General features: G+C 33.2%; 46 protein-coding genes, 4 tRNA genes and 1 pseudogene (1 of these 51 running past the window's edge). 15 read left to right on the top strand and 36 right to left on the bottom strand.

Features of this window, described 5'->3' with window-relative positions; all coding sequences use genetic code 11:
* The 4 genes in view from HX088_RS03920 to HX088_RS03905 are tightly spaced (at most 54 nt apart) and all read right to left on the bottom strand, a layout consistent with a single transcriptional unit that may run on beyond the window.
* Positions 1 to 1,169: the 5' portion of an ABC transporter ATP-binding protein gene (locus HX088_RS03920; RefSeq protein ID WP_286483492.1), read on the bottom strand. The gene continues 94 nt to the left of window position 1, outside the view; 1,169 of the gene's 1,263 nt are visible here — the first part of the coding sequence; the start codon lies at positions 1,167 to 1,169; the stop codon falls past the left edge of the window.
* Positions 1,170 to 1,185: 16 nt separating this feature from the next.
* The gene (locus tag HX088_RS03915) at positions 1,186 to 2,046 is read right to left on the bottom strand and encodes an ABC transporter permease (protein WP_225541258.1); all 861 of its coding nucleotides are present in this window, start codon (positions 2,044 to 2,046) and stop codon (positions 1,186 to 1,188) included.
* Between the two features lie 54 nt (positions 2,047 to 2,100).
* Positions 2,101 to 3,147 carry a dTDP-glucose 4,6-dehydratase gene (rfbB, locus tag HX088_RS03910; RefSeq protein WP_286483491.1) on the bottom strand — a complete coding sequence of 349 codons (1,047 nt, stop codon included), beginning with the start codon at positions 3,145 to 3,147 and terminating at the stop codon, positions 2,101 to 2,103.
* Positions 3,148 to 3,164: 17 nt separating this feature from the next.
* Positions 3,165 to 4,331, bottom strand: a complete 1,167-nt coding sequence (locus HX088_RS03905) for a nucleotide sugar dehydrogenase (RefSeq protein ID WP_286483490.1) — start codon at positions 4,329 to 4,331, stop codon at positions 3,165 to 3,167.
* 732 nt (positions 4,332 to 5,063) lie between these two features.
* Between HX088_RS03905 and panB the strand changes: the two genes are divergently transcribed.
* From panB to HX088_RS03855, 10 genes and pseudogenes are all read left to right on the top strand, one after another.
* Complete coding sequence (gene panB, locus HX088_RS03900; protein ID WP_260541147.1) at positions 5,064 to 5,879, top strand: 3-methyl-2-oxobutanoate hydroxymethyltransferase; 816 nt, start codon at positions 5,064 to 5,066, stop codon at positions 5,877 to 5,879.
* Positions 5,880 to 5,974: 95 nt separating this feature from the next.
* Positions 5,975 to 6,334: pseudogene (locus tag HX088_RS03895) on the top strand (four helix bundle protein).
* Between the two features lie 125 nt (positions 6,335 to 6,459).
* Entirely contained in the window at positions 6,460 to 7,137 is a 678-nt protein-coding gene (locus HX088_RS03890) for an RluA family pseudouridine synthase (RefSeq protein ID WP_284584219.1), read from the top strand.
* A gap of 31 nt (positions 7,138 to 7,168) precedes the next feature.
* A complete protein-coding gene (locus tag HX088_RS03885) occupies positions 7,169 to 8,029 on the top strand; it encodes a lysophospholipid acyltransferase family protein (RefSeq protein ID WP_188319604.1) in 861 nt (286 codons plus the stop codon).
* A gap of 12 nt (positions 8,030 to 8,041) precedes the next feature.
* On the top strand, positions 8,042 to 9,034 hold the full coding sequence (locus tag HX088_RS03880) for a glycosyltransferase family 2 protein (RefSeq protein ID WP_286483489.1): 993 nt from the start codon (positions 8,042 to 8,044) through the stop codon (positions 9,032 to 9,034).
* Between the two features lie 95 nt (positions 9,035 to 9,129).
* Positions 9,130 to 9,915, top strand: coding sequence for a GLPGLI family protein (locus tag HX088_RS03875; protein WP_260541158.1), 786 nt, complete (start codon positions 9,130 to 9,132; stop codon positions 9,913 to 9,915).
* Positions 9,916 to 9,989: 74 nt separating this feature from the next.
* Complete coding sequence (locus HX088_RS03870; protein ID WP_225538951.1) at positions 9,990 to 10,766, top strand: GLPGLI family protein; 777 nt, start codon at positions 9,990 to 9,992, stop codon at positions 10,764 to 10,766.
* A gap of 78 nt (positions 10,767 to 10,844) precedes the next feature.
* Positions 10,845 to 11,447 (top strand): bifunctional nicotinamidase/pyrazinamidase, encoded by a 603-nt coding sequence (gene pncA, locus HX088_RS03865; RefSeq protein ID WP_286483488.1) that lies wholly within the window; start codon positions 10,845 to 10,847, stop codon positions 11,445 to 11,447.
* 141 nt (positions 11,448 to 11,588) lie between these two features.
* Positions 11,589 to 12,365, top strand: coding sequence for a GLPGLI family protein (locus tag HX088_RS03860; protein WP_225538950.1), 777 nt, complete (start codon positions 11,589 to 11,591; stop codon positions 12,363 to 12,365).
* Between the two features lie 103 nt (positions 12,366 to 12,468).
* On the top strand, positions 12,469 to 15,156 hold the full coding sequence (locus tag HX088_RS03855; RefSeq protein WP_286483487.1) for a TonB-dependent receptor: 2,688 nt from the start codon (positions 12,469 to 12,471) through the stop codon (positions 15,154 to 15,156).
* 112 nt (positions 15,157 to 15,268) lie between these two features.
* Here the strand turns inward: HX088_RS03855 and mltG are convergent, their stop codons facing one another.
* Positions 15,269 to 16,291: an endolytic transglycosylase MltG gene (mltG, locus tag HX088_RS03850; RefSeq protein WP_225538948.1), complete on the bottom strand. Its 1,023-nt coding sequence runs from the start codon at positions 16,289 to 16,291 to the stop codon at positions 15,269 to 15,271.
* 9 nt (positions 16,292 to 16,300) lie between these two features.
* Positions 16,301 to 17,077 carry a diaminopimelate epimerase gene (gene dapF, locus HX088_RS03845; RefSeq protein WP_260541168.1) on the bottom strand — a complete coding sequence of 259 codons (777 nt, stop codon included), beginning with the start codon at positions 17,075 to 17,077 and terminating at the stop codon, positions 16,301 to 16,303.
* Positions 17,078 to 17,240: 163 nt separating this feature from the next.
* On the opposite strand from dapF, the gene HX088_RS03840 reads away from it, so the two are divergent.
* Both HX088_RS03840 and HX088_RS03835 read left to right on the top strand, forming a co-directional pair.
* The gene (locus HX088_RS03840) at positions 17,241 to 18,758 is read left to right on the top strand and encodes a Do family serine endopeptidase (protein WP_260541171.1); all 1,518 of its coding nucleotides are present in this window, start codon (positions 17,241 to 17,243) and stop codon (positions 18,756 to 18,758) included.
* 126 nt (positions 18,759 to 18,884) lie between these two features.
* A complete protein-coding gene (locus HX088_RS03835; protein ID WP_284584224.1) occupies positions 18,885 to 19,367 on the top strand; it encodes a hypothetical protein in 483 nt (160 codons plus the stop codon).
* Here the strand turns inward: HX088_RS03835 and HX088_RS03830 are convergent.
* Positions 19,339 to 19,854, bottom strand: coding sequence for a hypothetical protein (locus tag HX088_RS03830; RefSeq protein WP_188319593.1), 516 nt, complete (start codon positions 19,852 to 19,854; stop codon positions 19,339 to 19,341). The genes HX088_RS03835 and HX088_RS03830 overlap by 29 nt on opposite strands.
* Before the next feature lie 298 nt (positions 19,855 to 20,152).
* On the opposite strand from HX088_RS03830, the gene HX088_RS03825 reads away from it, so the two are divergent.
* On the top strand, positions 20,153 to 20,518 hold the full coding sequence (locus HX088_RS03825; protein ID WP_286483486.1) for a DUF3575 domain-containing protein: 366 nt from the start codon (positions 20,153 to 20,155) through the stop codon (positions 20,516 to 20,518).
* A 39-nt stretch (positions 20,519 to 20,557) separates the two neighbouring features.
* On the opposite strand, the gene HX088_RS03820 is transcribed toward HX088_RS03825, so the two are convergent.
* The 22 genes from HX088_RS03820 to HX088_RS03715 form a co-directional block, all read right to left on the bottom strand.
* Positions 20,558 to 22,591: a T9SS type A sorting domain-containing protein gene (locus HX088_RS03820; RefSeq protein WP_286483485.1), complete on the bottom strand. Its 2,034-nt coding sequence runs from the start codon at positions 22,589 to 22,591 to the stop codon at positions 20,558 to 20,560.
* A 150-nt stretch (positions 22,592 to 22,741) separates the two neighbouring features.
* Complete coding sequence (locus HX088_RS03815; protein ID WP_286483484.1) at positions 22,742 to 23,821, bottom strand: tetratricopeptide repeat protein; 1,080 nt, start codon at positions 23,819 to 23,821, stop codon at positions 22,742 to 22,744.
* On the bottom strand, positions 23,811 to 24,986 hold the full coding sequence (locus HX088_RS03810) for a helix-turn-helix domain-containing protein (protein ID WP_286483483.1): 1,176 nt from the start codon (positions 24,984 to 24,986) through the stop codon (positions 23,811 to 23,813). Before HX088_RS03810 ends, HX088_RS03815 begins: the two co-directional genes overlap by 11 nt.
* 123 nt (positions 24,987 to 25,109) lie before the next feature.
* Positions 25,110 to 26,417, bottom strand: coding sequence for a dihydrolipoamide acetyltransferase family protein (locus tag HX088_RS03805; RefSeq protein ID WP_286483482.1), 1,308 nt, complete (start codon positions 26,415 to 26,417; stop codon positions 25,110 to 25,112).
* Positions 26,418 to 26,651: 234 nt separating this feature from the next.
* Positions 26,652 to 26,945 (bottom strand): DUF3467 domain-containing protein, encoded by a 294-nt coding sequence (locus tag HX088_RS03800; RefSeq protein ID WP_171622814.1) that lies wholly within the window; start codon positions 26,943 to 26,945, stop codon positions 26,652 to 26,654.
* The gene (gene rpoC / locus HX088_RS03795; protein ID WP_171622815.1) at positions 26,945 to 31,222 is read right to left on the bottom strand and encodes a DNA-directed RNA polymerase subunit beta'; all 4,278 of its coding nucleotides are present in this window, start codon (positions 31,220 to 31,222) and stop codon (positions 26,945 to 26,947) included. The genes HX088_RS03800 and rpoC overlap by 1 nt, the downstream gene beginning before the upstream one ends.
* Positions 31,223 to 31,284: 62 nt before the next feature.
* Positions 31,285 to 35,127 carry a DNA-directed RNA polymerase subunit beta gene (gene rpoB / locus HX088_RS03790; RefSeq protein ID WP_171622816.1) on the bottom strand — a complete coding sequence of 1,281 codons (3,843 nt, stop codon included), beginning with the start codon at positions 35,125 to 35,127 and terminating at the stop codon, positions 31,285 to 31,287.
* A 102-nt stretch (positions 35,128 to 35,229) separates the two neighbouring features.
* A complete protein-coding gene (gene rplL, locus HX088_RS03785) occupies positions 35,230 to 35,595 on the bottom strand; it encodes a 50S ribosomal protein L7/L12 (protein ID WP_188319587.1) in 366 nt (121 codons plus the stop codon).
* 45 nt (positions 35,596 to 35,640) lie between these two features.
* Positions 35,641 to 36,153 carry a 50S ribosomal protein L10 gene (gene rplJ, locus HX088_RS03780; protein ID WP_171622862.1) on the bottom strand — a complete coding sequence of 171 codons (513 nt, stop codon included), beginning with the start codon at positions 36,151 to 36,153 and terminating at the stop codon, positions 35,641 to 35,643.
* An 18-nt stretch (positions 36,154 to 36,171) separates the two neighbouring features.
* On the bottom strand, positions 36,172 to 36,867 hold the full coding sequence (gene rplA, locus HX088_RS03775) for a 50S ribosomal protein L1 (protein ID WP_171622818.1): 696 nt from the start codon (positions 36,865 to 36,867) through the stop codon (positions 36,172 to 36,174).
* Between the two features lie 17 nt (positions 36,868 to 36,884).
* On the bottom strand, positions 36,885 to 37,325 hold the full coding sequence (rplK, locus tag HX088_RS03770) for a 50S ribosomal protein L11 (RefSeq protein WP_019974310.1): 441 nt from the start codon (positions 37,323 to 37,325) through the stop codon (positions 36,885 to 36,887).
* A 70-nt stretch (positions 37,326 to 37,395) separates the two neighbouring features.
* Positions 37,396 to 37,944, bottom strand: a complete 549-nt coding sequence (nusG, locus tag HX088_RS03765) for a transcription termination/antitermination protein NusG (protein ID WP_171622820.1) — start codon at positions 37,942 to 37,944, stop codon at positions 37,396 to 37,398.
* Positions 37,945 to 37,976: 32 nt separating this feature from the next.
* Positions 37,977 to 38,165, bottom strand: coding sequence for a preprotein translocase subunit SecE (gene secE, locus HX088_RS03760; protein ID WP_171622821.1), 189 nt, complete (start codon positions 38,163 to 38,165; stop codon positions 37,977 to 37,979).
* Between the two features lie 15 nt (positions 38,166 to 38,180).
* Positions 38,181 to 38,251 (bottom strand) — tRNA-Trp (locus HX088_RS03755).
* Between the two features lie 63 nt (positions 38,252 to 38,314).
* Positions 38,315 to 39,502, bottom strand: a complete 1,188-nt coding sequence (gene tuf, locus HX088_RS03750) for an elongation factor Tu (protein ID WP_171622822.1) — start codon at positions 39,500 to 39,502, stop codon at positions 38,315 to 38,317.
* Between the two features lie 184 nt (positions 39,503 to 39,686).
* Positions 39,687 to 39,759, bottom strand: a tRNA-Gly gene (locus HX088_RS03745).
* 72 nt (positions 39,760 to 39,831) lie between these two features.
* Positions 39,832 to 39,913, bottom strand: a tRNA-Tyr gene (locus HX088_RS03740).
* 32 nt (positions 39,914 to 39,945) lie between these two features.
* Positions 39,946 to 40,019: transfer RNA gene (locus HX088_RS03735), tRNA-Thr, on the bottom strand.
* A gap of 133 nt (positions 40,020 to 40,152) precedes the next feature.
* Positions 40,153 to 40,452 carry a ribosome hibernation-promoting factor, HPF/YfiA family gene (gene hpf / locus HX088_RS03730; protein ID WP_171622823.1) on the bottom strand — a complete coding sequence of 100 codons (300 nt, stop codon included), beginning with the start codon at positions 40,450 to 40,452 and terminating at the stop codon, positions 40,153 to 40,155.
* 2 nt (positions 40,453 to 40,454) lie between these two features.
* Positions 40,455 to 41,354, bottom strand: a complete 900-nt coding sequence (locus HX088_RS03725) for a tyrosine-type recombinase/integrase (RefSeq protein WP_171622824.1) — start codon at positions 41,352 to 41,354, stop codon at positions 40,455 to 40,457.
* A gap of 81 nt (positions 41,355 to 41,435) precedes the next feature.
* The gene (rpsU, locus tag HX088_RS03720; protein ID WP_171622825.1) at positions 41,436 to 41,630 is read right to left on the bottom strand and encodes a 30S ribosomal protein S21; all 195 of its coding nucleotides are present in this window, start codon (positions 41,628 to 41,630) and stop codon (positions 41,436 to 41,438) included.
* Positions 41,631 to 41,698: 68 nt separating this feature from the next.
* A complete protein-coding gene (locus HX088_RS03715) occupies positions 41,699 to 42,841 on the bottom strand; it encodes an acyl-CoA dehydrogenase family protein (RefSeq protein WP_171622826.1) in 1,143 nt (380 codons plus the stop codon).
* A 241-nt stretch (positions 42,842 to 43,082) separates the two neighbouring features.
* On the opposite strand from HX088_RS03715, the gene HX088_RS03710 reads away from it, so the two are divergent.
* Positions 43,083 to 43,727, top strand: a complete 645-nt coding sequence (locus HX088_RS03710; RefSeq protein WP_260541202.1) for an OmpW/AlkL family protein — start codon at positions 43,083 to 43,085, stop codon at positions 43,725 to 43,727.
* Between the two features lie 85 nt (positions 43,728 to 43,812).
* On the opposite strand, the gene HX088_RS03705 is transcribed toward HX088_RS03710, so the two are convergent.
* The 7 genes from HX088_RS03705 to HX088_RS03675 all read right to left on the bottom strand — a co-directional run bounded on the left by HX088_RS03705 (position 43,813) and on the right by HX088_RS03675 (position 54,709).
* Positions 43,813 to 44,742 carry a cation diffusion facilitator family transporter gene (locus HX088_RS03705; RefSeq protein WP_260541204.1) on the bottom strand — a complete coding sequence of 310 codons (930 nt, stop codon included), beginning with the start codon at positions 44,740 to 44,742 and terminating at the stop codon, positions 43,813 to 43,815.
* 57 nt (positions 44,743 to 44,799) lie between these two features.
* On the bottom strand, positions 44,800 to 46,428 hold the full coding sequence (gene pruA / locus HX088_RS03700; RefSeq protein ID WP_225541235.1) for an L-glutamate gamma-semialdehyde dehydrogenase: 1,629 nt from the start codon (positions 46,426 to 46,428) through the stop codon (positions 44,800 to 44,802).
* A gap of 168 nt (positions 46,429 to 46,596) precedes the next feature.
* The gene (locus HX088_RS03695; RefSeq protein WP_286483481.1) at positions 46,597 to 47,247 is read right to left on the bottom strand and encodes a DUF1003 domain-containing protein; all 651 of its coding nucleotides are present in this window, start codon (positions 47,245 to 47,247) and stop codon (positions 46,597 to 46,599) included.
* Positions 47,248 to 47,313: 66 nt separating this feature from the next.
* A complete protein-coding gene (locus HX088_RS03690; protein WP_284584234.1) occupies positions 47,314 to 49,878 on the bottom strand; it encodes a hypothetical protein in 2,565 nt (854 codons plus the stop codon).
* Positions 49,875 to 50,741 carry a hypothetical protein gene (locus tag HX088_RS03685; protein WP_284584235.1) on the bottom strand — a complete coding sequence of 289 codons (867 nt, stop codon included), beginning with the start codon at positions 50,739 to 50,741 and terminating at the stop codon, positions 49,875 to 49,877. The genes HX088_RS03690 and HX088_RS03685 overlap by 4 nt, the downstream gene beginning before the upstream one ends.
* Before the next feature lie 214 nt (positions 50,742 to 50,955).
* Positions 50,956 to 52,212, bottom strand: a complete 1,257-nt coding sequence (locus HX088_RS03680; RefSeq protein ID WP_286483480.1) for a type IX secretion system plug protein — start codon at positions 52,210 to 52,212, stop codon at positions 50,956 to 50,958.
* Between the two features lie 82 nt (positions 52,213 to 52,294).
* Positions 52,295 to 54,709: an alpha-ketoacid dehydrogenase subunit alpha/beta gene (locus tag HX088_RS03675; RefSeq protein ID WP_284584236.1), complete on the bottom strand. Its 2,415-nt coding sequence runs from the start codon at positions 54,707 to 54,709 to the stop codon at positions 52,295 to 52,297.
* Between the two features lie 120 nt (positions 54,710 to 54,829).
* Between HX088_RS03675 and HX088_RS03670 the strand changes: the two genes are divergently transcribed.
* Positions 54,830 to 57,571, top strand: a complete 2,742-nt coding sequence (locus HX088_RS03670; protein WP_284584237.1) for a M16 family metallopeptidase — start codon at positions 54,830 to 54,832, stop codon at positions 57,569 to 57,571.
* Positions 57,572 to 57,671 lie beyond the last annotated feature (100 nt).

Genomic DNA, 57,671 nt, shown 5'->3' with positions numbered 1-57,671 from the left:
TCATCTTCTGCATATAAAGAGCTCATCCCTTCAGTATGTATATAAAGTAAAATTTGATACGTATCATCATTCAATAAATTCCCAGGAATTTGACACGATATTTTTGTTGGAATATCAATCGGAAAATTAAATTTATTACCCGTTCCAAAAATCACATCTCCTCGTGTATTTTTTAAATCAAAACCTAATGAGAGTTTCTCTTCTTTGGTTTGATTCACTATTTCAAAAACAATTTCTATATCTGATGTAACATCAATTGTTTCAGCTGGATCTAAAGTTGATAGATTATTAATTGAAGCAGATTTAATCCTTACATGCTCATTGCCTTTGGCTTTATTTATGTCATCAAATTCAATCTTTCTACAATTTGTGATACTATCTGCCAAATAGTTTTTAATCAAAAGTTCTGGCTGCCCTACATCAACAATAGTTCCCTGACGCATAGATACAGCAATTGTGCATAGTGTCTCAACAGCTGTCATATTATGACTCACAAAAAGCACCGTTCGTCCTTCTCCTTTGGTTACATCGCCCATTTTCCCCAAACATTTCTTTTGAAACTCGGCATCACCAACGGCAAGCACCTCATCAACTATCAGAATTTCGGACTCTAAATGTGCGGCAACAGCAAATGCCAAACGAACATACATTCCTGATGAGTAACGTTTAACAGGAGTGTCGATATAGCGCTCTACACCTGCAAAGGCTACAATTTCATCAAACTTTCGGGTGATTTCTTTTCGTGTCATTCCAAGAATAGCACCGTTCAAATAAATATTTTCACGACCCGTCATTTCTGGGTGAAAGCCAGTACCCACTTCTAACAACGAAGCGATACGACCTTTGTATTTGATAGAACCCGTAGTTGGTTTGGTTACACGAGAAAGTAACTTCAATAAGGTTGATTTACCTGCTCCATTTCGACCAATAATTCCGACAGCCTGTCCTTGCTCTACTTGAAAATTAATATCTTTTAACGCCCATACATAGTCAGAATCTCCTTTCTGTGTACGGTCATTGGTTTCTCCAATTTTAAGAAATGGGTCTTCTTGTCCTCTTACATTTGCCCACCAACGTTTGATATCGTGTTGCAATGAACCTGTTCCTACTTCACCTAAACGATACTGTTTCGAAACATTTTCGACATCTAAAACTATATTTTTTGACATAATAAATTCTTACTAATTAAACAGTATCCATAAATGATTTTTCGACTTTATTGAAGATAACGGTTCCAATCAATAAAATACTAAATATAAAAACAGTGGAATAAAGTAGCATTCCAACATTGAAATCTCCCACGCCTAAATAAGCATATTTAAAACATTCGAAGATACCTGTTAAAGGATTAATATCTGCAATCCATCTGTATTTTTCAGGAATTGAAGACACAGGATAGACAACTGGTGTTACATACATATACAACGAAACACCAAAACTAAGTAGCATCGACAAATCTTTGTATTTTGTGGTCATGGAAGAAAAAATCATTCCTGCCCCCATCGCAAAAGCTGCCATTAATACAATCAAAAATGGTGTCGCCAATACCCATAAGTTAGGGTGAACATTTTGGTCTACAATCAAGTAATAGATTAAGAAACCTAAGAAAAGACAAAATTGCACAGCAAACTGCATTAGGTTAGACGTTACAATTGCTAAAGGCATAACCAAACGCGGAAAATACACTTTCCCAAAAATAGAGGCGTTTCCTCTAAAGACATTTGATGTATTATTAAGACAAGAAGAAAAATAATTCCATAGAATAACTCCTGACAAATAAAAAGGAATTTGCGGTGCACCATCTGTTGATAAGTTTGCAATATTCCCAAAAACAATCACATACATGATTGTTGTAAAAATTGGATTAATAAAAAACCACAAAGGGCCTAAAATAGTTTGTTTAAAAGAAGTTACAAAATCTCTCTTCACAAGCATATACACCAGATCTTTGTATCGCCATACTTCTTTCAAATTCAATGAAAAGAGAGAAGATTTAGATTCGATCACTTGTGACCATTCTTGATTCTTATTCGAGTCTAAACTCATAAAATAAATTTAGGTTGTTAGGTTTTAAGTTGATTAAAATCAACGTAAAACAGATTAATTATATTGTTTTTCGTAATAATTTTGGTAATCACCAGAGGTTACATTATCCAACCATTCTTGGTTCTCTAAAAACCAATCGATAGTTAGACTCAAACCTTGCTCAAAAGTCACACTTGGTTTCCATCCTAACTCTTCGTTGATTTTTGTTGCATCAATCGCATAACGTAAATCATGTCCTGGACGGTCTTTTACAAAGGTGATTAATTGTTCGGAAGTTCCTGCTTCTTTCCCTAATTTTTCATCCATTTGCTTACACAATTCTTTTACCAAGTCGATATTTTGCCACTCATTGAACCCTCCTACATTGTAAGATCCTCCATTTTTACCTTCGTGGAAAACTAAATCAATCGCTTTCGCATGATCAATCACAAACAACCAATCGCGCGTATATTTTCCATCTCCGTATATTGGAAGTGGATTCCCGTTTAAGATGTTGTGAATACACAATGGAATTAATTTTTCAGGAAAATGATTTGGCCCATAATTGTTCGAACAATTCGTCATCACAATCGGTAGCCCATACGTATCATGGTAAGCTCTTACAAAATGATCTGAAGACGCTTTGGATGCCGAATAAGGCGAATGTGGATCATAAGAAGTTTCTTCTGTAAAAAAACCTTCATCTCCCAAAGCACCAAACACCTCATCTGTCGAAACATGATGAAAACGTTTCCCCTCAAAATTATCTTTCCAAATATGTTTTGCAGCATTCAATAAATTAACTGTTCCAATCACATTGGTCATCACAAATTCTAATGGATTCGTAATCGAACGATCCACATGCGATTCGGCAGCTAAATGAATGACACCATCGGGTTGATAGTGTTCAAAAATTTCTAAAATATGTTTTGCATCAACAATGTCCGCTTTTACAAATTCGTAATTTGGATACGATTCGATATCTTTCAAATTCTCCAAATTCCCAGCATATGTCAACGCATCAAGGTTGATAATTTTTGTTTCTGGGTATTTTAAGACAAATTCTCTTACAACATGAGATCCGATAAAACCAGCTCCACCTGTAATTAATATTGTTTTCATAGTATTTTAGTTGTTATTTAATCGTTTCCAAACAAATCGCGTGTATAAATTTTCTCTTGTACATCGGCCAATTCAGGCGCATTTCTATTCGAGATAATTACATCGCATGCTGCCTTAAAAGTTTCTAAATCTTTCGTTACTTTCGATCCGTAGAACGTATCTTCTTTCAGAACTGGTTCGTAAACAACAACCTCTATTCCTTTTGCTTTGATGCGTTTCATGATTCCTTGAATAGCAGATGCACGGAAGTTATCTGATCCTGATTTCATAATCAAACGGTAAACCCCAACTTTCTTAGGGTTTTTCGCTAAAATAGAGTCAGCGATGAAATCTTTTCTTGTTCTATTTGCATCGACAATGGCTTGTATGATATTATTTGGAACTGCATCGTAATTCGCCAACAATTGTTTGGTGTCTTTTGGCAAACAATATCCGCCATACCCAAATGATGGGTTGTTGTAATGCGAGCCAATACGAGGATCTAAACCAACACCTTCAATAATTTGTTTGCTATCTAACTTATAAATTTGCGCATAACTATCCAATTCATTGAAATAAGCAACACGCATCGCTAAGTAAGTATTCGAAAAAAGCTTGATTGCTTCGGCTTCTGTTGAATGTGTAAATAAGGTCGGAATATCTTTTTTAATCGCTCCTTCTTTCAAAAGATTAGCAAAAACTTCCGCTCTTTCACTTTGTTCACCAATAATAATTCGAGAAGGATATAAATTATCATACAATGCCTTTCCTTCTCTCAAAAATTCGGGAGAAAAAATAATATTCTGATAATCTAATCTTGATTTTAAATCCTCTACAAAACCAACTGGAACAGTCGATTTAATTACAATTACAGCATTCGGATTATAGTGTTTTACATCCTGTACAACCGACTCTACACTTGATGTGTTAAAATAGTTTGTTTTCGGATCGTAATCAGTAGGTGTTGCAACAATTACATATTCAGCATTTTTATACGCTTCCTCTTTGTCTAAAGTTGCAAGAAAATTAAGGTCTTTGTGTTGTAAAAAATCTATGATTTCAGCATCTTCAATCGGAGATTTTTTAGCATTAAGCAGTGCAATCTTTTCTGGAACAACATCTAACGCTACTACCTCATTGTGTTGAGCTAATAAAATGGCATTAGATAGGCCAACGTAGCCTGTTCCTACTATTGCTATTTTCATTTATGGTGATTTATAATTAGTTTAAGAGAACAAATTTAGTCAAAATCTCTAAATATAAACACCAATTCACTAAAAATGAGTAAATAGAAGCTGAATTCCAAAGCTTTTATTGCTGTAATATTATGCGTGAGTGTTTTAAAAGTAATTTTAAACGCTTTACAATAAATCAGGAATGAAAATGAACATTAAAATTTCTTGAAGAATCTTAACCTCATCCACTTTTAACAACCAATTTTAGAGCCGACATACGATTTGCAGACGAGCTTCAATCCATTGAAACGAACGTAAAAAAGATTAGTGAGCCTATGCGAATCATTTAATCTTTTTAGTGAGTAAAATGAGAATTGAACGGCGAAAATCGAAGTCTTGACCTTTTTGGTTCGTTTTTGTGTCAAGACTTCCCCGAAGGGCATATGAATTCAATTGAAAACAATAAAAAAATCATGAATAAAAAATGAACATATATACCTAAGCTCAACCAAAGCTTCTCCTTTTAATTTAAAATTCTTTATCTCAACTTTTTGACAATCGTCTCCAAATCATATGACATTTTCTTCAGCCTTTTTCAATATTCAGATTCGTTGTCACTCTTAGCTTGTTTCAGAATCCCATATAGTATATCATTTCGAGGTATTGAGAAATCTCTTTCATATAAAATGAAATAATTTCAACAAAATTAGTTCTGTTTTAATATTCAATTTAACTTTACAGAAGTTATAAATATTAAACGTAATGTCTGTAAATAAAGAAATCAAACGTATTACAACCGAAACTGTTCGTAACATGAAATTTACTGGAGAGAAAATTTCGATGTTAACGGCATACGATTTTACCATTGCTTCTCTTGTAGATGCAGCTGGTACGGAAGTTATTTTGGTTGGTGATTCTGCTGCAAATGTAATGGCTGGTCACGAAACAACGTTACCAATTACATTGGATCAAATGATTTATCATGCTCAATGTGTTGTTCGCGGTGCAAAACGTGCTTTAGTGGTTGTTGATTTACCTTTCGGAACGTATCAATCTGATCCGCAGAAAGCATTAGAATCTTCAGTTCGAATCATGAAAGAATCTGGTGCACATGCCATCAAATTAGAAGGTGGAAAAGAAATTGAAGAATCTATTCGCCGTATTGTAAATGCTGGTATTCCTGTTATGGGACATTTGGGACTTACACCACAATCTATTTACCAATTTGGTTCGTATAAAGTTCGTGCGAAAGAAAATGACGAAGCAGATAAATTAATTAATGATGCTAAATTATTAGAAGAATTAGGATGTTTTTCTTTAGTAATGGAAAAAATACCTGCTGATTTAGCTGCAAAAGTTACTGCATCAATTAACATTCCTACAATCGGAATTGGTGCTGGATCTGGATGCGATGGACAAGTTTTAGTGGTACATGATATGTTAGGGTTGAATAATGAATTTAAGCCAAAATTTGTTCGTAAATATTTAAACTTAGAAGATCAAATTCACCAAGCAGTTGGACAATATGTTGCTGATGTAAAATCGGGCGATTTCCCAAATGTTAATGAACAATATTAAAGATTGAGGTTGAGGTTGAGATAAAGACAAAACTCAATCTTAACCTTAACCTTAATCTCTGTCTATTTTCTTAAACTTAATCTCAGTCTCAAATTATGCCTTATCACGATTTCACAGAAATGCCAATTTGGATAAAAGCCATGAATATTGCAGTTCAAATTTTTGAATTAACTTCAAATTTACCACGAACGGAAGATTATGGTTTAACATCACAAATTCGACGTTCTGCATAAAGTATTTCAGCAAATATTGCCGAAGGTTTTGGTAAGTCGAGTATAAATGATAAAGTTAGATTTTATGAAATTGCAAAAGGTTCTGCTTTTGAAACAAAATCTCATTTATTCTATGGGCAGAAAGTTGGATATTTCAAAGAAGATTCCATTAATCCACTTCTTGAGGAATTAAATGCTACAATTTTTGAGATAAATAAACTCAAAAAAGTTTTAAAAAATTAAAATAATTCTAAAAGTTGAGGATAAAGTAAAGATAAAGGATAAGGTTAAGGTTAAGAAAGCCTCAACCTCAACCTAAATCTCAGTCTCAACCTCAACCTCAACCTCAATCTCAATCTCAAAAAATCATGAATCCAGAAATAGTATTCGAAGACAACCATTTGTTAATCATTAACAAAAAAGCAGGCGAATTAGCGCAAGGAGACGAAACGGGAGATATTCCACTTATCGATAGTCTAAAGGACTATATAAAACAACGCGACAATAAACCAGGAAATGTTTTTTTAGGTTTAGTGCATCGTTTGGATCGACCAACTTCTGGCGTTTTAATTTTTGCTAAAACTTCAAAAGCCTTGACACGTATGAACGAAATGTTTCAGAAACGAAATATTGACAAGGTTTATCGCGCCATTGTTCAAAGTAAACCTCCGAAAGATTTCGAACGTTTGGAACATTACTTAAAGAAAAATCCAAAGAATAATAAAACAACGGTTTATTCTAAACCAACGCCTGAAGCTAAAAAAGCGATATTAGAATACACCTATTTAGGTGCTTTGGATACGTTTCATTGTGTCGAAGTGAAATTATTCACAGGTCGTTCACATCAAATTCGTTCACAACTTTCAGCAGTTGGTTGCCCTATAAAAGGTGATTTAAAATATGGTGCAAAACGTTCTAACCCTGACGGTAGTATTTGTTTACATGCCTATAAAATCACATTCGAACATCCTGTCAAAAAAGAAGAAATGACGATTGTAGCTCCAGTTCCGAAAGATGCAATTTGGCAAGCTACAACCAAATTTTAATTCGTAAATTTGTCGCTTATTTGTTTGTCGAATGAACAGCATTTTTTATTTTATCATCTATCAAATTTCTCGCTTACCTCTTTCGGTTTTATACAGATTTTCTGACTTTTTGTTCTTTCTGTTATACACCGTTATTGGCTATAGGAGGCGTGTTATTAGAACCAATTTAGAAAAATCTTTTCCAGAGAAATCGCCAGAAGAAATCAAAGCCATTCATAAAAAATTCTATGCTAATTTTTGTGATTATTTGGTCGAAACTTTAAAAAGCTTTTCAATTTCTCAAGAAGAATTAGACAAACGTTTTACCTATTCTAATCTCAACGTTTTTGATGAAATAAAAGCGGAAAAACGAAATACCATGATGATGTGTGGACACGTTTTCAATTGGGAATGGTTCATTGGTGCTGTCAAATATCTATCTACAGAGGAGACTGCTGCTGTTTACCACAAGATTCGAAATCCATTTTGGAATGATAAAATTAATGCCATGCGTGGTCGTTTTGGGACGAAAGCATTGGACATGAAAGATGTTTTACGTTTTATGATGAAAGCGCCAAATGACGGTGAATTAACGTATTTATTCGTAGCAGATCAAAGTCCGAAACAATCTGCCGTTCATTATTTTATCAACTTTCTTAACCAGAGAACGCCTGTTTTTAATGGGTTTGATAAAATTGCACGTCGCAAAGATATGGGCGTTGTTTATTGTCAAACAGAAAAAATAAAACGCGGTCATTACCACACCACTTTTATCCGTTTGCAACCTCAGCAAGATACTTTTGCTGAAAACGAAATTGTGCATCAATTTTTTGAACATTTAGAGAAAAATATTCAACAACATCCAGATAATTGGCTTTGGAGCCACAAACGTTGGAAATACGCCGATTTGTAATTTTAAATATTCATGAAAACAGCAATTGCCATCTTAAATTGGAATGGAGAAAAATTACTTCCTCAATTCTTACCTTCGGTTATCAACCATTCTAAAAATGCCACAGTTTATGTGATTGATAATGCTTCAACTGACAATTCTATTGAATTGTTGAAAACTCAATTTCCTGAAGTGAAAATCATTCAAAACAAAGAGAATTATGGTTTTGCACAAGGTTATAATGAAGGGTTAAAACATATTGATGCGGAATATTTTTGTTTACTAAACTCAGATGTTGAAGTAACTGAAAATTGGATTGAGCCGATTGAAATATTATTCGAAAATAACGAAGAGATCGCTGCTGTTCAACCCAAAATATTAGACTACAAAAACAAATCGTATTTTGAATACGCTGGTGCTGGTGGTGGTTTTATCGATAAGTTTGGTTATCCTTTTTGCCGTGGACGCGTGTTTTCTACGTTAGAAAAAGACAATGGACAATACAACGATACCATACCAATTTTTTGGGCTACAGGCGCAAGTTTATTCATCAGAAAAAAAGATTTCTTTGAGCAAAATGGTTTTGATGAAGATTATTTTGCACACATGGAAGAAATCGATTTGTGTTGGCGATTAAACAATGCAGGTCGAAAAGTTTTTTATTGTGGAGAATCGACTGTTTATCATTTAGGAGGCGCTACTTTAGACAAAGCTAATCCGAAAAAATGGTATTTAAATTACAGAAATAGTTTGTGGATGATGCTGAAAAACTTGCCAGCAAATAAATTATTTCCAATGCTTTTCACCCGTCTTTCAATGGATGGAATTGCCGCTGTGGCATTTTTACCTACCCAAGGTTTACCGCATGTTTGGGCAGTTTTCTTGTCGCATATACATTTTTATGGAGGTTTCTTTAAGATGTACAGAAAACGTCAAAATCATCAATCAAAAAAATATTCTGACATTGGGTTATTACCTTTTCAATACTTCATTCAAAAACGTCAGTACTTCAACGACTTAAAATAATTTTTATTTTCAATAAAGGTTTAACATTTATTTAATACTCTACATTTATAGAAATTAAATTTATTCTTCATAATATTGTTTTATAAACACATACAATGAAGAAAATATTAACTCTATTTACATTCTCATTATTGGCAACAATCGCTTTTGCACAGAAACTGGAAGTAACTTACCAAGAAACTATAAATATAGACAAAGATGAATTTAAAAAGAACATGAAAGTCGAAACTTCTGGTTCAGTAAATTTACCAAGTGATTTTTATGACAATGTTTTCAAGAGTCTTTCTGAACCAAAAGATTTTACTTTAGTAATCAATGATAACGAATCAACTTATAAAAAAGTTGAAAAGATAAGTAATAATCAAGGTAATAATGGTTTTTCTGTTTCAATGAGCATGTCTGGGGGAGGAAATGGACTTTACAAAAATCTATCGACAAAAGAATTTGCAAAAAGTGTTAATCTCATGGATAAACCTTATTTAATAAAAGATAAGCTGACCGAGTACAAATGGCAATTAAGCAGAAAAACGAAAAAAATAATTGGTTTTGATGTCAAAAAAGCGACTGCAATTATTGACAGTACAAAATCTGTAGTGGCATGGTACGCTCCAAGTATTGCAATCAAAGACGGGCCTGCGATGTACAATGGATTACCAGGTTTGATTTTGGAATTAGAAATTATTAGTACTAAAAATACGAGTAATAAAGGTTTTGGAAATGTAACGATAAAAGCAACAGAAGTAAAAGAAGTTGCAGATATGAAACCTATCGAAAAACCAAAAGAAAAAAACGTAATCTCTGAAAAAGAGTTTGAAACAATGTCTAAAAAACAAATGGAACGATTTAAAAAAATGCGTTCAGAAGGTGTAGATAAAGATTAGACTTTGAGAATAAATATTTTTTGAGTCGATTAAACATTTTCACCTTTTAATTGTCTAATGACAAAATCACACAAATGAAAAAGATAATTTCAGTTTTTATTTTACTTATAAGTATTGTTTCTTTTGCGCAACAAGAAAAGTTAGAAGTTAGTTATACTTCTCGAATTATTCTACCCGACGATTTTAAATTTCAACCTCCAGGAGGTGGAAGTAGACAAATGCCAAAAGATATACAAGAACAAATGGTGAAATCGTTACAAGAACCCCAAGATTTTACCTTGACCATATTAGGCGAAGAATCACTTTATAAATTGGTGGAGAAAATTTCTAATTCGCAAGAACAAGGAATGAGAGGTTTGCGTGGTGGTAGAATGATGTTGATGAATGGAGATAACATTTACAAAAATACGTCTACACAACAGTTGTTGAAAGAACAAAACATGATGATGAAAAGTTATACTATACAAGACACTTTGCAAAATTATGAGTGGAAATTAACGCGAGAAACTAAAACAATTTTAGGTAACGAAGCCAAAAAAGCAACAGCTATTATTGATAGTATTCAAACAACAGCTTGGTACATTCCGACTTTAAAATACAAAACTGGTCCTGAAAATTATTGGGGTCTACCTGGTTTAATTGCAGAGGTAGAAACAGAGATCAACAGAGGTCCCATAAGTGGTAAGCGTATCATATCTTTAACGAATATTTCGACTGCAACAAATACTAAATCAATCGAAAAGCCAAAAGATAAAAATGCAATTTCACAAAAGGAATACAACAAGTTAATGAACGATCAACGGAAACGTTTTGAAGAGATGCGAAATTCTGGCGTGAACAAACGGGATTAAATTTCCTTGAAAATTTAGCTGTTTTCGTATTTAAAAACTTATATTTAATACCATATTAATCTTAAGAAATAAAATACTATGAAAGCTTTAATCATCGTGGATATGCAATACGATTTTTTGCCAGGAGGAGCATTAGCTGTTAATGAAGGAGATCAAATTATCGAACGCATCAATAAATTACAAGAAAAATTTGATTTGGTGGTCGCTACACAAGATTGGCATCCAGCAGATCATAAGAGCTTTGCTTCTCAACATCCAGAAAAAAATCCTTTTGATGTGATTGATTTAAATGGAACACAACAAGTTCTATGGCCAGATCATTGCGTACAAGGAACAAAAGGAGCTGAATTGCATAAAGATATCAATCAAAAGAAGATTAGTGCGATTATCCGAAAAGGAATGAATCCGAATATAGATTCGTATAGTGCTTTTTTTGATGTGAATAAAAAAAATCCGACAGGGTTAAATGGTTATCTAAAAGATCACAATATTTCGAGTGTATATGTTTGTGGTTTAGCAGGCGATTTTTGTGTGTACTACACAGCAAAAGACGCTTTATCGCTTGGGTATACAACTTATATTTTAGAAGGTTCGACAAAAGCGATTAACCAAGATTCATTTGATGAATTGAAAAAAGAGTTTGCAAAGAAAGGTGGTCATATTTCGACTTATTTATTATAATCAAACAATAAATAAAACGTAAAAAATGTCATTTGGAAACCTTCCTTTTTTTGAATGACATTTTTTGTTGACTAAACAATGTAATATTTTTCTGTAACATTCAACCTACTAAGTAGACTAACTATAGAAAATACAACAATTATGAAAAAAGCAATCTTAACATTTGCCTTAGGAATTCTTACAACAACAGTTTCTATCGCACAAGACAATAAAGCACAAAATATTGACGCCACTTATGTCATGGAAGTTAAAATGGATTATGATCAAACCATGAAAACTATTCCAGAAGCATACAGAGCACAATTTGGCCCTATGTTAAAAGCTGAAATTGATGGTGGAATTTTTATGACTTATTTCTTCAAAAGTAATTCTAAAAATTCAACATTTACATTAGAAGAAAAAGTAAACAATGGTCAAGGTGGTTTAGGAATTATTGCGCAACAAATGGCTGCAATGGACAATAAACCAACGTACAAAGATTTTACGGTTACACCTCATTTATACTACAAAGAAGTGGATATGGGGGTTAAACAATATTTAATCAAAGATCAGATTCCAGATTATAAATGGAAAATCTCACGCGAAAAAACGGATATCGCAGGATACCAAGCAACAAAAGCAGAAGGTGTGATGATGGACTCTATTCCAGTTACCGCTTGGTATGCACCAGCAATTCCAATCAAAGACGGACCTACTTCTTTAGCTGGATTACCAGGATTAATCATCAAAGCAGAATTTGAAGCGAATGGCGCTAAAATGATTTATACCTTAAAAGATTTGAAAATTTCGGATAAAGATTTAAAAATTGCCTTACCGACTAAAGGAGAGGTTGTAACGCAAGACGAATTTATGAAAGTCGTATTGGAAATCCAGAAAAAAGCACAAGAATTGATGGGCGGTGGCGTAGACACCAAATAATCAATGCATAAAATAAGATTTCAATCGGTTCAACTTAAGTTGAACTGATTGAATTCTACTCAAAACCTCTACAAAAATTAGTATACAATAACACTATATTTCTATGAAGAAAATACTCTACCCACTCTTACTCGTTGGGGCAGCTCAATTTACATTTGCACAAGAATGTAAACTAAAAGGTTCTGTTGCAGACGAAAATGGTATTCCTGTTACCGATGCATCAGTTTCTATTTTTGATCAAAATAACGAAGGCAAAGGCTTTGTTTTTACAAGTAATGTTGGAGAATTTGAATTCAAATTACCTTGTGGTCAAAAATATGATATTGAAATTGAGCAGGCTGGTTTTGAGACTTACATAGAAAATGTTGACTTAACAGAAAACGTCAACAAAAAATTAAAGCTAAAAAAAGGAAATCAAATTTCTTTGCAAGAAACCATTGTAAAGGCGCAGCAAGCCATCAAAGTAAAAGGTGATACAATCGAGTTTGATGCGGATTCTTTCAAGGTTGGAAACGAAGAAACGTTAGAAGATATTCTAAAAAAATTACCAGGAATCGAAGTCGTAAATGGAAAAGTGATGTACAAAGGGAAACCGATGTCTCAAGTTACCGTTGGCGGTCGCGAAGTATTGGGTGGTAACGAAAAGTTATTGAATAAAAATTTACCTTCTGATGCTGTTTCTAAAATTCAGTTGGATACAAAGTTTAAATCCAATCCTTTTGCTTCTTCCTTACAAGAAGATGACGAACAATTTGCGTTAAACATCGAACTAAAAGAAGATATGAAACGTATCGCTTTTGGAAATGTTACAATTGGAGGAGATGCCGACAAACACGCTGATGTGCAAGCTAAAATTTTCTATTTCTCTGAAAAAAGTGATGCTACAACCATCCATGATTTCAATACGTTTGGAAAAAAGGTTTTTGACTTTGATGATTACATGACATTTTTTGGTGGAATGTCTAATTTTACGGAAGACGGTAGTCAACTGTCCATTCGAGGAGGAAATGCAAGTTTATCGTTTCCTACAGAATCTGATGCTCCAGAAATGAGTACGTATAACGGCGCTTTACATTACGGTGTAGAGCCTAATAAAAGGCTTAAAGTTTCTGGTTTTGGATTAGTTAACACGAACAACATCAAGTACAATTCTACGGTAGAACGTTTTTATAATACGGTAGAAAATCCTTATACAACCATAGATGAGCAACGAAACAAAAACAATACGTTGATGGGAATGGCTCGTATAAAACTTGACTATAATCCGAATGATAAAGGACAGATTAAATATAACCTGAACTTTAACTACATGAAAAATGAAGACGAACAATCGGTTGATAATTTTCTTGATGGGCAAAAAACAGGTTTTAGAAATAACTTTACAGATCGCGAAAATTTCAGATTAAGTCAAAATTTATCGTACATCAAAAAGATTGGTCGTGATCATAACATTGGTTTTTATCTTCGTCATCAATTCCAAAATGAAACACCAGATTTCAACTTGTATTCATCGAATCAACCATTTACTATTTTTGGGAATTTATCAAAAATTAACGATCAATATAATTTGAATCAAGACCAACGATATAATGTCAATACGTTTCAGTTTTATACCGTTTATAATCATTTATTAACCAATACAGCGAACCTTAAATTTAAGGTTGGAACAAATTTCAGTTTTCAACGTTTTGAAAATTCATTGTATGATTACCAAAACTTAATCACTTCATTCAATACCATAAGTGATACGAATTTTGATTACAATGAAACCTTTGGAGACGTAACATTGACAAAAAAAATAGGGAATTTTCAAGCTGATCTTGGTGCTGGATTGATTTTCTTTTCAGAAAATGCAAAGTTCACAGATGGGACAAACGAGAAGTTTAAAGAAACGAAGGTTTTACCACACGCACGCTTGAATTATAAGTTTAACAATGCGACTTCTATAACGGCAAATTATAAACAAGCCTACGATTTACCGCATGCAAAAGATTTGACCGATTCGTATGTTTTGCAAAGTTACTTCAGTATTTTTCAAGGAAATCGTGATTTAAGACAAGCACTAACACATACCGCTTCGTTAAGTTTCAATCATTTTAATTCCTTTTCATTTTTCAATATTTTTGGAAATGTATCCTATTCGAAACGTGAAAAAAGTATCGTTACAACTTCTGTCCTAAATCAAGAAAATCAAACACAGATTAACACCTTATTGAATTCGGATTATGACAATGATACGTATTCAGGTTATTTTATGATTTACAAACGTTTTGCTAAATGGTACAATGTGCGTGGAACAGCTAATTTAAATTATTCTGACTATTACACTTACACAGGAAGTAAAATCGACGATACAGAACGAGTGGTTAATAATACGTCTTTTAATCAGACGTATAATTTAGAAAATTCGTTTGTATTCAAGAAGAAATTTGAATTAAAAGCTGGATTAAATTTAAGCTTAAGTAATTTCAAATCTTTGTTCGAACAAAAATTTGAAACTTGGCGTCCTTATGGAGATGCCGCTTGGTCGGTGACGGATAATTTATTAATTCAGTCCGATTTTTCCTATCGTTTACAATACCGTAATGGAGAACGTTTAAATGATGCAAAAGAATGGAATGCTTCTGCGCGTTATAAAATTGCGAAGAAAACGTACCTAACTTTAACGGGTGGAAATCTATTAGGAAACAATATCATCGTTTCAAATGGCTTTACAGATAACTACATATCGACTACAACACGCAATGTTTTGGGCAGATATTTTATCGTGAGTCTTCGATATAAGTTCTAAAAAATCAAATAATAACGAATTAAAAATCCCTCAACACTTATTTTAAAGCTGTTGAGGGATTTTCTATTGATCTTATTTTGTTGTTGATAACTAAATTAAGTTTAGCTAAATACTATTTAATATTATTCTCTTTTAACCATTTTCGGTAAACATCTGCATTTTTCAAATGTTCTTGATAATCGGCAGTAAAAATATGATAACCTGGTTTTTTCGGGTCAGCTGCAAAGAAAATAAAATCGTGATTAGCTGGTGATAAAACCGCGTCTATTGCTCCTAAATTCGGCAAACAAATGGGCGCAGGAGGCAAACCTTTGTTGCGATAGGTATTGTAAGCATTCGACGACCATGTCCATTTTTTGTACACGCGTTGTACTTTTTGGTTCCAACCATTTTCCATTTTGTAAGCATAAATAGAAGTTGGATCCGCTTCCAAACGCATATCTTTCGCTAAACGATTCATATAAGCACGCGCCACTTTTTGTTGTTCTTCCATATTATCAGATGATTCTAACTGAACTATTGAAGCCAAAGTTGTCACTTCTAAAGGTGATAGCTTAAGTGTTTTTGCTTTTGCAAGACGCTCTTCGTTCCATACCTTATCATGTTGAGCCACCATTTTTTCTACAAATTTTTCTGGTGTAATTCCCCAATACACAAAATACGTTTCTGGAATAAAATATTGTTTTACCGTTTCGTCATTTAACGTGGTATCATTTTTCTCTTTTACAAAATCTCGAATCGCTGTTAAAACTTGAACCGAATCCATATCAACTTGCTTCGAAACAGAACTTGCCAAATGATAAATTGTAGGTTCATTTTTGATACGAAGTTTCACTTCTTCTTGTTCTCCACCTTGCAAACGATCGATAATATCACGGTTAGTATCTGTGCTTGAAATTTTATATTTTCCAGATTTAATGGTTGCTGGATAATCTGCATCTTCAGCATATTGTTTGAACAACTTTTCGTTCTTTAAAAATGGTTTTAAAGAATCTAAGACTTGATCAAAATTAGCTCCGCGAGAAATATAGATGTAACCATCTTTTGTTGCATTTCCCTTGAAACCATCTATAAATGTACATCCTATCAGTACAAATGAACAGAATAATAGTAATACAAAATTTATTTTTTTCATAGGATCGAATTAAATTTCAATTTCACCTTCAAAAACTTTTACGGCTGGTCCGTTCAACCAAACATTGACAAAGTTATGATTATTTTCTTCAAAATTCACCGATAAATCACCACCCATTGCCTTTACTTTGATGTCGTTTTTGTCTACTAAATTTTTCACATAAGCAGCAATTGCAGCAGCGGTAATTCCAGTACCACAAGCCAAGGTTTCGTCTTCTACACCTCGCTCGTACGTTCTAATTCTCAGCGAATGATCTGGCATGACTTCTACAAAATTTACGTTAGAACCTTGCTCAAAATAAGGAGCTCCATTGCGAATAGATTTTCCTTTTTTGTACACGTTAATGTCTTTTACATTATTTACAAATTCTACGTGATGTGGCGAACCTGTATTCATAAACAAATAACCATCGTGGTCTTCAACTTCATTCACATCAATCATCTGTATCCGAATAACATCGTGATCTACTACACCATGATGCAAACCATCGATTGCATTAAATGTCATTTTGTCATTGGCAACGTTCAAATCATTGGCAAATCGAATAATACAACGTCCACCATTTCCACACATCGTGCTTTCGTTTCCATCAGAATTAAAATACACCATTTTGAAATCTGAATGATCGTCATTCTGTAACAAAATTAATCCATCAGCTCCAATCCCAAAGTTACGGTCACACAGCCTATTAATCAGTTCTGTCGAAATAGGAAATGTTTTTTCTCTATCATCAATCATGACAAAATCATTCCCAGCTCCTTGGTATTTATAAAATTTTAATTTCAACTTCTTAAATTTTAAACAAAGTAAATACATTTTTATCACTCTTAACTAATGTTATAAAAGATTTATAATATAGTGTTAACAACCGTTAAACGGTTTGAAATGTTAAAATTTTGGTCTTAAATTTGATTTAATCAAAAACATTAAAAACTTATATAAAAAAGAAATGAAAAAATATACAGGCTACTTATTAGTTGGTTTAGTTAGTTCTATGACAACTATGGGAGGTTTTTATTTGATGAATGATAATACAAACAATCCATTTATTACCAATGCCAACGAACAAAAAAATGGAGATTTCGAATTAGTTGATTATAAAGGAAATTACGGCTACGATGCGCCTAATTTTGTAGAAGCTTCTAATAAAGCTGTGCACACCGTTGTAAGTATTAAAAATTATTCGAATCGAAGACAGCAACAACAACAGCAATTCTTTGATCCTTTTGATTTCTTTTTTGGACAACCTTCACCACAACAAAGAGGAAGACAGCAACAACAACCTGATCAAGATCAACCATCTGGAATGGGGTCTGGTGTAATTATTTCGCAAGATGGATATATTGTTACTAATAATCACGTGATTCAGGGTGCATCTAAAATTGAAGTAACCCTAAATAACCAAAAAAGCTATACAGCAGAATTAGTTGGTACAGATCCGAGTACAGATATTGCGTTACTTAAAATTACAGAGAAAGGTTTACCATTTACTAAGTTTGTAGATTCTGATGCTATTAATGTTGGTGATTGGGTATTAGCTGTAGGAAATCCGTTTGGTTTAACCTCTACTGTTACCGCTGGTATTGTATCAGCAAAAGGACGTAGCATTAATATTTTAGGTAAAAATTCTGAATCACCAATCGAGTCATTTATTCAAACAGATGCCGCGATTAACCCAGGTAACTCTGGTGGAGCTTTAGTGAATGCAAATGGAGATTTGATTGGTATTAACACTGCTATTTCTTCGCCAACAGGTGCATACTCTGGTTATGGATTTGCTGTTCCTGCAAACTTGGTAAAAAAAGTTGTGGAGGATATTAAATCTTATGGAATGGTTCAGCGTGGGTATTTAGGTATCAAAGGCTTTGATTTATCAAATGAAGACGCTGTAAAACAATACAACAGAGAATTTAAGAAAAATGTAAAAACTGATAAAGGTGTAATGGTTACTGAATTGGTTTCGAAAGGATCTGCAATCGATTCTGGAATTGAAGAAGGTGATATCATTACAGCTGTAGACGGAAAACCAATTACATCTTTCTCTACATTATCTTTTATCGTAGGTAGCAAACGCCCTGGTGATAAAGTAACATTGACTGTAAAACGTGGAAATGCACAAAAAACATACACAATTACGTTGAAAGATGCGAAAGGAAGTACAAAAGTAAGAAGCAAAGCTGACTTAACACCAACTGAACTTTTGGGAGCACAATTTGAACCATTAACAGAACGTCAAAAAGATAATTTTGGAATCAATTATGGTGTAATGGTGAAAGATTTAGAATCAGGAGGGAAATTAGCTGCAGCTGGTGTTCAGAATGAATTTATTATTCTTTCTATCAATGAAAAAAATGTAAGTTCGCAAGAAGACATAGAAAAAATCCTGAAAAACTATAAAGGACGCGTTTCAATTAAATTTGCAGATTATTACGGACGTATTTATACGAAAGGATTTACGATGGATTAAAATTTCGAGTCGATTTTAAATTTTAATAAATCAATCTAAATAGCTACAACATATTTTGTTGTAGCTATTTATTTTTTATAAGATTAATATTCTTCCTATAAAATAATTATTCATTAATTTTATCACATGAAAAAGTTCATCGCACTCTTTATTTTTATCAGTAGTTTTCAGGCAAAAGCACAACAAAACTTAACCGATTATTTTACAATTAATGTTGGTTACGAATATTGGAATGGAAATTACGGAAAAGTTGGAACAGATTTATTTTTAGTCCAAGACAATAACAATATTTTGACCTTTAATGCAAATGCAAATTTGGGGTATATGAAAGATAAATTTCGTGTGATACCAGAGATTGGTGCGGGATATATGTTTAATTTTCGCAACAACCAAGTTGATCCGTATAGCTCAAACTTCAGTTCAGCTTTTTATGTGATTCGAGCCGAAGTTTCTCCGTGGACAATTACACCCAAAGCGGGGATTGCTGTATTAAGTATTGTGGAATTAAATGCGGGTTATTCTTTTGAGTTTAGAGAGAATAAAGATTTTAAAGATATGAGCGGATTTAGAGCCGGCTTAACTATTCATTTGCCGACTCAACTTTTTTAGCATTTCGAATGCTTTTGCGCAACTCTTTCAGACGAATATACAAATCTGATGTCGAAGCATTTTCTTCTATCGTACTAAAAATCGAAACTCCTTTATCGATATAAAAGAATATAATCGCTTCGTGATCTGCAACCTTGAACGCATTTGTAATTCCGTTAATTTTGTTTTCAACCCAAGATAATTTACATGTATTTAAATCATATACATGATCTTCGTTTCCTAAAATATCTTTAAAAATTAATTGCTCACCTTGAACATATAGCACCCCACTTCCTTGAAAGGATTTCATTTTAAGAAATCTCCCTTGTGGACGCCCAATGTTATATCGCACAACCGCTTTCAGTTCTATATCTTCGGGTAAGCTTTTCAACGTATGCAACTCGTTCTTTTCTCTAACTTTTGCATCAGAAACGGCAATAACAAAAAATATCGAAACAAAAATTCCGAAAATTAAAAAAATGATTAAGATTGATATAAACGCTGCCATAGTGTTATTTAATGTTAAGTAAAGTTATAAAAAAGCTTGAATTAACCTCTTAATAAATCACTTTTTTTACCTTTGCAAGCTAATGAATTCAATTTTGATGATGAAAAAACTTTTTTGCATATTATTTCCTGCCACATTATTTGCTCAAAAAAACTGAAACACAGCTCAAAGCAAATGTTCTAACCCTTCCTCTTGCAATGGTAAATCTTGGTGTAGAACATGCAATCACAGATAGAATAACTTTACAAGCTGACGTTTTATCTCTCCTTGGAAATCATTTGTAGGAAATCATTTACAAATGTATATGGTTTTTGGTGAAGGTAGATATTACTTTGATAAATCTTTTAGTAAATTTTATATAGGTCCAAACATAGGAGTTGGTTTCTTTGATATTCAAAAATGGAATTATTGGAACACCGATAAATACCAACGTGGTTTTGCAATTTTAACAGGAGCTACAATAGGTTATCAAGTAAAAATTAACGAACATTGGGGATTAGATGTTTTTGTTGGTGGAGGACACTCTCAAGGAAATTATAAAGAAGATTCTCCTAATTTCGGACGATATGATTCTGCGCAATCATTTAATAAAAGTGGGGAGTGGATGCTTTACAAAGGCGGTGTAATGCTTACTTATAAATTTAAACGAAAAAAATCCAACTAAAATTAGTTGGATTCCTTTCATAATTAGTGTTAATTAGAATTAGAAAACTAAGATTTTTGCTGTATTAGCTTTACCTTGTTTGTCTATTGTTTTGATGACATAAACTCCTTTATTCCATCCGTTTGTGAAAATTGTTTTAGAAGAATTTCCTGAAGAAATTAAGTTTCCACTCATATTAAATACTTGATATGTAGCATAATCATAATCAACTCGGATTTCTTTTACGTTACTCAAATATTTTATTGATTGTGTATTTTTTTGAATATCATTAACTGCTAAACTTTCGAAAGGGAATTTATAGAAATCTGTTATAAATGATGTAGCAGAATAATCGCTTCCATAATAAGCATATAAACGATCAAATTCTCCTTTTTTATTCATACCATAACCTATTGTCGTTATGTTTCCTCTTTCTGTTCTTCCTGAGAACATTGCTAAAACATTATTCTCATCTTGCGCAATACCATATGTATTCGCTGCAACACCGTTTTCTCTATCTTGATAAGCATACACATATTCTATCTTATCATCATCATTAACAATAGTTGGATTTAACGTTAATGCATTTAAAAACGGAGCAAATAATTCTGTTTCAAGAGTAATTGGTAATCTGACTTTTTTCACTTCTACACCTTTCGCATCATAATGTTTTACAAGACCAAATGCTTTATCTCTATCCATTTCACCTGCGTTTAAACCAACTACATAATTAAAAGAATTATCGCTTGGAATTCTATTCATATTAAGAGACAAAATATCATCATTATATAATACTGGAAAATCTTGTGCTAACTCGAAATCTGGTAAATTATATATTTTAACATTAGATCCTCCTTCACCATTTTGGTCAACTAACATTGCTACTTGATCTTTTTGATTTGGTATCTCTATTAATTCGATCCCAGTTTCTATACCACCAGCTACGACATCTTCGGTAAGTGATTTTAAAATAGTACCATCTTCATTCACAACAAAATAATTATACGACTCTTTATCAGCCATCAAATCATAAATATATGAACCATAAGTAAACTCTAATTTACTATCCGTATTATAAATATTAGATGAAATATCGTATTTATCAGTATTATAGAACAATCCAAAAGTAGCCATCGGAATTGTGTACGGATTTTCTTCATCAAATCCGATTACTGGTAAAATATATGTTTTATCTAAAACAAACGTTTCTGCATCAATGAAATCTAAAGCAAATTTTGCATTTGTATTAAATTCTAATGTTGAATTATCAACTAATTGTTCAGTATAACGCGCTAAAACTACATAATCTTTTCCATTCAAATTTTTATGTACTATTGGCATTCCTACATAAAAATTAGCAAGACTAAATGGAATTTTATATTCTAAATTTTTCGATGTATCAGTTAAATTAATTTTCTTAATTATTACAAAATCATCATTCGTTTTATAAGTATACGCTTGTTGTTTTCCTTTCGAATCTGTTAAAAACTCTGCAGAAGTAGTATCCTCTTTATATAAAACTTCTCCTGCTTCATTTACAAACCAAATTTGATCTTTTACAGATTCTGGACCTTGTCCTCCATCTGTAAAATGCACATAAACCCCAACAATTAATTTATCATTATTGTCTAATATTTTTGCTGAAAAATCTGCGATTGCTTCTGCTCTTGTTGTTGTTTCTGGAATACTAATTGTAAATTGTTTATCTACTTTTAAATCATCCGTATATGTTTTTAATGTAAATGTTGCATTTGGTCCATATTTAGAATCAATAGAAAACAAAATCGTTTCATTATTATCTACATTTTTTCCATATGCCCAACGTTGCGCATTTATATTTCCAAAAGGTTTTATATCATTCTTCTCAGTCGCTCTACTTTTCACTGAACTATTAACTTGAGAAAATTCTCCAAAAGAATTAATATCTTTTCCTCTATTATAAGTTGTCCAGTCAAAATTTCTTTTTAACGTCTCTTTCTTATCCTTCTTTATTCTTTCAAAAACTGTAGTATTCGATTTTTCGAAAATTGTTTGCGCATAAGTAGTTGAGCATAACCCAAAAATTGTTGCCAATAGAATAAAAGTCTTCTTCATAATTCAATGTGTTATTTAATTTTTTCAAATGAAAAAAATATTTTCCGAATAAGAAATCCTTTCTAACACAATAAAAATGAAGTTTACTTAAATTCATTACGGATAAAAATAATGCAAAACATTGATTTAAATATAGTTAACCTTTATTATTTAAGAAATTGTATTTTTATTATTAATTCTATTAATGATGTAAATTTTCCGAAATATTAAAACTGATAAAATAAGAATTAATGAAATAGGAAGCCAAAATTTTAATAATCTCGCAATAATAGTATCATCTTTATGTAATAAATAGTTTAAACTTTTCTCTTGAGTTACTAAAAAGGTTTTTTCTAAAGTAAAATTCGCTTTATTACCTAAGTCTACATACTTTTTATAAGCCTCGAAATCCTTCAATTCAAATGAATTCTGAGCCAATAATTTATATATTTCACTACTAACTTGCAAAGGTTGAGAAGATTGTATATCATTTAAAACATTTATCAATAATGAGTTTGATTTATGATAATCTTTCTCATACTGATAAATCCTTGCAAGACTAATTTTTGCCGATTGGTCATATTCTTCTAAATTATTTTTCTGAACAACTTCCATTGCTTCATTCAAATAAATTTTAGCAGAATCTACCTGATGTTGATCAATTAAACAATTGGATTTTTCGATGTAAACAAGCGCTAAATTATTTAAAATAGACTGATTACTTTCCGAATTTTTATATGCTTTTATTGCTTTATCATAGTATTTAATCGCAAAATCACAATCCAAATCATCTTTGTATCCATTCCCTTTTATACCATAAATATTTCCAAAATACATGGCTTTTTTTTCTGATGGAAAGGCATTAGAAGAAATCAAATTGACTGATTCATCCAGGTATTCTCTTGATTGCGTATTGAATCCATATCCCTGAAAAAGTTCTCCTAATCGACCTAAAATACGAGCTTCGTTAAAAATATCTTTTTCTTTCTTGATATAATCGTATGTTTCGAAGGCATATTTCAACGAATTGTAACTGTCATCTAAAGATGTATACGCATTTGTCTTGATTAATCGTGCTGTGATTTGATCGTTCTTATCATTTGAATTTTTAATAATTTGATCTGCCATTTCAATCGCTTTTTGAGGATCAAAATAAACGTAATCATACGCAATTCGAATGCTATCTACTTTTTGAGCGCATAAAACAGAAGCAAAAGAAACAAAAAATATATAGAATATGCTAATCTTCATTGTCAGTCAAATTTTTGATAAATACAGATGGAGTGGTTCCTGTCACCAATTTAAAAAAAGTTGTGAAACTACTTTGTGAAGCAAACCCGCTTAGAGTGGCAAGATGACTCACTTTGTACAAACGAAATTTATGGTCTTCTTGTAGACATTTCACAATATATTCAATTCGCAATTCGTTGATGTAATTATTAAAACTTTTCTGTTTACTATTGTTCAGAATCGAGGATAAATATTTGACATTTGTATCCAGTTCTTTAGCCAAAAGTACAATCGTAATATGAGGATTTAGATAGCCTTTATTATGTTCAAAATGATCTAATTTGATTAATATTTCGTTTTCAACTTTGTCCGAAATTAAATTTGGTTTCGTAATTGTTTCTTCAACTTTCTCCTTCTTTTTATAAAAAATTACAAATAAAATTAAACCTACTAAAACTGCACTAAAAACGTAAGATAAGTTCTTAATATTTCGATTTTCTTTTGCTAATCGGATTCTATTCTGTTCCAATAGTTTGTTGACAAGATGATTTTTTGTTCCTTTTTTCTCAACTTTTAATTGCTCATTAAGTTTTGTTAATTGTGTATTGTATATAGCGTATTTTTCGAGTGAGTTTTTTTTAAGATAATAATTTTTAAGTTTCTTTAAAAAGATAAATTTTTCAACCTCATTAATCGTATTGTTTAAACTATCAATAGTTGTATGAGCATCTATTTCGGACTGAATAGGAGAAGTGGGAAATGAGTTCACAGCTAAATCTGTTCGTAGATCTAAAAACTTGTGATGAATGCTATCAATCCACTTTTTATCTTTTGATTTTACCTTTTTAAGAAGTTTTTGAGAATATTGATTAAATCCTAAATATTGTGCCAAATCTGCCCCAATAATATTGTATTTATCTTCTATTTCTCGATTCTTTAAGCTTTCGATTTCATCTTGAATGGCAAAAAAGATATCAATTGCTTCTACATCTTTCGAAACATAGATTTTTAGTTTAATTAAATCTAATTGATAATTAATTTTATGTTCTGGATTTGTTGCATTATTGATTAAATATTCATAAATCTTGATACTTTTTCCATTATCCTTTTTTATTTGTTGAATTGCTTCTTGGTAAAAAGTATTGTTTTCTTCAGTATTTTGTGAAAAAACAAACACTGACAACATCGATACAATCAAAAAAAGAAACCTATACCTCATTATATATTAAACCTAATTGTAAAAATAAAAAAACTCTGATGTTATCAGAGTTTTTTACGATATATAATTGATATTTTAACAAATGAATATTTATACAAGTGTATTCATATCAAAAGCTTCAAGATATTCGGCTACACGTTTTACAAACATACCGCCTAATGCGCCATCCACTACACGGTGATCGTAAGCATGGGATAGATACATTTTGTGACGAATGGCAATCATATCTCCTTGTGGAGTTTCAATAACTGCAGGTTTCTTCACAATTGCTCCAACAGCAAGAATAGCGACTTGTGGTTGAGGAATAATTGGTGTTCCTAACGTATTTCCAAAAGAACCGATATTGGTGATTGTATAAGTTCCTCCTTGAATTTCGACTGGTTTCAATTTATTCGTACGTGCACGGTTTGCTAAATCATTTACTTGAGAAGCTAATCCTGCTAAATTAAATTGATCTGCATTTTTGATCACAGGTACAATTAAATTTCCGCTTGGTAAAGCAGCTGCCATACCAATGTTAATATTTTTCTTTTTGATGATTTTATCTCCATCTACAGATACATTAATCATTGGGAAATCTTGAATAGCTTTTGCTACAGCTTCGATAAAAATTGGCATGAACGTAATTTTCTCACCATGTTTCTTTTGAAACTCATTCTTATTTTTATCTCTCCATAAAACGATATTCGTCATATCAACTTCAACGAAAGATGTTACATGAGGTGCGATTTGTTTTGCTTGTAGCATATTTTGCGCAATAATCTTACGCATTCTATCCATTTCGATGATCTCATCACCTTCACCAACAGAAATTGGTGCAGCTTGTATTTGTGGTGCCTGAGGCTGAGTAACTTGAGCAGTGACAGTAGTATTTACTGATTGAGTTCCTCTATTTTTAACGAAATTTAAAATATCATCTTTCGTTACACGTCCATCTTTTCCTGAACCTAAAATTTGATCCAATTCTGTTTGAGAAACTCCTTCTTCTTTTGCAATAGACTTTACTAAAGGTGAATAAAATTTATCATCAGACGATGTAATAATCGTTTCAGATTTAATTGTTGCAACTTCAGCTTCGATCGTTTTTGCAGTATCTGCAATTTCTTGATCACTGTTTGTATCAACTTCTTCTGCTTCTTCGGTTTGCTCTACAACTCCATCTACAGATAAAATTGCGATTGGCTCACCTACTTTTGCAATTCCATCTACTGGAACCAAGATTTCTTTTAAAACTCCTGCAACTGGTGAAGGAACATCAGAATCTACTTTGTCAGTTGCAATTTCTACAACCGATTCATCTTCGGCAATTGCATCACCAATATTTTTGATCCAATTGGTAACAGTAGCTTCCATTACACCTTCTCCCATCGAAGGTAGAATTAATTTATAGTCAGACATGCTTTGTGTATTTGCTTCTTACAAATCTAAACATTTTTTCGATTTTAAAAAATAGAGAAAAAAACTTTAACCCCTATCTGTTTTAGATTATTCGTTAATATATTTATAAATATTATTAATTTAATAAATCTGAAAGAATTAATGAAGTTAATATTATCAATCTGATAGTTTTGATTAAACAAAAAAATCCCCCAATCTACGATTGAGGGATTTTTGAAATATTAAGAATGATTCTTAAGCTTCGTAAGTTGCAGTACCGTTGTTTACTTGAGGTTCTTTGATTTCACCAAAGTTTTTCTCGAAGTTTGAAACGTTTTCTGCTAACGATTGAGATAATTGTTTTGCTTGTAATGGAGACAAGATAATTCTTGATTTTACTGATGGTCTAGCACCTGGTAAAAACTGAACAAAATCTACAACGAACTCAGATGGTGAGTGGTTGATGATTGCTCCTGTAGCATAAACACCTTGAGCTACTAATTCGTTTAACTCAATGTTTAATCCTTCGTTTTGTTGATTTTCTGACATTATAATTCTTGTTTTGCGTTTATTAATTCCTCGTATTCACGGTTAGATCCTACGATAATGTTTTGATACTCTTTTAATCCAGTTCCTGCAGGAATTAAGTGTCCAACGATAACGTTTTCTTTCAATCCTACTAAACCGTCTACTTTACCAGCTACAGCTGCTTCGTTAAGAACTTTTGTTGTTTCCTGGAACGATGCCGCAGACATGAAAGATTTAGTTTGTAAAGATGCTCTTGTAATACCTTGTAAAACTGCTTCTGCTGTTGCAGGTAAAGCTTCACGTGCTGTTACTAAGTTTTTATCTTCACGTTTTAATTTAGAGTTTTCATCACGTAGATCACGAACTGAGATGATTTGACCTGGTTTTAATGTATCAGAATCTCCTGCATCTTCTACGACTTTCATTCCAAATAAGCGATCGTTTTCTTCCATGAAATCGTCTTTATGCTCTAAACTATCTTCTAAGAATCTTGTGTCTCCTGAATCAACAATACGAACTTTACGTAACATTTGGCGTACGATAATCTCGAAGTGTTTGTCATCAATTTTCACCCCTTGTAAACGGTATACATCTTGAATCTCGTTTACTAAGTATTCTTGAACCGCTGTTGGTCCTAAGATTCTTAAAATATCTTCTGGTGTAATTGCTCCATCTGATAAAGGCTCACCTGCACGTACGAAGTCATTTTCTTGAACTAAGATTTGAGCAGATAATTTAACTAAGTAACGACGGATTTCACCATTTTTAGATTCAACGATGATTTCGCGGTTACCACGTTTAATTTTACCGAAAGATACAACTCCATCCATTTCACAAACAACTGATGGGTTAGATGGGTTACGAGCTTCTAACAACTCTGTAATACGAGGTAAACCTCCTGTAATATCGCCAGATTTAGCCGACTTACGAGGGATCTTAACTAAGATTTTACCTGCATTAATTTTTTCTCCATCATTTACCATTAAGTGTGCACCTACTGGTAAGTTGTATGTTTTTTCTTCACCATCAATTGTGATAACTCTTAACGCTGGAACTAATTTTTTATTACGTGATTCAGAAATAACTTTTTCTTGGAATCCAGTTTGCTCATCGATTTCAATTTGGAAGGTTACCCCTTGTTCTAATTGTTCATACTCGATTTTACCAGTAGATTCTGCGATGATTACCCCGTTATAAGGGTCCCAGCTTGCAATCTCTTGACCTTTTTGAACTTTAGCTCCATTTTTCACTGATAAAACTGTACCGTAAGCGATGTTAGTTTGTTGGCGAACGTTTCCTAAATCGTCAATAACTTTCATCTCTGTAGAACGAGAAACAACTGTATCTACAAGGTTTCCTGCATCATCAGTAGATTGCACTAAACGTAAGTCATCAAACTCAACAGTACCATCAACTTTTGCATTAATTGTATTTTGTTCAGAAACGTTACCAGCAGTACCTCCCACGTGGAACGTACGTAATGTTAACTGTGTACCAGGCTCACCAATAGATTGTGCAGCAACTACACCTACAGATTCACCTTTTTGAACTTCTTTACCTGTTGCTAAGTTACGTCCGTAACATTTCGCACAAATTCCAGTTTTTGCTTCACATGTTAATGGAGAACGAACTTCTACGTTTTCGATACCAGCAGCTTCTAAAACTTCACCGATATCTTCTGTGATAATATGACCAGCAGCAATGATTAACTCACCGTTATCTGGATTATAAATATCATTTAACGAAGTACGGCCTAATACACGAGAAGAAAGACTTTCGATAATTTCTTCTTTTTTCTTAAGTGCTGAAATTTCTAAACCTCTTAATGTACCACAGTCTTCGTGCATGACGATAACGTCTTGTGCAACGTCAACCAAACGACGAGTCAAGTATCCAGCATCGGCAGTTTTTAAGGCAGTATCGGCAAGACCTTTACGCGCACCGTGCGAAGAAATAAAGTACTCTAAGATAGACAGACCTTCACGGAAGTTAGAGATAATTGGGTTTTCGATGATATCCCCACCAGTAGAACCAGCTTTTTGAGGTTTAGCCATCAATCCACGCATACCTGATAACTGACGAATTTGCTCTTTCGATCCACGTGCTCCAGAATCAAGCATCATGAATACAGAGTTAAATCCTTGTTGATCTTCTGTCATACGTTTCATTACAATTTCAGTTAACGTTGCGTTTGTTGTTGTCCAAACATCAATAACTTGGTTGTAACGTTCGTTATTTGTAATAAGACCCATGTTATAGTTCATCTTAATGTTCTCAACTTGGTTGATCGCACCAGAGATAAGGTCTTTCTTTTGTTCTGGAATTAAGATATCACCTAAAGAGAATGATAAACCACCCTCGAAGGCATTGCGGTATCCTAATGCTTTCATATCATCTAAGAATGCAGCTGTTGTAGGGAAATCTGTAATCTTGATGATTTTGTTAATGATCGTACGTAACGATTTTTTCGTTAATACTTCATTTACAAATCCTACTTGTTTTGGAACGATTTGGTTAAATAACACACGTCCTACTGAAGTTTCGATTAATTGATTTTCTACTAACTCCTCTCCTACACGAATAGTTCCTTTTACACGAATTGGCGCGTTTAAGTCAACAGCTCCTTCGTTGTATGCAATTTGAACTTCTTCGTCTGAATAGAAAGTTAATCCTTCACCTTTTACTGTAAATTGGTGGTCAGTACGACGAATTTTCGTCATATAGTACAGACCCAATACCATATCCTGAGAAGGAACAGTAATTGGAGATCCATTTGCAGGATTCAAGATATTTTGAGAAGCCAACATTAATAATTGTGCTTCTAAAACAGCTTCTGGTCCTAATGGTAAGTGAACGGCCATCTGGTCACCATCGAAATCGGCATTGAAGGCAGTACACACTAATGGGTGTAAACGAATTGCTTTACCCTCAATTAATTTCGGTTGGAATGCTTGGATACCTAAACGGTGTAACGTAGGGGCACGGTTTAATAAAACTGGGTGTCCTTTGATTACATTTTCTAAAATATCCCAAACAACTGGCTCTTTTCTATCGATAATTTTCTTAGCCGATTTAACTGTTTTTACAATACCACGTTCGATTAATTTACGAACTACGAATGGTTTGTATAATTCAGCAGCCATATCTTTTGGTAAACCACATTCGTGTAATTTTAGTGTTGGTCCAACAACAATTACAGAACGAGCAGAATAATCCACACGTTTACCTAATAAGTTTTGACGGAAACGACCTTGTTTACCTTTTAATGAATCAGATAATGATTTTAATGGACGGTTACCATCAGCTTTAACAGCAGATGCTTTACGCGTATTATCGAATAATGAATCAACCGCTTCTTGTAACATACGTTTTTCGTTACGTAAAATTACTTCTGGCGCTTTAATCTCCATTAATCGTTTCAAACGATTGTTACGGATAATTACACGACGGTATAAATCATTTAAATCTGATGTTGCAAAACGACCACCATCTAATGGAACTAATGGACGTAATTCTGGTGGAATAACCGGAATAACGCGCATTACCATCCATTCAGGACGATTGACGTGGTGCATATTTGACTCACGTAACGCCTCAACAACTTGTAAACGTTTTAACGCTTCTGTACGACGTTGTTTAGATGTTTCGTTATGTGCTTTGTGTCTTAATTCGTAAGATAATTCATCTAAATTGATACGAGATAATAGGTCTTCTAATGCTTCAGCACCCATTTTCGCAACGAATTTATTAGGATCTGAATCTTCTAAATATTGATTCTCGATTGGAAGAGTTTCTAAAATATCTAAATACTCTTCTTCTGATAAGAAATCTAATCTATTTAATTCTTCCCCTTCTGGTCCTTTTGCGATACCTGGTTGAATTACGACATATCTTTCGTAGTAAATTACCATATCTAATTTCTTAGATGGTAATCCTAAGATGTAACCAATTTTGTTTGGTAATGAACGGAAATACCAAATATGTGCAATTGGCACAACAAGGTTGATGTGTCCAATACGCTCACGACGAACTTTCTTTTCAGTAACTTCAACCCCACAACGGTCACAAACGATACCTTTATAACGGATTCTTTTATATTTTCCGCAGGCACATTCGTAATCTTTTACAGGTCCAAAGATACGCTCACAGAATAACCCGTCACGCTCTGGTTTGTGCGTTCTATAGTTAATCGTTTCAGGTTTTAAAACTTCACCTTTAGATTCTTGTAGAATCGATTCTGGAGAAGCTAACCCGATACGGATTTTTGAGAATTGACTTGTTTTATTTTTTGTTGACATATAGAAATGTATCTAACAATTATATTATTATAACGAAAAAGGTAGAATAATAGGTTGCCCTATTATTCTTCCAAGTTTATGTCTAATCCAAGACCTTGTAATTCATGTAACAATACGTTAAATGATTCTGGAATACCAGGTTCTGGCATTGGCTCTCCTTTTACGATTGCTTCGTAAGTTTTCGCACGTCCAATTACGTCATCCGACTTAACTGTTAAGATTTCGCGTAAGATATTAGATGCACCGAATGCTTCTAATGCCCAAACCTCCATCTCTCCGAAACGTTGTCCACCGAATTGTGCTTTACCTCCTAATGGTTGTTGAGTAATTAAAGAGTATGGTCCGATAGAACGCGCGTGCATTTTGTCGTCAACCATATGTCCTAATTTCAACATGTAAATCACCCCTACAGTAGCTTTTTGATCAAAACGCTCTCCAGTATTACCATCATATAAATAAGTTGTACCGTGTTTAGGAATACCTGCTTCTTCTGTAATACGATCGATGTCATCAATTTCAGCACCGTCGAAAATAGGAGTTGCAAATTTTTGTCCCATTTTTAATCCAGCCCATCCTAATACCGTTTCATAAATCTGACCGATATTCATACGAGATGGTACCCCAAGTGGATTAAGTACGATATTTACTGGTGTTCCGTCTTCTAAGAAAGGCATATCTTCGTCGCGAACGATACGTGCAACAATACCTTTGTTACCGTGGCGTCCAGCCATTTTATCCCCTACTCTTAGTTTACGTTTTTTCGCAATATAGATTTTCGCTAATTTTACGATACCTGCAGGTAACTCATCTCCAACTGAGATTGTAAATCTTTCACGGTTAAGCGCTCCTTGTAAGTCGTTGTACTTAATTTTATAATTATGTATCAACTCTTTTACTAATTCGTTCTTATCCTCGTCTGTTGTCCAAAGAGATTCTAATCCAGTTAAATTTAAGAAATCTTCAACGTTAGATAAGATTTTTTGTGTGTATTTTACACCTTTCTTGATCACTTCTTCGTTCAAGTCGTTGTAAATACCTTGAGATGTTTTTCCGTTTAATAAAACGTATAATTTCTCTAATAAAATCTCTCTTAATTCATTGAATTTAACATCGTACTCAGCTTCTACACTATCAATGATAGCCTTGTCTTGAGAACGTTTACGTTTATCCTTAATACTACGTGAGAATAATTTTTTATTGATTACAACACCACGTAATGATGGAGAAGCTTTAAGAGAAGCATCTTTTACATCACCAGCTTTGTCACCAAAAATTGCACGTAATAGTTTTTCTTCTGGAGTTGGATCAGATTCTCCTTTTGGAGTAATCTTACCAATCAAGATATCACCAGGTTTTACTTCTGCTCCAATACGGATCATACCGTTTTCGTCTAAGTCTTTTGTAGCCTCTTCCGAAACGTTAGGAATATCAGAAGTTAATTCTTCCATACCTAATTTAGTATCACGTACATCTAATGAATACTCATCGATGTGGATAGATGTAAACCAGTCTTCACGAACAGCTTTCTCAGAAATTACAATAGCATCCTCGAAGTTGTACCCTTGCCAAGGCATAAAGGCAACAACCATGTTTCGACCAATTGCTAATTCTCCTCCTTCTGTTGCATAACCTTCAGATAAAACTTGTCCTTTCTCTACACGATCACCAACTTTTACAATTGGTTTCAACGTAATTGTAGTTCCTTGATTGGTTTTTCTGAATTTTGTTAAATTATATGTTTTCTCAGCGGTATCGAAGCTTACTAATTCTTCGTCTTCTGAGCGATCATATTTAATTGTTATAATGTCAGCATCAACATAAGTTACTGTACCTTCACGTTCTGCATTAACTAAGATTCTAGAATCTTTTGCAACTTGTTTTTCTAATCCAGTACCTACAATTGGTGCTTGAGGTTTTAATAATGGAACTGCCTGACGCATCATGTTCGATCCCATTAACGCACGGTTGGCGTCATCATGCTCCAAGAAAGGAATTAATGATGCTGAGATAGAAGCAATCTGGTTAGGTGCAACGTCGATTAAGTCTACTTCTGATGGAGTTACCACAGGGAAATCTCCGTCTTCACGAGCTGTTACACGTTCAGTAGCAATAGTACCATCGTCTGCCATGTCGATATTGGCTTGAGCAATTACTTTAGATTCTTCCTCTTCCGCAGTTAAGTAGATAGGTGCTGATTCGACGTCCACTTTTCCTTCTTCTACCTTTCTGTACGGTGTTTCGATGAATCCTAAGTTATTAACTTTAGCGAATACACATAATGACGAAATCAAACCAATGTTTGGTCCCTCAGGAGTTTCAATTGGACATAAACGTCCGTAATGAGTGTGGTGTACGTCACGTACCTCGAATCCCGCTCTTTCTCTTGATAAACCTCCAGGTCCTAATGCTGATAAACGACGTTTGTGTGTAATCTCTGATAATGGATTTGTTTGGTCCATGAACTGAGATAACTGATTCGTTCCGAAGAATGAGTTGATAACAGATGATAATGTTTTAGCATTAATCAAGTCGATAGGTGTAAACACCTCGTTGTCACGAACATTCATTCTTTCACGGATAGTTCTAGCCATACGAGCTAAACCTACTCCGAATTGGCTTGCCATTTGCTCACCAACCGTTCTTACACGACGGTTAGATAAGTGGTCAATATCATCCACCTCTGCTTTAGAGTTGATTAATTCGATTAAGTATTTAATAATCGAAATGATATCTTCACGAGTCAATACTTGTATATCCTCGCTAATAGCTAAACCTAATTTTTTATTTAATCTGTAACGACCTACTTCACCTAATGAATAACGTTGATCAGAGAAGAATAATTTATCAATAATTCCTCTTGCTGTCTCCTCATCTGGTGGCTCAGCGTTACGTAATTGTCTATAGATATACTCTACGGCTTCTTTTTCAGTATTCGTAGGGTCTTTTTGTAAAGTATTATGGATAATTCCATAATCAGCAGAATTGATATCTTCTTTGTGTAATAAGATTGTCTTAACACCAGAATCTACGATTTGATCGATGTGATCTTTTTCTAAGATTGTTTCACGGTCTAAGATAATTTCATTACGCTCGATAGATACAACTTCTCCTGTATCTTCATCTACGAAATCCTCGTGCCATGTGTTTAATACACGTGCAGCAAGTTTACGACCTACAACTTTCTTTAAATTAGCTTTATTAACTTTTACTTCTTCTGCTAAGTCGAAAATTTCTAAGATATCTTTATCTCTTTCGTATCCGATTGCACGTAATAAAGTAGTTAATGGTAACTTTTTCTTACGATCGATGTAAGCGTACATTACGCTGTTGATGTCTGTTGCGAACTCAATCCAAGATCCTTTGAAAGGAATAATACGAGATGAGTACAATTTTGTACCATTCGCATGGAAAGATTGTCCAAAGAATACCCCAGGAGAACGGTGTAATTGAGATACAATAACACGTTCTGCACCATTGATAATGAATGATCCTGAAGGTGACATATAAGGAATTGTTCCTAAATAAACGTCTTGCACAACAGTTTCGAAATCTTCGTGTTCTTCGTCCGTACAGTACAATTTAAGACGAGCTTTCAAAGGTACACTGTACGTTAACCCTCTTTCGATACACTCATCAATTGTGTAACGTGGTGGATCTACGAAATAATCTAAGAATTCTAAAACAAACTGATTGCGAGTATCCGTAATTGGAAAATTCTCAGCAAATGTTCGGTAAAGACCTTCATTTTTTCGTTGGTCAGGTCTTGTTTCCAACTGGAAAAAATCTTCAAACGATTTGATCTGAATGTCAAGGAAATCTGGGAACTGAGCGACTGCTTTTGCAGAAGAGAAGTTCAATCTTTCTTTTTTCTCAGTCGAGTTGCTTAATGTTGCTTTAGTGGCCAATTTCGAATGAATTTTGGTTTATATAATGACTTTATGCGTAAAAAGGTTTAGACCTAACACGTCCTGTGTTAGGTCCAAACCTATATTTTTGAGTAATAAAAATTACTTCAATTCTACTACTGCACCAGCTTCTTCTAGCTGTTTCTTTAAAGCTTCAGCTTCATCTTTAGAAACTGCTTCTTTAACTGTAGCTGGAGTTGAATCTACTAAATCTTTAGCTTCTTTTAATCCTTTTCCAGTTAATTCTTTAACTAATTTAACAACTGCTAATTTAGATGCACCTGCTTCTTTTAAGATTACGTCGAATTCTGTTTGCTCATCTGCAGCTTCAGCTCCACCAGCAGCAACAACAACTGCAGCAGCAGCTGGTTCAATTCCGTACTCGTCTTTTAAGATTGTAGATAATTCGTTAACTTCTAATACTGTTAAGTTTACTAACTCTTCAGCTAATTTTTTTAAATCTGCCATTTTAATGCTTTTTGTTTTTTAAACTTTATTTAATATGAGTGTGTCTTATTCTTCTGAAGCTCCTTCTTCTGCTTTCGCAGCTTCTTTGTTCTCTAATTGAGAAACAACAGTTTTGATAGGAGATTGAAGTAACATAACGATATCTGCGATTAATTCTTCGCGAGATTTCAATGCTACTAATTGTGGTAATTTGTCATCACCAACCCAAGTATTATCTTCAATCCAAGCTCCTTTTAAAATAGGCTTTTCAGATTTTTTTCTGAAAACATCAATTACTTTAGCTGGTGCATTACCAACTTCAGCAGTCATTAATGCTGTATTTCCTTTTAAAGATCCGTAAAGTTCTTCGAAGTTTTTGTCTTCGATGTTCTCCATCGCTTTCTTTAATAAAGTGTTTTTTACTACGCGTAAAGATACATTGCTTTTGAAGCAAGCTCTTCTTAATTCAGTAGTATTAACAGCGTTTAATCCGTCGATATCTGCTAAGTAGATGATTTTTGCTTCTGCTAATACAGCTTGCAATTCATCTATCATATTTGCTTTATCTTGTTTTGTCATTGCCATAATCTACTAATTTTAAGCGTTTACACTTTTTGGATCTACTGATACACCTACAGATTGAGTTGTAGAAAGCGTGATGCTTCTTACATATACTCCTTTAGCAGCTGTTGGTTTTAATTTAATTAAAGTTTGAATTAATTCATTCGCATTGTCTTTAATTTTATCAGCATCAAAAGATACTTTACCAACTGCAGCGTGGATGATTCCGTAACGGTCTACTTTGAAGTCGATTTTACCTGCTTTTACTTCAGAAACGGCTTTACCAACTTCTAAAGTTACAGTACCTGACTTTGGGTTAGGCATTAATCCACGAGGTCCTAAAACACGTCCTAATGGTCCTAATTTACCCATAACAGCTGGCATAGTAACGATCACGTCTACATCTGTCCAACCATCTTTAATTTTTTGTAAGTATTCGTCTAATCCTACATAATCAGCACCTGCTGCTTTAGCTTCTGCTTCTTTATCTGGAGTAACTAATGCTAATACTTTTACATCTTTACCTGTTCCGTGTGGTAATGAAACTACACCACGAACCATTTGGTTAGCTTTCTTAGGGTCTACACCTAAACGAACTGCTATATCTACAGAAGCATCAAACTTTGCGTAGTTAACCTCCTTTACTAATGATGATGCTTCATCAATAGAGTAAAGTTTGTTTTTTTCTACTTTAGCTAATACCTCTTTTTGTTTTTTTGTTAACTTTGCCATTTCCTAAAATGTTTTAATTATTCTGGAGCTTGCCCACCTTTTACAGTTATACCCATAGAACGTGCAGTTCCAGCAACCATTTTCATAGCAGATTCAACAGTAAAACAGTTCATGTCCGCTAACTTGTCTTCAGCAATAGCTCTCACTTGATCCCAAGTAACAGTACCAACTTTTTGACGGTTTGGCACACCTGATGCTTTTTTCAATTTCGCAGCTTCCATTAACTGAACAGCAGCTGGTGGAGTTTTAATTACGAAATCAAATGATTTGTCTTGATACACCGTAATAACAACTGGTAACACTGCACCTTGTTTTTCTTGTGTACGTCCATTAAATTGTTTACAAAACTCCATGATGTTAACACCTGCAGCACCTAAAGCCGGACCTACTGGTGGCGAAGGATTTGCTTGTCCTCCTTTAACTTGAAGTTTTACAACTTTTTCAATTTTTTTTGCCATTTTTTTAATTCTTAAAATTAAGCGTTATGTGGAAGCAGCCTAAATTTTCTACTTTTAATTTGTTGATTGATCATGCAATCTTTTCAACTTGGTTAAAACTTAACTCAAGTGGGGTTTTACGTCCGAAGATTAAAACCATCACTTCAAGTTTGCGTTTGTCTTCAATGATTTTCTCAACCGTTCCGTTGAAGCCATTGAATGGTCCGTCGATTACTTTTACATTTTCACCTACAATGTAAGTTACTCCAAGATTTGTATCAACATTTTCTGCTAATTCGTCAACTTTACCTAACATTCGGTTAACTTCCGATTGTCTCATTGGTACAGGATCACCTCCTTTGGTTGCACTCAAAAAGCTAATTACACCAGATGTATTCTTTACCATGTGAGGTATTTCTCCCACAAGCTCAGCTTCTATCATGATGTAGCCAGGAAAATGTACTTTTTCCTTTTGATATTTTTTACCGTTGCGGATTTGAATCACTTTTTCCATAGGAACAACAATTTGTCCTACATAATCATTCAAATTTTGGTACTGAATTTCTCTTTCAATATAATCTTTAACTTTCAGCTCTTGTCCAGCTACAGTCTTGATTACATACCATTTCTTTTCACTCATGATTCTAATTACTAAACGGGATATTATATAAACTAAAAAGCGCCGTAGATAAAGTTAAGCACTTGTGTGAATAATGTATCTACCGCATATAAAAATATAGCTAACAGAACTGTAGCTATTGCAACAATAATAGTGTCTCTTTGTAAATCAGAAAAAGATGGCCATGTTACATGTTCTTTAAACTCTACAAAGGATTCTTTTACATATTGTACGATTTTCATATCGTTTTCATTTAGCACGGGCACAAGGATTCGAACCCTGATCAACGGTTTTGGAGACCGCTATTCTACCATTGAACTATGCCCGTAGAATAAAAAGAGTGGTAATCATTGAAGATTACCACATCTTCTATATTATTGATTGACTATAATTAGTCTAAAATTTCAGTTACCTGACCTGCACCAACTGTACGTCCACCTTCACGGATTGCGAAACGTAAACCTTCGTTTAATGCAATTGGTTGTAATAATTCAACTGTAATAGTTAAGTTATCTCCTGGTAAAACCATCTCAACACCTTCTGGTAAGTTGATTTCCCCTGTTACGTCAGTTGTACGTACGTAGAACTGAGGACGGTAACGGTTGTGGAATGGAGTGTGACGACCACCTTCTTCTTTAGTTAAGATATAAACCTCAGCTTTGAATTTTTTGTGTGGTTTAACAGATCCTTGTTTACAAATAACCATACCACGACGGATTTCTGTTTTCTCAACACCACGTAATAATAAACCTACATTATCACCAGCTTCACCTCTATCTAAGATTTTACGGAACATTTCAACCCCAGTTACAGTAGAAGTTAATTTTTCTTCTCCCATACCTACGATATCAACTGGATCACCAGAGTTAATAACACCAGCCTCGATACGTCCTGTTGCAACAGTACCACGACCTGTAATAGAGAATACATCCTCTACTGGCATTAAGAATGGTTTGTCAGAGTCACGTACTGGTTCTTCAATCCAGTTATCAACTTCTTCCATTAAATGCAATAAAGCATCAACCCATTTTTGTTCTCCGTTTAATGCACCTAAAGCAGATCCTTGAACAACTGGAGTGTTATCTCCATCGTACTCGTAAGAAGACAATAAATCTCTTACTTCCATCTCTACTAATTCTAATAACTCAGCATCGTCAACCATATCTACTTTGTTTAAGAAAACAACGATACGAGGAACGTTTACTTGGCGACATAATAAGATGTGCTCACGAGTTTGAGGCATTGGCCCATCAGTAGCAGCAACTACCAAGATACCACCATCCATTTGAGCAGCTCCTGTAACCATGTTCTTTACGTAATCCGCGTGACCTGGACAGTCAACGTGCGCGTAGTGACGGTTAGCAGTTTCATACTCTACGTGAGATGTATTAATTGTAATACCACGCTCTTTCTCCTCTGGAGCATTATCGATTTGATCGAAAGCTTTTGCTTCTGAAAAACCAGCATCAGCTAATACTTTAGTAATTGCTGCAGTTGTAGTGGTTTTACCGTGGTCAACGTGACCAATAGTACCAATATTTAAGTGCGGCTTATTACGGTTGAAAGTTTCCTTTGCCATTTTACTTTTTATTAATTTCTATTGTTATACTTAAATTTAAAAAAAATAACTTTTAATTATTTCAAGTGCAAAAATACACTTTTTAATTTATATAAAGGTATTTATTTTTGATTCGCCAACCTTAGATTAAATAAGTTTCAACAACTACTTACAAAGATTAACTACACTAGCGAACTAGAATTTGAGCGGGAAACGAGACTCGAACTCGCAACATTCAGCTTGGAAGGCTGACGCTCTACCAATTGAGCTATTCCCGCATTCACTTCTAAAAAGCTTTGCAAATTTAAAGATTAAATCCTAAACCACAAAACTTTTAAAAATTAAGTTTGTGGGGAGAGCAGGATTCGAACCTGCGAAGGTGAAACCAACGGATTTACAGTCCGTCCTCGTTGGCCGCTTGAGTATCTCCCCGCCTTACCTTTTGTTCTTATAAAAAAACTTAGAGCCGATAGAGGGACTCGAACCCACGACCTGCTGATTACAAATCAGCTGCTCTAGCCAGCTGAGCTACATCGGCATTATTTATTTATAAAAGACTTATTTTAAAAGAACAGTCCGTTAAAATTGTTTGTTTAACGGACTGCAAATTTACGCTGTTTTTTGAATTAACCAAATTTTTATGATTTTTTTTTTAGCTAATTCTTCAATTTTTATCGATCGCTAATTTTTTCCTTTTTTCTGATAATTAATTTTTTCAATGTATCTACCGACAAATCAATACATTCCTCAAAAGACTGTCCAGTTTTACTCACAACGATATCATCTCCGGGTACTTCTAATTTGATATCAACTGTCTTGTTGTTTTTTTCTGCAGTATTCTCTAATTTAAAAGAAACGTTTGCTGCAATGATTTTGTCTGACAAAGTTTCTAATTTTTCTAATTTTTTTTCTAAATACTCCTCTAAACCTGGTTTAGTATTGAAGTTTACTGCTTGAAAGTTAATTGTCATAATTACTCTTTTTTGTTCTCACGTGGGTGAGCTTTGTTAAACACTTTTTTTAAATTTTCTATACTTCCATGTGTATAAATTTGAGTCGATGACAAACTTGAATGCCCTAAAATATCTTTCACTGCATTCAAATCTGCTCCAGAATCTAACATATGGGTCGCAAATGAATGCCTCAACATATGAGGACTTTTTTTATGTTTTACACTTATAAGACTAAGGTAATATTTAACTTTGGAATAAACAAGATTATCATACAAAGGTTTTCCTTTTTCTGTTACAAAAACATTCGTACATTGTAGGGTAATTTCGTTATGTTTTCGTGTATTGTAAATTGCTAAATCTTCTAACAAAAAAGTTGAAATCGGAATTATACGTTCTTTGTTTCTTTTTCCTAAAACTTTAATAGAGAGCGTAGCTGGATCAATGTCATTTTCTTTCAAACCTATCAATTCGGCACGTCGAATACCTGTTTGATACATCACATCAATCATCAAACGATCTCTTACTCCTTCAAACGTATCAGGAAAGAATTCATCATTATTCAACAAATCATTTAATTCTGTCTGTGTAAATGGAACCAGCACTTGTTTATTTTGCTTGAGAGAATGTATTTGTTCAATTGGGTTAATCGTTAAATGACTTTCCTTGATTAAATATTTATAAAACGTGCGCAGCGCGCTTAATTTTCGATTTACTGTTTTCTCCGACTTCTGTAATTCGGATAAGTACATTACAAATGCACGAATATGATTTTTGGTTGCGTGTTGAATTTCAGATGAATCTTCTTCTTGTTGATAAAACTCAACAAAATCATCTAAATCTCTTTTGTAACTTGTAATTGTTAGCGTAGAATAGTTTTTCTCGAGCGCTAAATAATCTAAGAATAGTTGAATTAATTCCATAAAAAAACCTATTCATCAAAGTTACAACTTTAATAAATAGGTCAATAGAAATTAATTCTTTATATTGTTTAAAACAGCTATTTACGCTTCTTCTTGTGCCAATAAAGATTGTTTGTAGATTGCTCTACTCATCTTAATTCTGTTTGAAACAGAAGGTTTTGTAAATTGTTGACGTGCTCTTAGCTGACGTACAACACCTGTTTTATCAAATTTTCTTTTGTATTTTTTTAGAGCTCTTTCGATTGACTCTCCGTCTTTTACTGGTATAATCAACATAATTTTATCTATTTCTTTTTGAGATGGCAAATATACAACTCTTTAGTAATTAAACAAATCCTTTTGCATTAATCTTTCAAAATATTTCTTCCAATAACTAATTTTTGGATTTCAGTTGTTCCTTCTCCAATTGTACATAACTTAGAATCTCGGTAAAATTTTTCTACTGGAAAATCTTTTGTATAGCCGTATCCTCCAAATATTTGTACCGCTTCGTTCGATATTTTAACACAAGCTTCCGATGCATAATATTTTGCCATAGCACCTTCTGTTGTCATTGGTTTTTTATGATTTTTTAGATAAGAAGCTTTGCGAATTAATAATTCAGAAGCTTCAATTTCAGTTACCATTTCAGCTAATTTGAAATTAATTGCTTGGAAATTGGCAATTGCAGTTCCAAATTGGTGACGCTCTTGTGCATATTTTAAAGCAGCTTTATACGCTCCTTTTGCAATACCTAAGGATAAAGCCGCGATAGAAATTCGACCACCATCTAAAATTTTCAATGCTTGTTTGAAACCATCTCCTACATTTCCTAAACGATTAGCATCAGAAACACGTACGTTATCAAAGATTAATTCTGCTGTTTCAGAAGCACGCATGCCTAATTTATTTTCTTTTTTACCTGAAGTAAAACCTGGTGTTCCTTTTTCGATAACAAAAGCTGTTGCATTATTTTTAGCTCCTTTTTCTCCTGTACGTGTCATCACAACTGCTACATCTCCAGAAATGGCGTGTGTAATAAAGTTTTTTGCACCATTGATTACCCATTCATCACCATCTTTAACAGCTGTTGTTGACATTCCTCCTGCATCAGATCCTGTATTGTGCTCTGTTAATCCCCAAGCTCCAATCCATTCTGCTGTTGCTAATTTTGGTAACCATCGTTGTTTTTGTTCTTCGTTTCCGAATTCTAAAATATGATTTGTACAAAGTGAGTTGTGCGCAGCTACAGACAATCCAATAGAAGGGTCGACTTGTGAGATTTCATCTACAATCGATACATATTCATCATAAGACAATCCGCTTCCTCCGTATTCTTCTGGAACAACAATTCCCATGAATCCCATTTTTCCAAGTTCTTTAAAAACTTCTACAGGAAAAGTTTGAGCTTCATCCCATTCCATAATATTAGGCTGAATGTATTGTTTTGCAAAATCTCTTGCAGACTGTGCGATTAATGATAAATTTTCATTTTCTAAGAAATCCATTTTTTTGAGTTTTATTATTTTTTTATGACTTAGCTTCAAAAGTAATAAATTTCTATTAAGTGAAAAGTTTTTCTTTTACGATTATTTTTATTCATTAAAAATAATTGACTCTCAGCGGTTTTAATTTAAAAAAAACTGAATTAACTACAAATGTTTAAAGTCATTTTAAAAAATGATTTTAAACATTTTAATTCGGATAGATTAATCCGAGATTTGTTGTCAGAAATTAAAAACAATGATTATGAAAAAAGGACTTATACTATTGGGAGCAATCTTAACTTCAGCAATTTCATTTGGTCAAGAAGCAGGAGAGTTGCATATGCGTGTTAGAGCAACAGGTGTAGTTCCTGTAGAAAATGCTAAAATTGAAGCTATAGGTGGAAATGTAGCTGTTACGAATAATGTTATTCCTGAAATTGACTTTACGTATTATATTACGAAAAATCTTGCAGCCGAATTAATATTAGGAACGTCTAAACATGAAGTTGTTGCTGTAAATACGGCATTAGGAAATTTAGATTTAGGTCGTGTAATGTTACTTCCTCCTACTGTAAATGTGCAATACCATATGTATCCTACAAAAAATTTAAAACCTTATATTGGAGCTGGAATTAACTATACAATTTTCTACGACGAAGGTGCAGGAAAAGGTAGAAATGCAGCTGTAACAAGTGTTGATTATGAAAATAAAGTAGGCTTCGGATTTCAATTAGGATTTGATTATAAAATCAATGATAAATTATATTGGAACGTGGATGTTAAAAAATTATATTTAAACACAGATGTAACAGTTGGAGCTGCTTTGGATCAACAAGTTTATGTGCCAGCAGATGTAGATCTTAATCCTTGGTTAATCAGTACTGGTATTGGGTTCAAATTATTCTAAAATCGACCTTTTATATATATTATGATTTTTTAAAAATAAAGAAAAATCAAAAAGAGAAGCAATTGCTTCTCTTTTTTTATTTAAATTATCTCTCTACCCTTTTATCTTCTATTTGATTGATTCGAAAATATTCTCGAACCGAAACAAAAGTAGGTTCTATATGCACCAACACATCTTTTACTTGAGGCATTTTTGCTTGAACAGCATCTTTTAGATCATGGCTAATTTTATGTCCTTCTACAACTGAAATAGAGCCATCTACAATCGCATGTAAATCCACATAATAATTCATTCCGTTCTTACGAACATTACATTTTTCGGTCGCCATAACACCTGGTACATTTAAGGCTATTTCACGAATTTGTTCAATTTCATCTTCATACAATTGTTCATCCATAATTTCGCCCAAAGCAGGACGAAGAATTTTATATGCATTATATAAAATGAACGTTGATGCAAAAAGTGCTGCTACATCGTCTGCAGCTTCCCAACCTGGTCCCATCACCAAAGAAATCGAGATTCCGATAAATGCCATTAGCGAAGTTATCGCATCTGATCGATGGTGCCAAGCATCCGCTTTTAAAGAAGAACTATTGGTCTCGACACTTTTTCGCATCACATATTGAAACGATAATTCTTTAAACAGTATAATTCCTCCAAGAACTAATAACGTAAAAGGTTTGGGTTGATGATGTGGTGTAATAATATTTGTAATACTCTCCTTCGCAATAATAATCGCAGAAACAATCAGAAAAGTAACCACTAAGAATGTAATTAACGCTTCAGCTTTTCCGTGTCCATACGGATGATTTTCATCTGCTGGTTTAGCTGAATACTTCAGCCCAAAGAATACAAATATTGATGAAAAAACATCTGCCGAAGATTCGATAGCATCTGCAATAAGCGCGTATGAATTTCCAAAATAACCAGCCAAAAACTTAATTCCAGCCAAAGAAGCATTTCCTACAATACTAAAAATCGAAGCTTTGATTGCTTTTTCCGAATTATCATTCATACCAAAAAAATAAGCCCTACAAATGTAAGGCTTATTCTAAATTTATTTCTTAAAAATTTATTTTGCTAAGAAAGGGTATTTATAATCTGTCGCAGGAACTAATGTTTCTTTGATAGTTTGAACAGAAGTCCAACGTAACAAGTTCATTGCAGATCCAGCTTTATCATTTGTACCAGAAGCACGTGCTCCACCAAATGGTTGTTGCCCAACTACAGCTCCTGTTGGTTTGTCGTTGATGTAGAAGTTTCCACAAGCATTTTTCAATGCATTAGATGCGATTCCCACAGCAGCACGATCTTTCGAGAAGATAGAACCTGTTAAAGCATAAGCAGAAGTTTCGTCTACTAATTTTAAAGTTGCTTCAAATTCATTTTCATCATATACATAAACAGACAATACAGGTCCGAAGATTTCTTCTACCATTGATTCGTATTGAGGATTTGTTACTTTGATTACTGTTGGTTGAACAAAGTATCCTACAGAATCGTCATACGTACCACCAATTACAACTTCAGCTTCAGAAGATGCATGTGCACGATCAATATATGCTTTTGATTTTTCGAAAGAATTTTTATCAATAACAGCAGTCATGAAATTAGAGAAATCTTCAGGAGAACCTAATGTCACAGTTGCTAACATTTCTTTCATTTGTTTTTCTACCTCGTTCCATAAATTAGAAGGGATGTAAGCACGAGAAGCTGCAGAACATTTTTGTCCTTGGTATTCGAATGCTCCACGAACTAAAGCTACAGCAACTTCTGTTGCACAAGCAGATTTGTGAACCATAACGAAATCTTTTCCTCCTGTTTCTCCTACAATACGAGGGTAAGTTCTATAATTATTAATATTATCACCAATTTGTTTCCATAAAGTATTGAAAACTTTTGTTGAACCTGTGAAGTGTAATCCAGCAAAATCTTTGTGCTCTAAAACTGTTTTTGCAGTTTCTGCTCCATCAGTTAAAATCATATTGATTACACCATCTGGTAAACCAGCTTTTTTGAACACTTCCATAGTCACTTTAGCAGCTAAAGTTTGTTTATCTGAAGGTTTCCAAACAACAACATTCCCCATCAAAGCCATACAAGAAGGTAAGTTACCAGCAATTGCAGTAAAGTTGAAAGGAGTGATAGCGAATGTAAATCCTTCTAATGGACGATAATCTACGCGATTCCATACTCCCGGAGAAGAGACTGGTTGATCTGCATAAATTTCTGTCATATACTGTACATTGAAACGTAAAAAGTCGATTAACTCACAAGCTGAATCAATTTCTGCTTGCATCGCATTTTTAGATTGTCCAATCATCGTTGCAGCATTTATTTTTGCACGGTAAGGACCAGCAATTAAATCTGCAGCTTTTAAGAAAATTGCCGCTCTATCTTCCCAAGGCATTGCAACCCAAGCTTCTTTTGCAGCTAACGCTGTATCTATCGCTTTTCTTACATCGTCTTGAGTTCCTTCGTGGAAATAACCAACCACTTTTTGGTGATCGTGTGGAGGACGAATTTCTTTTTTATTTCCTGAAAAAATCTCTTCAGAACCAATGTATTGCGGAACCTCTGTCACCTCGTTAAACATTTTTTTGTATGCGTCTAATAATTGCGCGCGCTCTGGCGTACCAGGAGCATACGATTTCACCTCTTCATTAACAGCTTGAGGAATTTGAGCAAATGATTTTGACATTCTTATTATTTTGTTTGTTTATACTTATTCAAAGTCCAAATTTATGAAAAATAAATGAAAATTTTCAGTTTGAATAATTAACTAAATTGCCTCTTTATATTAATCTTTTTGATCCGTATCATTCTTATCTTTAGGTTGAATCACTTGTTTTTCGATATTCTCTAAATACTAAATTTGCATTTCCTGAATTTCTAATAATTTTTTGTTTTGATGAACCAATAAATGATCTATTTTTTCACTTAATAATTTTATCTCCAATTCAGCTTTCAAATTGATTTTATAATCGTGTTCAGCTCTATCCCTGTCTTTATCTTCTTGTCGATTTTGGCTCATCATGATAATCGGTGCTTGAATCGCCACTAAACAAGAAAGAATTAAATTCAATAAAATAAACGGATAAGGGTCAAATCCTTTGTTATGTAACATCCAGAAGTTAAGTAACATCCACGCTAATAAAAACACAAAAAACGCAACAATAAACGTCCAACTTCCTCCAAAAGTAGCCACATTATCAGCTATTTTTTCACCAATTGTTAATGTTTTTACTGTTTCTTCTTTGATATTTTCTGAAAGAATCGAATTATTTCGAATTGCTTCTATAACATCTTGATCCAATTTTTCCATTTCACCTTTTTCTTGCGAAATCAAATTAGCAAAAAATAAACGACGATATTTATTTAGAACTTTAATTGAAACATTTTCTTCTTCGGATATATCTGGATAATCTTGTTGAATTAATTTAAAAATTTCTTGTTGAATCTCTTTACCTTTCACAGCTTCATAGCGATGAATTGGTTTTTGTGTTACAAAACATTTCATAATAGTCTATTTGAGTCAAAAATTTTCTAACAAAAAACGCTCCTAAAATTAGAAGCGTTTACTGGATTAAAAGTTATTCGTGTAATAATCGAAATATTTACAATTTGATTTGATTTCTTGATACGCTTTCGTATCTGAATATTGTTTTAAACTCTTGAAATTAGAACGATAATTTGCCACTTTATATGCCAATATTTTATTTTCATTCGAATATTGATCTTCATACAAACGTTTCAAAACTGGATCTTTTGCATTGTAAAAACGACCTTGTTCATTCTTTGATAATGCAAACAATAGTTGCGCTTTCATCTCTTTATCCTTAGTTGCATCAAACGCTTTTTTCAAATAATTTTCTGAAGGTGTAAAATTATCAACATAATATCCACCCCAACCAAAACTTTTATAAAAGAAATTTGTTGTTGCTTCATATTCCGAATCATAATTATGATATTTTGGTCCATTCTCGTTGTTTCGATCAAATGTCAACAAATAGCGATAATACCCTAAAGTTGTTGTGTTGTAATAAAAATTTCCTAATAAATAATTTGCTTTCGCACCTTCTTCAGAATTTTTTTTCCCGATTTTATTCAATTCAATCATTGCATTCGTCAATTCTAATTTTGACATTTTAGATTTGATAAATTTGAACTCATTCAAATAAGGCGTTTCAATTACCTGATTTTCATCACAGTTAAAACATTCAATTTTATTGTACCCAAAAATCTTACTTGGAATATTATGAAAGCCATCAAATTGGTTTTCTACCCAAGTTTTTGTTTCTTTTTCTGTCGAATAATTGTAATCATACACAAAATATGAACTTTCGGAAGTATGAAATGTTGGATCTATTTTTTCGAATTCCTTCTTTGCTAAATCAAATTTCATTTCGCCCAAATAAATAGTCCCTTTGAAATCAGCTAAATAATCAGCTAATTTAAATTGAATATCCGTTGATTTTTCGGTTCTCCAATCCCATGAACTCGATTTTACTTTTGTATTGATTAAATATTTTTCGAAAGCTGTTTTATTCGTTTTCTTATCCAATTTATCCAAATCGTTGATAATCGCCCAATTCGGATTTGAACCTAATTGTGTAATTTCGTTATGAATCAAAAACGCTTTTCCTTTATCTCCTTGCAAAAAATATCGATTTGCCAAAACGTCTAAAATGACATTTTTTAGATTCATTTTTTGATTCTCACTAATAGGATATTCGTATTCATTTTCTGGTAATTTTGGGTATTCGTAATGAAGGATTGACGCATATTTTTGCATCAATTGATTCTCAAAACTATCCGTAATTTTCTTTTGTTCGAAAATTTCTAATAAAACTTGAATTACATTTTTTTGTTGTTGAAATTCTTTCGAGGTCGAATTTACTTTTGCTAAATACGTCTTCGTTTCGGTAAAATTTTTATTCAATAAATTCAAATAAGCAACCGATAAATTCCAAAATTCTTTGTTATCGGCTTTTGTAGCTTGTAATTTTGCTAAGGCAATCAACTCATTAATTTGAATTTCTTCTTTCGAATTATCAACCGAACTTCCATAATATTCGTTATTCAATTTTACAGGCAAATACAAATCCGCGTATTTTTTTCGTTCTTGTGTCGAACCCCAATAATAATCTTCAGGATTTTGTTGCAAATATTGACGCTCGATTAAATTGATAGAACGCGCAAATAAAATTCGAGCTTGTGGCGCATTCACATCATTTGCAATAATTTTTTTCGCGGGTGCTAACGGATTAGAAAAGTCATTGTAACCAATCAATAGATACAAATCATTTTTCTCTTGTGCAGTTTTTGCATTTGCCAAAAGCTTCTCATAATTTAAATCTTGTGTCACGTTCATCGACTGATAAGCACTTAATTTACGGTCATTAGAATGTGAAAAAACTTCGAAAAAATCATAATTCGCTTGTACATAATTTCCGAGTGCACGTTCGGCACCACCTTTTTGATCTAACGCATAATAATACATCGAATTTTTTAGTCCCTGAGAAGCTACATACATGTTAAAATAGTTAATAGCATCTCTGTATTCATGGAAATAATGTGCAAAACGAACCAGTTGATAACCATAACGCATTTTCAATTCTTTATCTGTTTCCGCATTCCAACTCTTCTTTAGAACCTCAAGAACTTTTTTATAATTTAGATTATTAACATTTTTTTCTGGACGATCGACATACGACCACTCACCATTATCAATGTAATAAAATGCCATGTAAGGCTCTAAATATTTGGCATATGATAAATAAAGCAATTGTTGTTTATTCTTTTTTATCCAATCTGTTGTCGCAAAATTGGTTGTTGAATTGGTTGATTTTCCAGTTTTAATCATCGAATCAACTTCTTGTTTTGATGCTTTAAAAACCAATTCGTAAGCTTGTTGATATGTGATTCCTAATGTTTTTTGCCAATCTAAAATATTCTCATTTTTCTGATTTTCATCAATCGAATAATATGGATTATCCAATGTCATCAAAAAAGGTTGATATTGTGGCGCTTCACTTAATGTTTGAGAAAAAAGATTGTAATAATAGTAATCTTCTCCTCCTCCATCAGCGCAAGCAAATGCTTGAGTTAGTCCAAAGATTAAACTTAATGATAGTACTATTTTTTTCATAGATCTTTAGGAATTGTATTTAAAAATTTTGAATCTAAATGATAATAGATCAAACGGTAATTGTCTTTTAATTTTGTATCGATAAACGACTTTGTTTCAACTAATAATTGAGGTGATATTGTTTCTACTTTAATGGTAAAACCTTTGCTCACATAAAAATTTCGAACGAAGAAATCATCTTCAACTTCGTAAAAACCTTCACGAACTTTTTTCACAGGTTTCCCTATCAAATCTTGCTCCGAAAAAGAATTGATTAACTTTATTTTTCCAAGATGATTTGTTAAAATCGCCCATGAATAAATTGGCAAAGCCACATCTAATTTGATTGGATAATCTTCTAAATTTTGTAAATAATCTTTGGCTATTTTCAAATCTAAAATTGAATTGTTTTCAGTTTGATCGGTCGGATTTTCGGTAGCATAACACATCAAAACCATTTTATCCAATGGTGGAACACCTTCTTGCTCTTTAAATTTCACTTGATGCAAGCGTAAAGTGGCAGAAATTTGTTTGCCCGAAATATGTTTCAATTCAGACAAAAATGTAAAATAATTTTCTCGTGTCGATTTTGTCCAATCGCAATCAATTTGAATTTCATCAAAGCTTTTTAAGCTTCCTCTTTCAGCTGTTTCGTTCAAAAAATTAAACACATCTTTAGCCAAAATTTTTACTTGATCTTTGGATATATTTAGAAAAGTTTGATTGGTAATAAAAATGGTCGGAATATAATTAACGTTAAGTTTTGTTGCATCAAAATTCTGAATAATCCCAATTGGTGAAATTTTATTTGCTTTTTTATCTACATCAAAAAAACGAATGTAAACATTCTCTACCTTTAGGTAATCGACTGTATTTTTCTCCATTTCATTGATCGAAAAATTACTTCGCCAATAATAAAAATCTACGGGAGATTTTTTGGTTTCGGAAGTACATCCAACCAAAAAAAACAATATAGTGAGTGATAAAAATCTGAATATAAAGTTCATGTCCAAATTTAAATAGAATTATAGTGAATTCTATCGTTAATTATAGTGAAATTTTTAAATCTAAAATTTAGAAAAATTCATTTGAAGTAATTTATCTCCTCGAATTTCCTGATCCGTACCCCATCAAAATATCGTAACGTTGTCCCCAAGGTCTATAGTAAAATAAAGCTTGGTATTGGTTTTCGGTTTGCCAAAAACTTCCACTCACATAACTTGGATCTATTTTTCCTGTTTTGGTGTTTTTTACAACGTATTGGTAATTGTAATAGCCTTGTTTCAAAAATAATTCGGTTACCCAAAGTCCTGAATTATCTTTCTCTAATCTCGAATTTTCATCAATATTCCAATTATTAAAAGCTCCCACGACATAAGGTTCATACAATCCGTTTTGATCTTCGAACGCATCTAACGCAAAATATACCCACGAATAATCAGCTTCAGAATTCGCTGCATATTCATTTCCATAACGGTTATTTCGGATATAAAAATTACCATCAATATCTGGGTAATCATCATATGGTAAATTGTATTTCGGAAAATCTACGCGTAAAACAGTATGGTATACACTATCTTTTCTGAATGTTTTTTCGGTTGTCATACTCGGAACCTCCAAATTTTTATTATCAAACCAATTGTATTCAGCTCCTCCTTCAAAAAGTGTATTGGTATCGTTGTATGTTAATTGATTTGGACGAGAAAATGATGGTCGATTAACAAAATAACCTTCGTTCCAATTGTTATTTTTCATCAAAAATAACTTTGCTCCATCTGGAACTTCCGTCAAATTTTGAGTTCCACTTGAAACCTGAACTTGTAAGCGCTGATTCAATTCTTTTACAGTTGGATTATTAAAACGAGAAACCACCACGCCAACATCAGTAATTGGTTGATAAACGGCAAATCTTTTCGTAAAAATAGGGTTGTCATCCGTATCCAAATACACTTTCAAAATGTAATTTCCTGGTAACTTAATATTCATTTGTTCGTTCGGAAATTGAATTTGATAATTGGTGTATTTTTGATAAGTATTGAAAGAGTTTTTATATGTACGTGCATAATCTGCATTTACACCATTTAGAAATTCGGATTGAAAAATATTTGATTCTGTCCAATCTGCATTTCGATGCTCGATAGAATATTGGTAACGTCTATATCCTGCATTAATATCATCAAAAAGAAAAAATAAACTTTCCTCTGAACCTAACTTGATAATTGGTGTATTGTCGTTTGTTTGTGGATTAAAAACTTGAATAGTTTTAATATTTTTTGGTGGATTAACTTCTTGATATTGTCCTAAAACAATTGTCGTTAATAAACACAGGATAATCGAATAGAATTTCATTTTCATTACTATTTTGATTGATAAAAATACAAAAAAGCGTGTGTCTTTTTACAAAGACACACGCTTATATAACTTTAAAATTTATTTTTTAGTACAAAGCAGGAAACTCATTTGGTTTTGCTTCGCGCATCAATTCATAAACCTTTTCAGTAATATCATCTACAGAAGGTTTTGAAAAATAATCTCCATCTGTCGCATAAGCAGGACGGTGAGCTTTCGCTGTAATCGTCAATGGTGCGCTATCTAATGTAAAATATCCACCTTGTTTTTCGACAATTTCTTGTAACAAAAATGCACTTGCTCCACCAGGAACATCTTCGTCAACAATTACTAAACGATTGGTTTTTGATAAACTTTTTGCAACATCTGCATTAATATCGAATGGTAATAATGATTGTGCATCAATTACCTCAACCGAAATTCCTAATTGTTCTAATTCTTTTGCTGCCTCCATTACAATTCTCCAAGTAGAACCATAAGTTAACAACGTTACATCTTGTCCTTCTTTTGTGATTTCAACTTCACCAATTGGCGTTGTAAATTCTCCAATATTTGTTGGTGCAGGTTCTTTCAGACGGTAACCGTTCAGACTTTCAACCACAATTGCAGGTTCATCTGCTTGCATTAATGTATTGTAAAAACCTGCTGCTTTAGTTAGATCGCGAGGAACTAAAACATTCACACCACGAACCAAATTCAATATACCTCCCATTGGAGAACCAGAATGCCAAACACCTTCTAATCGGTGCCCACGCGTTCTGATTATTACCGGTGCTTTCTGACCACCATTTGTACGATAAAGTACAGTTGCTAAATCATCTGAAATTCCTTGTAAACAATAAAGAATATAATCTAAGTATTGAATTTCTGCAATAGGGCGTAAACCACGCATTGCTAACCCAATTCCTTGACCAAGAATTGTTGCTTCACGAATTCCTGTATCTGAAATCCGATCGATTCCATATTTCGCTTGAAGACCTTCTAAACCTTGGTTTACATCACCAATATTTCCAGCATCTTCTCCGAAAACTAATGCTTTTGGATACTTTTCGAAAAGTTTATCAAAGTTATCACGAACTATTACACGACCATCTTCTAATACTGGATTATCACCAAACTCAGGTTTCACTTGCGGAACTTGAGTTGCTGTACCTGAAACTAATTTCGTCGAATAAATTTCTTCTTCACGTTTCATTTTCGTATCCAACCAAGAAATTAATTCAGTTTTTGAACTTAAATTCTCAGAACGAGTTAAACGAATTATTTTACGAACTGCACCATAAACATCACGTTTAAATGGGCTTTTCTTCGATTTTAAATTATTAATTTCAATATTGATAAATGCTGAATTTACACTTTCTGAACCAACTTTCATTAATAAATCTAATGCTTGATTTTTCAACTCTAAAATTGGATTCAAATAATCATCCCAACATTGTTTTTGAGATTTTTTTACTTCTGCTTTTACTTCTGCTTCTAATTTATCCAACTCTTCTGCTGTAATAATTGCATCCGAATGATCTGCAAATGCTAAAATATATTCGCGGAATTTTGCTATTCCATCGTATTCTTTTTCCCAAGCTAAACGCTCTTCTGATTTGTAACGTTCGTGTGAACCAGACGTAGAGTGACCTTGTGGCTGTGTACATTCTTGCACGTGTACAATACATGGAATATGATGCTCACGCGCAAATCTTTCTGCACGAGTATATGCTTCGATCAACGCTGGATAATCCCAAGCTTTTACAGTAATAATTTCGTAACCTCTTTCGTTTTCTGTTCTTCCAAAACCTGATAATAGTTCAGAAAGATTCGATTTTGTACGTTGAAATTTAGCTGGAACGGAAATTCCATAGCCATCGTCCCAAATAGAAACCACCATTGGCACTTGAAGAACTCCACCCGCATTTATCGTTTCCCAAAAATGTCCTTCAGATGTACTTGCATCACCAATTGTACCGAATGCAATTTCATTTCCACTTACAGAAAATTGTTGTTCTTCATCGGCTTGTGGTACATTTCTAAAATATTTTGATGCTTGTGCTAATCCTAATAAACGTGGCATTTGTCCCGCTGTAGGAGAAATATCTGCACTCGAATTTTTTTGCGCTGTTAGTTTTTTCCAAGAACCATCTTCGTTTAAAGATCTTGTTCCGAAGTGAGAAGTCATTTGACGACCTCCAGATGAAGGTTCTTTTTCTAAATCAGTTAAAGCGTATAATTGTGCGAAAAATTGTTCAACTGTTAGTTGACCAATAGCGAACATAAATGTCTGATCGCGGTAATACCCCGAACGGAAATCTCCATCTTTGAATACCTTTGCCATTGCAATTTGTGGTAACTCTTTTCCATCACCAAAAATTCCAAATTTTGCTTTCCCTGTAAGTACTTCTCTTCTTCCTAAAAGACTTGCTTCACGAGACATAAAAGCCGTTCTATAATCACTAATGATTTGACTTTTAAACTCTTCGAAAGTAATTTTATTTACCTCTTTTGTTTCCATTTCTTTTGTTTGTTGCATCACAAATTTAACAAAAGATTTGTAACTTACACCATACAATTTACGTCTAACGAATAGATTATAATTTTATATCATCCTATTAATAACACTAAAAATAAATACATGAAAAAAACTTTATTGAGTTTATGTTTGGTTTTTGCTTTTGCAAATTCATCGTATGTAATGGCTCAAACTAAAGCTGGAGGAGCAACTTTTGTAACTCAAGTAGAAGGAATAAAAGAGTACAAACTATCTAATGGTTTGCAAGTTTTATTACTTCCTGATCAATCTCAAAGTAATGTTGTCGTAAACATTGTTTACAATGTAGGTTCTAAACATGAAGGTTACGGAGAAAAAGGAATGGCGCATTTGTTAGAACATATGTTGTTTAAATCGACTAAAAACCTTGGTGATATCAAAAAAATGTTATCTGATAAAGGTGGAATAGCAAATGGAACAACATGGTATGATCGTACAAATTATTATGAAATCTTTCCTTCAAGTGATGAAAATTTACGTTGGAGTATCGAAATGGAAGCTGATCGAATGATTAATGCAACCATCAAACAAGAAGATTTAGATAAAGAGTTTTCGGTTGTTCGCAATGAATTTGAAATTGGAGAAAATAATCCTTCAAGTGTACTGATGGAACGTGTGATTTCTGCTGGATATTTATGGCACAATTACGGAAAGTCGACGATTGGTTCCAAAGAAGATATCGAACGTGTTAAAACACCTCAATTACGGAAATTCTACGAAAAATACTATCAACCTGATAATGCTACATTAATTATTGCAGGAAAGTTTGACGAGAAAAAAACAATGGATTATGTCAATCAATATTTTGCTCCAATTCCAAAACCAACTCGTGTTTTAGACGAAGTCTTAACCGTTGAACCAGCACAAGACGGTGAAAAATTTGTAGAAGTAAAACGCGCAGGTGATTCTCAATCTGTTGGCGTGATGTATCACGTTGCAGCTTACAGCGACAAAGATTATGCAGCGATTGATGTGTTGAACAATATTCTGACTTCAGATCCATCTGGGTATTTATATAAAGCTTTAGTAGACACACACAAAATTGCTTCTATTTGGGCATTTAGTCCAGAAGTTCGTGATGCGAGTTTCTTTTATATTGGAACAGAAATTCCGAAAGAGAAAAATATTGAACAAACGAAAAATGATATTCGTGCAGAATTAGATAAAGTTGCCACAATTAATTATACTGATCAAGATGTACAACGTGCAAAAGCGAATATTATCAAGAACATCGAAAATAGAAAAAATAACACCATTAATTTTGCAATTGCTTTAACCGAAATTGTTGGTGCTGGTGATTATCGCTTAGGATTCTTGTACCGCGATAATATCGAAAAAGTAACAAAAGAAGATATCAAGCGTGTTGCTGAAAAATATTTTAGAGCGAACAATAGAACGGTTGGAACATTTATTCCTACAAAAGATGAAATTCGTGTAAAACCGAATGAATTAACGAATAAACAAATTACAGAATTAGTTTCAAATTATAAAGGTCGTGCTGCAGAGAAGGAAGCAAAACCTTTCGAAGCTTCGATCAAAAATCTTAAAGCGCATTATGCAGAAGGGAAATTGAACAATGGATTAAAATACGGAATCATCGATAAAGAAATCAAAGGTGAAAAAGTTATTTTATCATTCAATTTACCTGTTTCGAATGAAAAAGATTTAGCGAATAAAGGAATTATTGGTCAATTAACGGCTGAATTGTTAATGTCTGGAACGAAGAATCTAACAAAAGAACAAATCAAAGATCAATTAGATGAGTTGAAATCTTCTGTCGGATTTAGATTTAGTGGACAAACGTTATCCGTAACAATTAATACGTACAAAAATTCATTAGACAAAACAATGGATATCGTTCGTCAAATTATTACAGAACCAACTTTCCCTCAAGCCGAATTAACAAAAACTGTAAATGAATACACCACTTATTTAGACGCTAACACTAACGATCCACAAGCTTTAGCTTTCAATGAGATTAATCGTTTAACTTCTAATTATCCAAAATCATCTATTTTTTATACTGCTTCTTTTAGTGAATTAAAAGATGAAATTAAAACTATAAAACAAACTGATTTAGTTAATTTTTATAAAAACATTTTAGGTGCGCAAAACGGAGTTGTTTCTGTCGTTGGAACTAATGATAAAACTAAAGTTGAAAAAATACTGAGTGATACATTTGGCAAATGGAATAGTAAATCGAAATACGAAAAAGCATATCCAATGTTTACAGCAACTAAAAAAGAAGACAAATTATACAACATTGCTGACAAAGAAAATGCAGCTGCAGTTGGATCAATTAACTTCAAAATGAATCGTGAAAGTGCAGATTATGCAGCAATGGTTATGGCAAACGAAATGATTGGTAGCGGTGGATTTTTATCTGCTCGTATTCCTATGCGATTGAGAGAAAAAGAAGGTATCAGCTACGGTGCAGGTTCGTATGTTTCTATTCCAAACGATCCTAAAAACGATGTTGCTTCTTGGGGATATTACGCATTTTTGAATCCTACTAAACGTGAAGCTGTTGAAATAGCATTGAAAGAGGAAGTTGCAAAAGCATTGAAAGATGGTTTCACAGCTGAAGAATTAAAAACAAATATCGTAAGTTGGAAAAATGGACGTAACACATCTTTGGGAATGGATGGTACTTTATTAAGTTTATCGAATGGTTATTTATTGAACGGAATTAGTTTTGATGATTTCGATAATTTAGAGAAAAAAGTTGATGCTCTGAATGTAAGTCAAGTAAATGAAGTTTTCAAAAAATACATTTCATTAGACAAATTGACTTCTGTTTACACGGGAACTTTTGATAAAAAATAACTTTAATCATACTCATTTCAAAAAAAGAAGCCGTCTCAATATTAAAATTTGAGGCGGTTTTTTTTATTTGAATTAATTTCCAATAAAATTTCATCATTTT

Source organism: Empedobacter sp. 225-1 (assembly GCF_030328185.1).
Classification (GTDB): domain Bacteria; phylum Bacteroidota; class Bacteroidia; order Flavobacteriales; family Weeksellaceae; genus Empedobacter; species Empedobacter stercoris.
The sequence above is the reverse complement of the archived record's forward strand: the minus strand, read 5'-3'. Positions and strand labels throughout refer to the sequence as shown.

What these genes read in the sequence shown, in the direction of transcription:
- HX088_RS03915 (WP_225541258.1), bottom strand. Translation starts at nt 2,046, where the DNA reads ATGAGTTTAGACTCGAATAAGAATCAAGAATGGTCACAAGTGATCGAA.
- rfbB (WP_286483491.1), bottom strand. Translation starts at nt 3,147, where the DNA reads ATGAAAACAATATTAATTACAGGTGGAGCTGGTTTTATCGGATCTCAT.
- HX088_RS03905 (WP_286483490.1), bottom strand. Translation starts at nt 4,331, where the DNA reads ATGAAAATAGCAATAGTAGGAACAGGCTACGTTGGCCTATCTAATGCC.
- panB (WP_260541147.1), top strand. Translation starts at nt 5,064, where the DNA reads ATGTCTGTAAATAAAGAAATCAAACGTATTACAACCGAAACTGTTCGT.
- HX088_RS03890 (WP_284584219.1), top strand. Translation starts at nt 6,460, where the DNA reads ATGAATCCAGAAATAGTATTCGAAGACAACCATTTGTTAATCATTAAC.
- HX088_RS03885 (WP_188319604.1), top strand. Translation starts at nt 7,169, where the DNA reads ATGAACAGCATTTTTTATTTTATCATCTATCAAATTTCTCGCTTACCT.
- HX088_RS03880 (WP_286483489.1), top strand. Translation starts at nt 8,042, where the DNA reads ATGAAAACAGCAATTGCCATCTTAAATTGGAATGGAGAAAAATTACTT.
- HX088_RS03875 (WP_260541158.1), top strand. Translation starts at nt 9,130, where the DNA reads ATGAAGAAAATATTAACTCTATTTACATTCTCATTATTGGCAACAATC.
- HX088_RS03870 (WP_225538951.1), top strand. Translation starts at nt 9,990, where the DNA reads ATGAAAAAGATAATTTCAGTTTTTATTTTACTTATAAGTATTGTTTCT.
- pncA (WP_286483488.1), top strand. Translation starts at nt 10,845, where the DNA reads ATGAAAGCTTTAATCATCGTGGATATGCAATACGATTTTTTGCCAGGA.
- HX088_RS03860 (WP_225538950.1), top strand. Translation starts at nt 11,589, where the DNA reads ATGAAAAAAGCAATCTTAACATTTGCCTTAGGAATTCTTACAACAACA.
- HX088_RS03855 (WP_286483487.1), top strand. Translation starts at nt 12,469, where the DNA reads ATGAAGAAAATACTCTACCCACTCTTACTCGTTGGGGCAGCTCAATTT.
- mltG (WP_225538948.1), bottom strand. Translation starts at nt 16,291, where the DNA reads ATGAAAAAAATAAATTTTGTATTACTATTATTCTGTTCATTTGTACTG.
- HX088_RS03840 (WP_260541171.1), top strand. Translation starts at nt 17,241, where the DNA reads ATGAAAAAATATACAGGCTACTTATTAGTTGGTTTAGTTAGTTCTATG.
- HX088_RS03835 (WP_284584224.1), top strand. Translation starts at nt 18,885, where the DNA reads ATGAAAAAGTTCATCGCACTCTTTATTTTTATCAGTAGTTTTCAGGCA.
- HX088_RS03830 (WP_188319593.1), bottom strand. Translation starts at nt 19,854, where the DNA reads ATGGCAGCGTTTATATCAATCTTAATCATTTTTTTAATTTTCGGAATT.
- HX088_RS03825 (WP_286483486.1), top strand. Translation starts at nt 20,153, where the DNA reads ATGTATATGGTTTTTGGTGAAGGTAGATATTACTTTGATAAATCTTTT.
- HX088_RS03820 (WP_286483485.1), bottom strand. Translation starts at nt 22,591, where the DNA reads ATGAAGAAGACTTTTATTCTATTGGCAACAATTTTTGGGTTATGCTCA.
- HX088_RS03815 (WP_286483484.1), bottom strand. Translation starts at nt 23,821, where the DNA reads ATGAAGATTAGCATATTCTATATATTTTTTGTTTCTTTTGCTTCTGTT.
- HX088_RS03810 (WP_286483483.1), bottom strand. Translation starts at nt 24,986, where the DNA reads ATGTTGTCAGTGTTTGTTTTTTCACAAAATACTGAAGAAAACAATACT.
- HX088_RS03805 (WP_286483482.1), bottom strand. Translation starts at nt 26,417, where the DNA reads ATGTCTGACTATAAATTAATTCTACCTTCGATGGGAGAAGGTGTAATG.
- HX088_RS03800 (WP_171622814.1), bottom strand. Translation starts at nt 26,945, where the DNA reads ATGTCAGAAAATCAACAAAACGAAGGATTAAACATTGAGTTAAACGAA.
- rpoC (WP_171622815.1), bottom strand. Translation starts at nt 31,222, where the DNA reads ATGTCAACAAAAAATAAAACAAGTCAATTCTCAAAAATCCGTATCGGG.
- rplL (WP_188319587.1), bottom strand. Translation starts at nt 35,595, where the DNA reads ATGGCAGATTTAAAAAAATTAGCTGAAGAGTTAGTAAACTTAACAGTA.
- rplJ (WP_171622862.1), bottom strand. Translation starts at nt 36,153, where the DNA reads ATGACAAAACAAGATAAAGCAAATATGATAGATGAATTGCAAGCTGTA.
- rplA (WP_171622818.1), bottom strand. Translation starts at nt 36,867, where the DNA reads ATGGCAAAGTTAACAAAAAAACAAAAAGAGGTATTAGCTAAAGTAGAA.
- rplK (WP_019974310.1), bottom strand. Translation starts at nt 37,325, where the DNA reads ATGGCAAAAAAAATTGAAAAAGTTGTAAAACTTCAAGTTAAAGGAGGA.
- nusG (WP_171622820.1), bottom strand. Translation starts at nt 37,944, where the DNA reads ATGAGTGAAAAGAAATGGTATGTAATCAAGACTGTAGCTGGACAAGAG.
- secE (WP_171622821.1), bottom strand. Translation starts at nt 38,165, where the DNA reads ATGAAAATCGTACAATATGTAAAAGAATCCTTTGTAGAGTTTAAAGAA.
- tuf (WP_171622822.1), bottom strand. Translation starts at nt 39,502, where the DNA reads ATGGCAAAGGAAACTTTCAACCGTAATAAGCCGCACTTAAATATTGGT.
- hpf (WP_171622823.1), bottom strand. Translation starts at nt 40,452, where the DNA reads ATGACAATTAACTTTCAAGCAGTAAACTTCAATACTAAACCAGGTTTA.
- HX088_RS03725 (WP_171622824.1), bottom strand. Translation starts at nt 41,354, where the DNA reads ATGGAATTAATTCAACTATTCTTAGATTATTTAGCGCTCGAGAAAAAC.
- rpsU (WP_171622825.1), bottom strand. Translation starts at nt 41,630, where the DNA reads ATGTTGATTATACCAGTAAAAGACGGAGAGTCAATCGAAAGAGCTCTA.
- HX088_RS03715 (WP_171622826.1), bottom strand. Translation starts at nt 42,841, where the DNA reads ATGGATTTCTTAGAAAATGAAAATTTATCATTAATCGCACAGTCTGCA.
- HX088_RS03710 (WP_260541202.1), top strand. Translation starts at nt 43,083, where the DNA reads ATGAAAAAAGGACTTATACTATTGGGAGCAATCTTAACTTCAGCAATT.
- HX088_RS03705 (WP_260541204.1), bottom strand. Translation starts at nt 44,742, where the DNA reads ATGAATGATAATTCGGAAAAAGCAATCAAAGCTTCGATTTTTAGTATT.
- pruA (WP_225541235.1), bottom strand. Translation starts at nt 46,428, where the DNA reads ATGTCAAAATCATTTGCTCAAATTCCTCAAGCTGTTAATGAAGAGGTG.
- HX088_RS03695 (WP_286483481.1), bottom strand. Translation starts at nt 47,247, where the DNA reads ATGAAATGTTTTGTAACACAAAAACCAATTCATCGCTATGAAGCTGTG.
- HX088_RS03690 (WP_284584234.1), bottom strand. Translation starts at nt 49,878, where the DNA reads ATGAAAAAAATAGTACTATCATTAAGTTTAATCTTTGGACTAACTCAA.
- HX088_RS03685 (WP_284584235.1), bottom strand. Translation starts at nt 50,741, where the DNA reads ATGGAGAAAAATACAGTCGATTACCTAAAGGTAGAGAATGTTTACATT.
- HX088_RS03680 (WP_286483480.1), bottom strand. Translation starts at nt 52,212, where the DNA reads ATGAAAATGAAATTCTATTCGATTATCCTGTGTTTATTAACGACAATT.
- HX088_RS03675 (WP_284584236.1), bottom strand. Translation starts at nt 54,709, where the DNA reads ATGGAAACAAAAGAGGTAAATAAAATTACTTTCGAAGAGTTTAAAAGT.
- HX088_RS03670 (WP_284584237.1), top strand. Translation starts at nt 54,830, where the DNA reads ATGAAAAAAACTTTATTGAGTTTATGTTTGGTTTTTGCTTTTGCAAAT.